45 protein-coding genes (2 of these 45 cut by a window edge) are annotated in these 57671 nt (G+C 38.7%); 28 read left to right on the top strand and 17 right to left on the bottom strand.

The window, feature by feature from the left end:
• From rplJ to BEN71_RS01805, 6 genes are all read left to right on the top strand, one after another.
• Positions 1-153, top strand: partial view of a 50S ribosomal protein L10 gene (gene rplJ / locus BEN71_RS01780; protein WP_068973910.1) — the 3' end only. It extends 354 nt beyond the left edge of the window; only the last 153 of its 507 coding nucleotides appear in the window; the start codon falls outside the window, past its left edge; the stop codon is at positions 151-153.
• Between the two features lie 48 nt (positions 154-201).
• Positions 202-573 (top strand): 50S ribosomal protein L7/L12, encoded by a 372-nt coding sequence (gene rplL, locus BEN71_RS01785; RefSeq protein WP_068973909.1) that lies wholly within the window; start codon positions 202-204, stop codon positions 571-573.
• 307 nt (positions 574-880) lie between these two features.
• Entirely contained in the window at positions 881-4969 is a 4089-nt protein-coding gene (rpoB, locus tag BEN71_RS01790) for a DNA-directed RNA polymerase subunit beta (protein WP_068973908.1), read from the top strand.
• A gap of 139 nt (positions 4970-5108) precedes the next feature.
• Positions 5109-9302 carry a DNA-directed RNA polymerase subunit beta' gene (gene rpoC, locus BEN71_RS01795; RefSeq protein ID WP_068973907.1) on the top strand — a complete coding sequence of 1398 codons (4194 nt, stop codon included), beginning with the start codon at positions 5109-5111 and terminating at the stop codon, positions 9300-9302.
• A gap of 96 nt (positions 9303-9398) precedes the next feature.
• Positions 9399-11618, top strand: a complete 2220-nt coding sequence (locus tag BEN71_RS01800; protein ID WP_068973906.1) for a tetratricopeptide repeat protein — start codon at positions 9399-9401, stop codon at positions 11616-11618.
• Positions 11619-12043: 425 nt separating this feature from the next.
• Complete coding sequence (locus tag BEN71_RS01805) at positions 12044-12400, top strand: DNA transfer protein p32 (RefSeq protein WP_068973905.1); 357 nt, start codon at positions 12044-12046, stop codon at positions 12398-12400.
• 151 nt (positions 12401-12551) lie between these two features.
• Here the strand turns inward: BEN71_RS01805 and BEN71_RS01810 are convergent, their stop codons facing one another.
• A complete protein-coding gene (locus tag BEN71_RS01810; protein ID WP_068973904.1) occupies positions 12552-13040 on the bottom strand; it encodes a PaaI family thioesterase in 489 nt (162 codons plus the stop codon).
• 119 nt (positions 13041-13159) lie between these two features.
• On the opposite strand from BEN71_RS01810, the gene BEN71_RS01815 reads away from it, so the two are divergent.
• The 7 genes from BEN71_RS01815 (at position 13160) to BEN71_RS01845 (ending at position 20272) form a co-directional block, all read left to right on the top strand.
• Positions 13160-14032, top strand: a complete 873-nt coding sequence (locus BEN71_RS01815) for an alpha/beta fold hydrolase (protein ID WP_068973903.1) — start codon at positions 13160-13162, stop codon at positions 14030-14032.
• An 83-nt stretch (positions 14033-14115) separates the two neighbouring features.
• Entirely contained in the window at positions 14116-15483 is a 1368-nt protein-coding gene (locus BEN71_RS01820) for a Na+/H+ antiporter family protein (RefSeq protein WP_068973902.1), read from the top strand.
• Positions 15484-15855: 372 nt separating this feature from the next.
• Complete coding sequence (locus tag BEN71_RS01825) at positions 15856-16485, top strand: OmpW/AlkL family protein (protein WP_068973901.1); 630 nt, start codon at positions 15856-15858, stop codon at positions 16483-16485.
• 276 nt (positions 16486-16761) lie between these two features.
• Positions 16762-17364, top strand: coding sequence for an OmpW/AlkL family protein (locus BEN71_RS01830; protein WP_068973927.1), 603 nt, complete (start codon positions 16762-16764; stop codon positions 17362-17364).
• 137 nt (positions 17365-17501) lie between these two features.
• Positions 17502-17843, top strand: a complete 342-nt coding sequence (locus BEN71_RS01835; protein WP_068973900.1) for a lysozyme inhibitor LprI family protein — start codon at positions 17502-17504, stop codon at positions 17841-17843.
• An 82-nt stretch (positions 17844-17925) separates the two neighbouring features.
• Entirely contained in the window at positions 17926-19845 is a 1920-nt protein-coding gene (htpG, locus tag BEN71_RS01840; protein ID WP_068973899.1) for a molecular chaperone HtpG, read from the top strand.
• A 46-nt stretch (positions 19846-19891) separates the two neighbouring features.
• The gene (locus BEN71_RS01845) at positions 19892-20272 is read left to right on the top strand and encodes a hypothetical protein (RefSeq protein ID WP_152033026.1); all 381 of its coding nucleotides are present in this window, start codon (positions 19892-19894) and stop codon (positions 20270-20272) included.
• Positions 20273-20332: 60 nt separating this feature from the next.
• On the opposite strand, the gene BEN71_RS01850 is transcribed toward BEN71_RS01845, so the two are convergent.
• The 3 genes from BEN71_RS01850 to BEN71_RS01860 form a co-directional block, all read right to left on the bottom strand.
• Positions 20333-21466 (bottom strand): hypothetical protein, encoded by a 1134-nt coding sequence (locus tag BEN71_RS01850; RefSeq protein ID WP_068973897.1) that lies wholly within the window; start codon positions 21464-21466, stop codon positions 20333-20335.
• Between the two features lie 229 nt (positions 21467-21695).
• Positions 21696-23894 carry a phosphocholine-specific phospholipase C gene (locus tag BEN71_RS01855; RefSeq protein WP_068973926.1) on the bottom strand — a complete coding sequence of 733 codons (2199 nt, stop codon included), beginning with the start codon at positions 23892-23894 and terminating at the stop codon, positions 21696-21698.
• A gap of 807 nt (positions 23895-24701) precedes the next feature.
• On the bottom strand, positions 24702-25403 hold the full coding sequence (locus tag BEN71_RS01860) for a DsbA family oxidoreductase (protein WP_068973896.1): 702 nt from the start codon (positions 25401-25403) through the stop codon (positions 24702-24704).
• A gap of 194 nt (positions 25404-25597) precedes the next feature.
• Between BEN71_RS01860 and BEN71_RS01865 the strand changes: the two genes are divergently transcribed.
• From BEN71_RS01865 to BEN71_RS01880, 4 genes are all read left to right on the top strand, one after another.
• A complete protein-coding gene (locus BEN71_RS01865) occupies positions 25598-26359 on the top strand; it encodes a hypothetical protein (protein ID WP_068973895.1) in 762 nt (253 codons plus the stop codon).
• Positions 26360-26557: 198 nt separating this feature from the next.
• Entirely contained in the window at positions 26558-27079 is a 522-nt protein-coding gene (locus BEN71_RS01870; protein ID WP_068973894.1) for a hypothetical protein, read from the top strand.
• Between the two features lie 160 nt (positions 27080-27239).
• Entirely contained in the window at positions 27240-28604 is a 1365-nt protein-coding gene (locus BEN71_RS01875; RefSeq protein WP_068973893.1) for an AAA family ATPase, read from the top strand.
• A 16-nt stretch (positions 28605-28620) separates the two neighbouring features.
• Positions 28621-29325, top strand: a complete 705-nt coding sequence (locus tag BEN71_RS01880; protein WP_068973892.1) for an RloB family protein — start codon at positions 28621-28623, stop codon at positions 29323-29325.
• Between the two features lie 50 nt (positions 29326-29375).
• Here the strand turns inward: BEN71_RS01880 and fadA are convergent, their stop codons facing one another.
• The gene (gene fadA, locus BEN71_RS01885; RefSeq protein ID WP_068973891.1) at positions 29376-30548 is read right to left on the bottom strand and encodes an acetyl-CoA C-acyltransferase FadA; all 1173 of its coding nucleotides are present in this window, start codon (positions 30546-30548) and stop codon (positions 29376-29378) included.
• A 12-nt stretch (positions 30549-30560) separates the two neighbouring features.
• Positions 30561-32714, bottom strand: coding sequence for a fatty acid oxidation complex subunit alpha FadB (fadB, locus tag BEN71_RS01890; RefSeq protein WP_068973890.1), 2154 nt, complete (start codon positions 32712-32714; stop codon positions 30561-30563).
• Positions 32715-33227: 513 nt separating this feature from the next.
• Here fadB and lpxO point away from each other — a divergent pair.
• Together lpxO and BEN71_RS01900 are read left to right on the top strand one after the other, a co-directional pair.
• A complete protein-coding gene (lpxO, locus tag BEN71_RS01895; RefSeq protein ID WP_068973889.1) occupies positions 33228-34172 on the top strand; it encodes a lipid A hydroxylase LpxO in 945 nt (314 codons plus the stop codon).
• 147 nt (positions 34173-34319) lie between these two features.
• Positions 34320-34736 carry a PH domain-containing protein gene (locus BEN71_RS01900; protein ID WP_068973888.1) on the top strand — a complete coding sequence of 139 codons (417 nt, stop codon included), beginning with the start codon at positions 34320-34322 and terminating at the stop codon, positions 34734-34736.
• A gap of 36 nt (positions 34737-34772) precedes the next feature.
• Here BEN71_RS01900 and BEN71_RS01905 read toward each other — a convergent pair whose 3' ends face one another.
• Positions 34773-35816, bottom strand: coding sequence for an AAA family ATPase (locus BEN71_RS01905; protein ID WP_068973887.1), 1044 nt, complete (start codon positions 35814-35816; stop codon positions 34773-34775).
• Positions 35817-36011: 195 nt separating this feature from the next.
• Between BEN71_RS01905 and uvrC the strand changes: the two genes are divergently transcribed.
• From uvrC to BEN71_RS01925, 4 genes are all read left to right on the top strand, one after another.
• Positions 36012-37811 carry an excinuclease ABC subunit UvrC gene (uvrC, locus tag BEN71_RS01910; RefSeq protein ID WP_068973886.1) on the top strand — a complete coding sequence of 600 codons (1800 nt, stop codon included), beginning with the start codon at positions 36012-36014 and terminating at the stop codon, positions 37809-37811.
• 159 nt (positions 37812-37970) lie between these two features.
• The gene (locus BEN71_RS01915) at positions 37971-38765 is read left to right on the top strand and encodes a thioesterase family protein (protein WP_068973885.1); all 795 of its coding nucleotides are present in this window, start codon (positions 37971-37973) and stop codon (positions 38763-38765) included.
• Between the two features lie 136 nt (positions 38766-38901).
• On the top strand, positions 38902-39489 hold the full coding sequence (pgsA, locus tag BEN71_RS01920) for a CDP-diacylglycerol--glycerol-3-phosphate 3-phosphatidyltransferase (RefSeq protein ID WP_068973884.1): 588 nt from the start codon (positions 38902-38904) through the stop codon (positions 39487-39489).
• Between the two features lie 208 nt (positions 39490-39697).
• Entirely contained in the window at positions 39698-40858 is a 1161-nt protein-coding gene (locus BEN71_RS01925) for a hypothetical protein (RefSeq protein ID WP_068973883.1), read from the top strand.
• Between the two features lie 70 nt (positions 40859-40928).
• Here the strand turns inward: BEN71_RS01925 and BEN71_RS01930 are convergent, their stop codons facing one another.
• From BEN71_RS01930 to BEN71_RS01945, 4 genes are all read right to left on the bottom strand, one after another.
• Positions 40929-41147 carry a hypothetical protein gene (locus BEN71_RS01930; protein ID WP_068973882.1) on the bottom strand — a complete coding sequence of 73 codons (219 nt, stop codon included), beginning with the start codon at positions 41145-41147 and terminating at the stop codon, positions 40929-40931.
• Between the two features lie 195 nt (positions 41148-41342).
• On the bottom strand, positions 41343-41966 hold the full coding sequence (gene blhA, locus BEN71_RS01935) for a cell division protein BlhA (RefSeq protein WP_068973925.1): 624 nt from the start codon (positions 41964-41966) through the stop codon (positions 41343-41345).
• Positions 41967-42008: 42 nt separating this feature from the next.
• On the bottom strand, positions 42009-42416 hold the full coding sequence (locus BEN71_RS01940; RefSeq protein WP_068973881.1) for a DNA polymerase III subunit chi: 408 nt from the start codon (positions 42414-42416) through the stop codon (positions 42009-42011).
• Positions 42409-43872, bottom strand: coding sequence for a leucyl aminopeptidase (locus tag BEN71_RS01945; protein ID WP_068973880.1), 1464 nt, complete (start codon positions 43870-43872; stop codon positions 42409-42411). The genes BEN71_RS01940 and BEN71_RS01945 overlap by 8 nt, the downstream gene beginning before the upstream one ends.
• 143 nt (positions 43873-44015) lie before the next feature.
• On the opposite strand from BEN71_RS01945, the gene lptF reads away from it, so the two are divergent.
• The 4 genes from lptF to BEN71_RS01965 all read left to right on the top strand — a co-directional run bounded on the left by lptF (position 44016) and on the right by BEN71_RS01965 (position 49089).
• Positions 44016-45116 (top strand): LPS export ABC transporter permease LptF, encoded by a 1101-nt coding sequence (gene lptF, locus BEN71_RS01950; RefSeq protein ID WP_068973879.1) that lies wholly within the window; start codon positions 44016-44018, stop codon positions 45114-45116.
• Positions 45116-46186: an LPS export ABC transporter permease LptG gene (lptG, locus tag BEN71_RS01955; RefSeq protein ID WP_068973878.1), complete on the top strand. Its 1071-nt coding sequence runs from the start codon at positions 45116-45118 to the stop codon at positions 46184-46186. The genes lptF and lptG overlap by 1 nt, the downstream gene beginning before the upstream one ends.
• A gap of 160 nt (positions 46187-46346) precedes the next feature.
• Positions 46347-47894 (top strand): 2,3-bisphosphoglycerate-independent phosphoglycerate mutase, encoded by a 1548-nt coding sequence (gpmI, locus tag BEN71_RS01960; RefSeq protein ID WP_068973877.1) that lies wholly within the window; start codon positions 46347-46349, stop codon positions 47892-47894.
• 25 nt (positions 47895-47919) lie between these two features.
• The gene (locus tag BEN71_RS01965; protein WP_068973876.1) at positions 47920-49089 is read left to right on the top strand and encodes a S41 family peptidase; all 1170 of its coding nucleotides are present in this window, start codon (positions 47920-47922) and stop codon (positions 49087-49089) included.
• 59 nt (positions 49090-49148) lie between these two features.
• Here BEN71_RS01965 and BEN71_RS01970 read toward each other — a convergent pair whose 3' ends face one another.
• Genes BEN71_RS01970 through gacA form a run of 3 tightly spaced genes read right to left on the bottom strand, consistent with a single transcriptional unit; the run spans position 49149 to position 52836 of the window.
• Positions 49149-50567 carry a sigma-54-dependent transcriptional regulator gene (locus BEN71_RS01970; RefSeq protein WP_068973875.1) on the bottom strand — a complete coding sequence of 473 codons (1419 nt, stop codon included), beginning with the start codon at positions 50565-50567 and terminating at the stop codon, positions 49149-49151.
• A gap of 27 nt (positions 50568-50594) precedes the next feature.
• Positions 50595-52163, bottom strand: a complete 1569-nt coding sequence (locus tag BEN71_RS01975; RefSeq protein ID WP_068973874.1) for a sensor histidine kinase — start codon at positions 52161-52163, stop codon at positions 50595-50597.
• 37 nt (positions 52164-52200) lie between these two features.
• Entirely contained in the window at positions 52201-52836 is a 636-nt protein-coding gene (gene gacA / locus BEN71_RS01980; protein WP_068973873.1) for a response regulator transcription factor GacA, read from the bottom strand.
• A gap of 233 nt (positions 52837-53069) precedes the next feature.
• On the opposite strand from gacA, the gene pbpG reads away from it, so the two are divergent.
• Entirely contained in the window at positions 53070-54125 is a 1056-nt protein-coding gene (gene pbpG, locus BEN71_RS01985; protein ID WP_068973872.1) for a D-alanyl-D-alanine endopeptidase PBP7/8, read from the top strand.
• A gap of 339 nt (positions 54126-54464) precedes the next feature.
• Here the strand turns inward: pbpG and thrC are convergent, their stop codons facing one another.
• From thrC to BEN71_RS02000, 3 genes are all read right to left on the bottom strand, one after another.
• Positions 54465-55604, bottom strand: coding sequence for a threonine synthase (gene thrC / locus BEN71_RS01990; RefSeq protein ID WP_068973871.1), 1140 nt, complete (start codon positions 55602-55604; stop codon positions 54465-54467).
• A gap of 58 nt (positions 55605-55662) precedes the next feature.
• On the bottom strand, positions 55663-56967 hold the full coding sequence (locus BEN71_RS01995) for a homoserine dehydrogenase (RefSeq protein ID WP_068973870.1): 1305 nt from the start codon (positions 56965-56967) through the stop codon (positions 55663-55665).
• 146 nt (positions 56968-57113) lie between these two features.
• Positions 57114-57671 carry the 3' portion of a DsbC family protein gene (locus BEN71_RS02000; RefSeq protein ID WP_068973869.1) on the bottom strand. 255 nt of this gene lie beyond the right edge of the window, so 558 of the gene's 813 nt are visible here — the last part of the coding sequence; its start codon lies off the right edge, out of view; it ends in the stop codon at positions 57114-57116.

Consider the following 57671-nt stretch of genomic DNA (forward strand, 5'->3'; position numbering starts at 1 on the left):
CTTTATAAAGGTGCTGAAGTTAGCGTTATTGCAAATCTTCCAAACCAAGAAAAAGCACTTACTATGCTTGCCAATGTTCTTCAAGCTCCTATTTCGAAATTGGGTCGCCTTATTACAGCACTCAAAGAGAAAAACGAGTCAGAAGCAGCTTAAGCTTAAAAAATTTTACACACCATTCAATTTCCATTTGGAGTTATTCTCATGGCTTTAACAAACGAAGAAATCTTAAACGCAGTTGCTGAAAAAACTGTTCTTGAACTTGTTGAACTTATTTCTGCATTCGAAGAAAAATTCAACGTATCTGCTGCTGCTGTAGCTGTTGCTGCTGCTCCTGGCGCTGGCGCTGCTGCTGCTGAAGAACAATCTGAATTCAACGTTGAGTTGACTTCTTTCGGTGCTAACAAAGTTGCTGTAATTAAAGCAGTTCGTGAAGCGACTGGCCTTGGTCTTAAAGAAGCTAAAGATTTAGTTGAAGGCGCTCCTTCAGTAATCAAAGAAGCTGTTTCTAAAGAAGAAGGCGAAGAACTTAAGAAAAAACTTGAAGAAGCTGGTGCTACAGTTACACTTAAGTAATCTTAAGGGGAGTCGATTATTTAAAAATCGACTCCACAAATTGGCTGATGGCTCTTGGGTCATCAGCCTTTTTGCGTTACAATAATCGGCTCGATTTTAGATTGTTTGATGTAAAAATCATCAATTTTAAAAATAAATAAACACAATCAAACGCTTACCAATATTTTTCCATTTTAAAAATATTGTTAAGCGTTTTGTACCACTGAAATTTGCAGCATTTGTATAAAAGTGGTGGTCATATCGACCTGCGTAATTTCTTCTAAGTTCGTTCTGCAGGCGGACTTAGTTTACTTTCCGAGGACTCCAGATGGCATACTCATATACCGAAAAGAAACGGATCCGTAAGAATTTTGGTAAATTGCCCCAAGTCATGCATACTCCGTACTTGCTCGCGATTCAAGTCGACTCGTACAGAACATTTTTGCAAGATGGCAAAACTCCAAAAAATCGCGAAGATATCGGTCTCCAAGCGGCATTTCGTTCAGTTTTTCCTATAGAAAGTTATTCGGGCAATGCTGCTTTAGAATTCGTTGAGTATAGTCTTGGTAAACCAGAGTTCGATGTTCGCGAATGTATTCTTCGTGGCTCAACTTTTGCGGCACCAATGCGCGTAAAAATTCGTTTGATCATCAAAGATCGTGAAACGAAATCAATCAAAGACGTTCGTGAGCAAGAAGTGTACATGGGTGAAATGCCACTCATGACTGAGAACGGTACCTTTGTGATCAACGGTACTGAGCGTGTAATCGTTTCTCAGTTACACCGTTCACCAGGCGTGTTCTTCGATCATGACAAAGGTAAGACACACTCAAGTGGTAAAGTGCTTTATTCAGCACGTATCATTCCTTACCGTGGTTCATGGTTAGATTTTGAATTCGATGCGAAAGATTTAGTTTACGTTCGTATTGACCGTCGTCGTAAATTACTTGCGACTGTTGTATTGCGCGCACTGAATTTCAGCAATGAACAAATCTTGAATATGTTCTATGAAAAAGTGCCTGTATATCTTGATATGGGTAGCTACCAAATCGACTTAGTACCAGAACGTCTACGTGGCGAAATGGCACAATTCGATATCGTGGATAACGATGGTAAAGCAATCGTAGAACAAGGTAAACGTATCAATGCACGTCATGTACGTCAAATGGAAGCTGCTGGTTTAACAAAACTTTCAGTTCCAGATGAATACTTGTATGAACGTATTACAGCGGAAGATATTGCTTTACGTGATGGTGAAGTGATTGCTGCCAATACAGTGCTTAGCCATGAAATCTTGGTGAAAATTGCTGAAGGCGGTGTTAAACAATTTAACATTCTATTCACCAATGACATCGACCGTGGTTCATTCGTTGCAGACACTTTACGTGCAGATACTACAACAGGTCGTGAAGAAGCGCTTGTTGAAATCTATAAAGTGATGCGTCCAGGCGAGCCACCAACAAAAGAAGCTGCTGAAAACTTATTCAATAACTTATTCTTCTCTACAGAGCGTTATGACTTGTCTCCTGTAGGTCGTATGAAGTTTAACCGTCGTTTGGGTCGTCCTTACGAAGTAGGTACAGATCAGAAGTCTCGTGAAGTTGAAGGCATCCTTTCTAACGACGACATCATTGATGTATTAAAAACATTGGTTGAAATCCGTAACGGTAAAGGTGAAGTCGATGATATCGACCACTTGGGTAACCGTCGCGTACGTTCTGTTGGTGAAATGACAGAAAACCAATTCCGTGTAGGTCTAGTTCGTGTTGAACGTGCTGTTAAAGAACGTTTGAACCAAGCTGAAACAGATAACTTGTCTCCACAAGATTTGATCAATGCGAAACCTGTTGCTGCTGCAATCAAAGAATTCTTTGGTTCAAGCCAATTGTCTCAGTTCATGGATCAAAACAACCCATTGTCTGAAATTACACACAAACGTCGTGTATCAGCGCTCGGTCCTGGTGGTTTGACTCGTGAACGTGCAGGCTTTGAGGTACGTGACGTACATCAAACTCACTATGGTCGTGTGTGTCCTATTGAAACGCCTGAAGGTCCAAACATTGGTTTGATCAACTCGCTTTCAGTTTATGCGAAATGTAATAACTTCGGTTTCTTGGAAACACCTTACCGTAAAGTTGTTGATGGTCGTGTAACGGATGATGTTGAATATTTATCTGCGATTGAAGAAGTGGGTACTGTGATTGCACAGGCCGATTCGATTGTTGATAAAGACGGTAACTTACAAGAAGAATTCGTATCTGTACGTCATCAAGGTGACTTCGTACGTATGCCTCCTGAAAAAGTAACGCATATGGATGTATCTGCTCAGCAGGTTGTATCTGTTGCTGCGTCACTGATTCCGTTCCTTGAACACGATGATGCCAACCGTGCATTGATGGGTTCAAACATGCAACGTCAGGCTGTTCCTACTTTGCTTGCTGACAAACCACTTGTTGGTACAGGTATGGAAGCAAACGTAGCACATGACTCTGGTGTATGTGTGATCGCAAAACGTGGTGGACGTATTGAGTTTGTTGATGCTTCTCGTGTGGTTATTCGTGTCAATGAAGACGAAATGATCGCGGGTGAAGCTGGTGTAGATATCTACAACCTTATCAAATATACACGTTCGAACCAAAACACTTGTATCAACCAAAAAGTGCTTGTAAGCCTTGGTGATAAAGTGGGTCGTGGTGACGTTCTTGCTGATGGTCCTTCTACCGATGGTGGTGAACTAGCGCTTGGTCAAAACATGCGCGTAGCGTTCATGACTTGGAATGGTTATAACTACGAAGACTCGATCTTACTTTCTGAGCGTGTACTTCAAGAAGACCGTTTAACATCGATTCATATTCAAGAATTGTCATGTGTTGCGCGTGATACTAAGTTAGGTGCAGAAGAAATTACTGCTGATATTCCTAACGTAGGTGAAGCTGCACTGTCTAAACTTGACGAATCAGGTATCGTTTATATCGGTGCTGAAGTTGCTGCTGGTGACATCCTTGTAGGTAAAGTAACGCCTAAAGGTGAAACGCAATTAACTCCTGAAGAAAAATTGCTTCGCGCAATCTTCGGTGAAAAAGCGGCTGACGTGAAAGACTCATCTTTACGTGTTTCTTCAAGCGTAAAAGGTACAGTCATTGACGTTCAAGTGTTTACACGTGATGGTATTGAAAAAGACGAACGTGCTCAAGCAATTGAAAAAGCGCAGTTAGATGCTTACCGTAAAGACTTGAAAGAAGAATTCAAAATCTTCGAAGAAGCAGCGCGTGAACGTATTGTTCGCTTGTTGAAAGGTCAAGAGTCTAACGGTGGTGGTACAACTAAACGTGGTGACAAACTTTCTGAAGAATTGTTATCTGGTTTAGAGCTTGTTGAACTTCTTGAAATCCAACCCGTAGACGAAGCAATCGCTGAGCGTTTAACTCAAATTCAAGTATTCTTGAAAGAGAAGAGCCAAGAGATTGACGAGAAATTTGCTGAGAAAAAACGCAAACTTTCTACAGGTGATGAGCTTACAACTGGCGTATTGAAAGTTGTTAAAGTGTACTTAGCTGTTAAACGTCGCATCCAACCGGGTGATAAGATGGCGGGTCGTCATGGTAACAAGGGTGTTGTATCTAACATTTTACCAGTAGAAGACATGCCGCATGACATCCACGGTGTTCCTGTTGATGTGGTACTTAACCCTCTAGGTGTACCATCTCGTATGAACGTGGGTCAGATTCTTGAAACTCACTTGGGTATGGCTGCGAAAGGTCTTGGCGATAAGATCGACAAGATGATGAAAGAACAACGTACAGTTCTTGAACTTCGTGAATTCTTAGACAAGATTTATAACAAAGTTGGTGGCGAGCAAGAAGATCTTGATAGCTTAACTGATGAAGAAATCTTGGTATTGTCAGGTAACTTGCGTAAAGGTGTTCCTTTAGCAACGCCAGTATTTGATGGTGCAGAAGAAAGTCAAATCAAAGAGTTACTTGAACTTGGTGGTATTTCACGTACAGGTCAAACAGTATTGTATGACGGACGTACAGGTGAACGTTTCGACCGTCCAGTAACTGTTGGTTATATGTACATGTTGAAATTGAACCACTTGGTTGATGACAAGATGCACGCGCGTTCTACAGGTTCTTATTCTCTTGTTACGCAACAACCATTGGGTGGTAAAGCTCAATTCGGTGGTCAGCGTTTCGGTGAGATGGAGGTCTGGGCACTTGAAGCTTATGGTGCTGCTTATACACTTCAAGAAATGCTTACTGTGAAGTCGGATGACGTTGAAGGTCGTACTCGCATCTATAAGAACATTGTAGATGGTAACCATTATATGGATCCGGGTATGCCTGAATCGTTCAACGTATTGACCAAAGAGATCCGTTCTTTAGGTATCAACATTGAACTGAAAAATGGTGACTAATTAGTTCCATTGAATCTCCTTTGCGAAGCAATGCTTCTCACCTCTTGATAAAGAGGGGCAAGGGGGATTTCTCAGTGAAAAAACAATATTTGTGACCCAGTTGTAGAGTGAAAATCTCCACAACACACGGAGAAAAAAATTGAAAGACTTGCTCGATATCATGCGCAAAAAGACGGACTCAGACGGTCATGCTCCAGTAGAGTTTGATCGCATCCGTATTGGTCTTGCGTCACCAGAAATGATTAAGTCATGGTCTCACGGTGAAGTTAAAAAGCCAGAAACCATTAACTACCGTACGTTTAAACCTGAACGTGATGGTTTATTCTGTGCCAAAATCTTTGGTCCAGTAAAAGATTACGAATGCTTGTGTGGTAAATACAAGCGTATGAAATACAAAGGCGTCATTTGTGAAAAATGTGGCGTTGAAGTAACAACTGCGAAAGTTCGTCGTGAACGTATGGGTCACATCGAATTGGCTTCTCCAGTTGCGCATATTTGGTTCTTGAAATCATTACCAAGCCGTATTGGTTTACTCCTTGATATGACTTTACGTGATATCGAACGTGTATTGTATTTCGAATCTTATGTGGTTACAGACCCTGGCATGACGCCAATGGAGAAATACCAACTTCTTAACGATGAAGAATACTTCACTGCTTTAGAAGAACATGGTGATGAATTCAGCGCGAAAATGGGTGCAGAAGCTGTTCAAGACTTGTTGAAAGACATCGATCTTGAAGCTGAAATTTCTCGTTTACGTGAAGAAATTCCAAATACAACTTCAGAAACGAAGCTTAAAAAAGCATCTAAACGTTTGAAGTTGATGGAAGCGTTCAAAGAGTCGAACAACAAACCAGAATGGATGGTGATGAATGTACTTCCTGTACTTCCACCAGATCTTCGTCCGTTAGTTCCGCTCGAAGGTGGTCGTTTTGCGACTTCTGACTTGAACGATCTTTACCGTCGTGTGATCAACCGTAACAACCGTTTAAAACGTCTTCTTGACCTTGCGGCTCCAGATATTATCGTACGTAACGAAAAACGTATGTTACAAGAATCTGTAGATGCATTGCTTGATAACGGTCGTCGTGGTCGTGCAATTACCGGTTCGAACAAACGTCCGCTTAAATCTTTGGCAGATATGATCAAAGGTAAACAAGGTCGTTTCCGTCAAAACTTACTTGGTAAGCGTGTTGACTATTCTGGACGTTCGGTAATTACTGTAGGTCCATCATTACGTTTACATCAATGTGGTCTTCCGAAGAAAATGGCTCTTGAATTATTCAAACCATTTATCTTTGCGAAATTACAAGCATCTGGTCAAGCAACAACCATTAAAGCTGCGAAGAAAATGGTTGAGCGCGAAACGCCAGAAGTTTGGGACGTTCTAGCATCTGTAATTCGCCAACATCCAGTGATGTTGAACCGTGCACCAACACTTCACCGTTTAGGTCTTCAAGCATTTGAACCTATTCTAATTGAAGGTAAAGCGATTCGTCTTCACCCACTCGTTTGTGCTGCGTTCAACGCCGACTTCGATGGTGACCAAATGGCGGTTCACGTACCATTAACACTAGAAGCTCAGTTAGAAGCTCGTGCGTTAATGATGTCGACCAACAACATCTTGTCACCTGCGAATGGTGAGCCAATCATCGTTCCTTCTCAGGACGTTGTCTTGGGCTTGTATTACATCACACGTGATGCAATCAATGCCAAAGGTGAAGGCATGGTGTTCGCGGATACTCACGAAGTAAACCGTGCATTGGCAACAGGTCAAGTTGATTTACACGCTCGCGTTAAAGCACGTGTACACCAAACTGTAATTGATGAAAATGGTAACCGTGAGCAACAAACCATTGTTGTAGATACAACTCCAGGTCGTTGCTTACTTTGGGAAGTTGTTCCTGAAGGTATGGATTTCCAACAAATCAACGTTGAGATGACTAAAAAGAACATCTCTAAATTGATTAACTCTTGCTACCGTAAATTAGGTTTGAAAGATACCGTTATCTTTGCTGACCAATTGATGTACTTGGGCTTCCGTCAAGCAACACGTTCAGGTGTTTCTGTTGGTATGGAAGACATGTTGATTCCACCACAAAAACAAGCAATTATCGAAAAAGCTGAAGTTGAAGTTCGTGAAATCGAACAACAATTTGAACAAGGTTTCGTAACTGCAGGTGAGCGTTATAACAAAGTTGTCGATATTTGGGCGCGTACAAACGACCAAGTAGCGAAAGCGATGATGGATAACTTGTCATTCACAACTGTTAAAAACAAACAGGGTGAAGACGAGAAACAAAAATCATTCAACTCAATCTACATGATGTCTGACTCTGGTGCCCGTGGTTCGGCAGCTCAGATTCGTCAGCTTGCAGGTATGCGTGGTTTGATGGCGAAACCAGATGGTTCGATCATTGAAACACCAATTAAAGCAAACTTCCGTGAAGGTTTGACCGTACTTCAGTACTTCATTTCAACACATGGTGCGCGTAAAGGTTTGGCCGATACAGCACTTAAAACTGCGAACTCTGGTTACTTGACTCGTCGTCTTGTTGACGTAGCGCAAGATTTGGTTATTACTGAGCCAGATTGTGGTACTTTTGACGGTCTTGTTATGACACCGTTCATTCAAGGTGGCGATGTAATCGAGAACTTAGGTGCTCGAGTATTAGGTCGTGTACTTGCTGAAGATGCGAAAAAACCTGGTTCAGATGATGTTATTCTTCCACGTAACACACTCATCGACGAAAAACTTGCGAACTATTTAGAAGAGCAAGGTGTCGATGAAGTGAAAGTACGTTCAGTTGTAAACTGTGCGTCTACTTTCGGTGTATGTGCGAAATGTTATGGTCGTGACTTGGCTCGTGGTCACTTGGTGAATCCAGGTGAATCTGTCGGTGTAATGGCTGCACAATCAATTGGTGAACCTGGTACACAGTTAACCATGCGTACATTCCACGTGGGTGGTGCTGCAAGCCGAACTTCTGCTGCTAATAGCGTTCAAGTTCGTAACAAAGGTACAGTTCGTTTCCATAACGTTAAAACTGTACAACATGCTAAAGGTCACTTGGTATCTGTTTCACGTTCTGGTGAAATCGGTATTGCAGATGACATCGGTCGTGAACGTGAACGTTATAAACTTCCATACGGTGCGTCTATCTTAATCAAAGATGGCGAAGCTGTAGAAGGCGGCGGTATTGTTGCAACTTGGGATCCGCATACACATCCATTGGTTACAGAAGTTGCTGGTAAAGCACGTTTCAGCCAAATCGCTGATGGCGTAACTGCAACATCGAAGACTGATGATGCTACTGGTATGACGACTGTAGAAATCTTACCTGTAACAGCACGTCCTGCGTCTGGTAAAGATATGCGTCCTGCAATCGTGTTGGATACAGCAGATGGCGGTGAGCAATTCTACTTCTTGCCACAAAATACGATCGTAACTGTTCGTGATGGTGAAACAATCGGTGTCGGTGACGTTATCGGTCGTGTACCACAAGAATCTTCACGTACTCGTGATATTACCGGTGGTTTACCACGTGTAGCTGACTTATTCGAAGCGCGTAAACCGAAGGAACATGCAATTCTTGCAGAAGTTTCTGGTGTTGTTAGTTTTGGTAAAGAAACTAAAGGTAAAAACCGTTTGGTGATCACGCCTGATGATGGTTCTGAGATTTACGAAGAATTGATTCCAAAATGGCGTCAAATCAACGTGTTCGAAGGTGAGCATGTGAACCGTGGTGAAACCATTTCTGATGGTCCACAAAACCCACATGACATCTTACGTCTGAAAGGTGAAGTTGCATTAACTAACTACATCGTGAACGAAGTTCAAGACGTTTACCGTCTCCAAGGTGTAAAAATCAACGATAAACACATTGAAGTCATCGTACGTCAAATGTTGCGTAAAGTTGATATCACTGATGGCGGTGATACAAGCTTCATCAAAGGCGAACAAGTGGATTACATCCGCGTTGTGGGCGAAAACCAAGCTGTCTTGGCTCAAAACAAGTTCCCTGCGAAGTTTGAACGTCAATTGATGGGTATCACGAAAGCATCGCTTTCTACTGACTCGTTCATCTCTGCTGCATCGTTCCAGGAAACAACACGTGTGTTAACTGAAGCTGCTGTAACAGGTAAAGAAGATGATTTACGTGGTTTGAAAGAAAACGTTGTAGTAGGTCGCTTGATCCCAGCAGGTACTGGTCTTGCATACCACTTAGAACGTCGTCGTCAAGAAGCGGAAGCTGCTGAGCATGAATTGGTGAATGACTTCTCTGAAGTTGACCAAGCATTCTCTCAAGCTTTAAATGAAGATTCTTTCTAAGAACGCATTTAGATTTTGAAATGAAGAAGACGCCTTAGGGCGTCTTTTTTTGTATACTTCATTTAAAATTAAATACTTATTTTAAGTGAGGGGAAAATGGAGTTAATAGAAGCAGAAGAGCTGTTTAATCAAGCATTGGAAGCAGAGAAGAATAACGAGATTGACAGAGCAATTGAATTATTGTCCCAGATTATAAAATCTTCCGATGAGCTTAAAATAATTTATGCAAAAGCACAATTTAATCGGGGACTTTTATTAAACAAGCAAAATAAATTTGCAGAAGCTGAGGAAGCTTATAAAAAGGTTTTAAGAGAAGATAATGCTAAAGTATATGTTAAAGCACAATATAGTTTAGGTTTATTATTAAGTTATTTAAAAAGATATGAAGCAGCTGAGGAAGCTTATGGAAACATAATAAGAGAAGATAATAAGCAAATTTATGCGGGTACGCAGTTAAATTTAGGACTTTTATTAAACAAGCAAAATAAATTTGCAGAAGCTGAGGAAGCTTATAAAAAGGTTTTAAGAGAAGATAATGCTGAAGCATATGTTAAAGCACAGTTTAGATTAGGTTTATTGTTAAATTATTTAAAAAGATATGAAGCAGCTGAAGAAGCGTATAGAAAGGTTTTAAGAGAAGATAGTGCTGAAATATATGCTAAAGCACAGTTTAGTTTAGGTTTATTGTTAAATTATTTAAAAAGATATGAAGAAACTGAGGAAGCTTATAAAAAGGTTTTAAGAGAAGATAATGCAGAAGCATATGCTAAAGCACAGTTTAAATTAGGTTTATTATTAAATTATTTAGAGCAATTTAAAGAAGCAGAGAAAGCATTTAAAAAAGTTTTAAGAAAAGATAATCCTATAATATATGCAAGCGCTCAACTGAATTTAGGTTTTTTCTACCATAAAAAAGATCAAAGTCAATTATGTTTACAGCATCTAAGAAAAGTAAAAAGAATAGATTCTTGTTTTGCATATGCATATGCACAATATGCTCTATGGTTAAAAACTAACAATAAGATTTATTTAAAACATGTCTTGAAAACAGATGATGAAGAACAATTCTATAGTGCACAATTTCACTTAGGTGAATTGGAGTATATATCTAATAAATCTAAATTATCTCAGATATTAGATTATTGGAATAATATTTCAGAAAAGTCTGAATGGTATCCTAAGATATATTATAAAAAGCATTTAATAGAGAAAGTATTAAGTATTAAGAGCATTGAATCTTCGGCGCTATTGGATATATTTAAAAAAGTTGATTTACTTTTAAACTCATTAGTTATTAAAAATGAAAATGAAGATTTAATCGCGCATTACACTTCTCCTTTTGTTGCAAAATTATTGGTTGCTAAAGAGATTTGTGGATTTAAAGAAAATTCAAATATAAGGTTAAATACGATTGATTTGATGAATGATCCAACCGAAGGAGAAATTCTAAATCATTACTTAAATATTTCATCCGATTTGATTTCAACGAATGATCAGGCATTTATGGGTTGTTTTACTTTACATCATGATTCATTAAATCAATTTCGTCTTTATGGTAAGGAAGATCAAAAAGAGGGTAGCGGATTGAGTTTGATTTTATCAAATCTATTTTTTGAGCAAGAGAATAGTTTTTCTAATATCAGACTTCAAAATACCAGTAATTCAATTTCTGAAAGTAATGGTGTTACAGAAAATGATGATTCGGAAAGTGATCTTGATATTAGCTCTATAACGGAAAGTTTGAATGAAAAAATTATTCAAAAATTGCCTTTATATCGTTGTATTTATATTGATCCAGACTCAAAGCTTATTGAAATATCACACCGAGAAGAATGGACGTTTTGTAGAGAAGCAAAAAGTTCAAAGAGTGATAAATGGGATAATTATTCAAAGGATATAAAAGAATTACGTGATGGAGTAAGAGAAGAGTTTCAAAACTTGGAAAATTTAATACAACCTTTGTATCAAAAAATTTCTAAAAATATAAAAAAATACTTGAATGAAGCTGAACTTTTAGCCGAAATTTTATTACCACTTAGATTCCTGGTTAAACACATGGCATTCAAAGAAGAACAAGAGTGCCGTGTTGTTTATGTAACTCAATGGGATGATCATTTTGTTCAGTATGATCAAGATAGGAATCGTTTCTATATAGATTATGGTCAAGATGTTGTTACCCATTTGAAAAAAATTTATTTAGGTCCTCATGCAGTACATGAAAAAAATATGTTTGAGTATTTATGTGCTCATGCAAAGCAAAATAATCGAACAGAACATGAGGTGAAGATTAAAACTTCACATAATCCTTTAAGATAAGTGATAAAAAATAATGAAATGAAAAAGACGCCTTAGGGCGTCTTTTTTTGTATTTGGATTGAAGTAAATAAAAGACCTTATGATTGTGTAACACTGACTACGGTCTTGCTGAAATGATTGGTTTTGCTTATTTCTGCACGATGGGTGAATTATCTTAAAAATCAATGATAGGCTTGAAAATTTTCAATTCATATTGATTACTGAATCAAGGTAAAGATGTATGAAAAGCTTATATTTTTCAATTTTGAATACTGAAATATAGTGTCTTATTAACACGAATGTTCTTTTAATTATAAAATTCATCTTTGATAATAAATCATTACAAATGGCTACATGAGCATGCAATTTAATTCATAAATTGGTGTTTTCATTTAATGAGTAGAACTCAAACGCATTTGTAAGTTTAGACAAAAAGGATGAATGACATGAAAAAGACAGTAATGATCATGATGTGCGCAAGCTTACCGTTAATGATGTTGACTGGTTGTGAAAACATGTCTGCAAACGACAAGCGTATCGCTTCTGCTGCACTTGGTGGTGCAGTGGGCGGTGGTGTAGGTAATCACGCGGGTAATGGTGTCGGCGCTGCAGTCGGTGCTGGTGGTGGTGCGGCTGTCGGTAGCAAGGCTAATAATGGCTCAAACCGTAATGCAACATATAGCGGTGTAGGTGCAGGTATCGGTGCTGTGCTTGGTAAAGGTATCTTCGGTGGAGATACTGGTGCCGCAATTGGTGGTGCAATTGGTGGTGGTGCTGGTTCTGCAATTGAAACTAAGAAGTAATTTAATATAGAAATTATGTACTTGAGATAAAATAAGCGCAAATTGCGCTTATTTTTTTGTGTATAAATGATAGGTGCTTAATCGAATAATGATGATTATAAGAATAGACTTAAAAAAATATTTGGAGAGCGGATGCGTTTAGAAAGCGATTTTAGCGTTTAAATGGCTTTGATTTTTTTCTACGGATATATACAGTCTTTTGAACTTCTGCGATTCTTAGTCCAGAATCATCAAAAATATTTAAAGTGTAATTTCGATAAACGGGTTGGTAATTATCAGCCAGTTTTTTGATGTGATCTATTTCATTTAAATCTAAGCGAATATCTGCATAGACCGTACTTCGTCCTGGTGAGAGAAAATTAATGGTTGCCGCTTTGTCCCAAACGATATATTTAGGTCCAAGATGATGCATCAAAATCAACATATAGAATGGATCAACCATCGAATATAGGCTACCGCCAAAATGTACGCCGACAACATTCTGATTGCGCTGAGTTAAAGGCATTTTGACACGAACATGGAAATTTTTGAGATCAATTTTATCAATCTCGATACCAGCACCCTTGTAGGGTGAATAGTGATTCAACATAAACTTAGAGACAAAGGGGATTGTCTGTAGTTTCTTGATTAGTGAATTCATGGTCAATTCTAGTTATCTATTTTTCAACCATAATAAAGAACAGAATGGAAAGAGGCATTGATCGAAATGCCCTATACCATAAAATCATAGTCAATGGTTAAAACAATAAAGGTGAGTCGATGCAAGCGCAAAGTTATTGGATTTCCACTCAAGATCAACAAAAACTATATGCAAAAACATGGGGCAATGTTGAAAAACCGGCTTTAGTCTTGGTACATGGTTATCCCGATAATCAGGAAGTTTGGGAACCGATCATTGAAAATTTAATTCATGATTTTTATATCGTGACTTATGATGTGCGTGGTGCAGGTGAGTCGAGTGTACCAAAGCGTATTCGTGATTATGCATTACCGCGTTTGTCTTTAGACTTAGAGTGTGTGGTCAATGCGCTTTTACCAAATCGTAGCTTTCACTTAGCTGCACATGATTGGGGTTCTATTCAGTCATGGGAATCAGCCACTGAAGCAAAATTTAAAGATCGTATGTTGTCTTATACGACGATTTCTGGTCCATGTTTAGATCATGCTGCTTTCTGGATGCGCGATCAATTTGCCAATCAAAAAAGTAAATTTTTCAAACAATTATTTAAGTCTTGGTACATTGTTGCATTTCAACTGCCGATCCTAGCACCTACAGTTTGGCATTTCTTTAATCCTGAGCGTTGGGGCATGGTACTGAGTCAGTTGGAGAAAACCAAAGGCTTACCATTAAATCAAAATATTTCTAAAGATGGTGAACATGGGATTAGTTTATATCGAGCGAACTTTATTCCTCGTTTAACACGACCACGTCAGCGTCATGCAATATGCCCTGTACAGGCAGTCGTGTTAAAGCGTGATAAGTTTGTCAGCCCAGAATTGATCGATGAAATGCCAAAATGGGTCGAAAAATTTGAACGTGTGGAAGTAGATGCAAACCATTGGGCAGTATTGAGTCGTCCACAAGAAATTGCAGGATATATTGCTCAGTTCGCCCATAAAAACCAAAATTAATAAGTTCACGAATAACTCGATAAAAGGGGCAGTTTTACACAGATTCTCTGCTAAAATGCCCCTTTTTCTATTCATCTCATCTTATGATCGCAATTATTGCTGCTATTGTAGTCATGTTTGGACTATCTCTAGCTCGTGTACCTGTAGTTTTTGCTCTAATTATTGGGGCAATGACAGGCGGATTAATGGCAGGGCTAGGGTTACACGGAACTTTAGAAGCTTTTAATAATGGTTTGGGCGGTGGTGCAAAAATTGCACTGGCTTATGGGGTATTGGGTGCTTTTGCAGTGGCTTTGGCAAAATCAGGCTTACCCGATTTATTGGCGTACAAACTCATTAAAATGTTAAAAGCTGATGCGAATGTGTCCGCTCAGAAAACAGTAAAGTATGTAATTTTCTTGACGATTGCTTTAGCTGCAATTTCTTCACAAAACTTAATACCTGTACATATTGCATTTATTCCTGTGCTCATTCCACCATTACTGAGTGTGTTTAATCATTTGAATTTAGACCGTAGAGCTGTTGTATGTTTGCTCACCTTTGGTCTATGTGCGACTTATATGTTAGTCCCAGTAGGTTTTGGTGCAATTTTCTTGAATGATATATTGGGTCAAAATATCAATACCTTTGGTAAGCCTTATGGTTTTGCGATTAGTTATGATCAAATTCCGAAGGCAATGGCAATCCCAGTATTGGGGATGTTTGTTGGCTTATTATTTGCCTTATTTGTGAGCTATCGTAAGCCAAGACATTATCAAGACATTCAAGTTGAAAATAAATCACAGCAAATCTCGAATGAAGTTAAAGCAGGAGAGGATGGAAAGCCACAAGTTGCGACTTTTACATTGATTATGGCTGCAGTTGCTGTCGCCATGACTTTGTTAGTACAAGTAAAATCTGATTCGATGATTTTGGCTGGTTTAGTTGGTGTTGCAATCTTAAGTTGTGCAGGTATTTTTAAATGGAAAGAAGCTGATGATGTGATTGTCAGTGGGATGCGAATGATGGCATTGGTTGGCTTTATCATGATCTCTGCGCAAGGTTTTGCATCGGTGATTGAGGCAACCAATCAAGTACCAGCTTTGGTGCAAGCATCGGTCGAGTGGATCGGCAATAGTAAGGCTTTAGCTGCATTTTTAATGCTTTTGATTGGCTTGTTGATCACTTTAGGAATTGGTTCTTCATTCTCTACTGTGCCAATTTTAGCGATTATCTACGTGCCTTTATGTATTCAATTTGGTTTTAGCCCTATGGCAACCATTACCATTATTGGTACTGCCGCAGCTTTGGGTGATGCGGGTTCACCAGCTTCAGACTCTACATTAGGTCCGACTGCGGGTCTGAATATGGATGGTCAACATGATCATATGAAGGACAGTGTTGTTCCAACCTTTATTCACTTTAATATTCCATTATTAATTTTTGGTTGGATTGCAGCAATGGTGTTGTAATATATCCAATTTATAGATTAAAGCTATTCATCAAGTGATTGAGAATAGCTTTTTTGTATTTGGTCTGAAATATTGGCTAGTTATGAGAAATATCGCTTAATTTTATTAAATATACTTTTTTATAATAATTCTATTTATTAGAATATCTAATTAATTTTTTGATAAAAGTCTATTAAAATGATTGGTTTTATTTAAAAATAAAATCATATTAATTAAGTTGGTATTAAAACCAACCTTAAAGCTATGATTAAAATAAATTTACTTATATAACAATTATTTAAAAATAATAATATTATTAAAACTTAAATAGATATTGCAAGATTATTAATACCTGTGTTTAATGCGATTAATAACAACGATGGGGTATTAATAATGTTGAAACAAGTCGCGATTATTGCATTAATGGGAATGTCTGCTTCTGCTTCTGCTTCTGCTATGGCAGGTCAATGGCAAGTGAAAGTAGGTGGTTCTGTAATTGCACCGACTACAGATAGTGATGTTGCTGGTGTAGGTACAGTAAAAGCTGATCATGAATTTGCATTTACGCCATCTGTTGAATATTTCTTTAATGATAATATTTCGACTGAATTGCTTTTAGCTGCACCTATTAATCATGATGTTTCTATTGATGGTGCGGACGCTGTAAAAATTAAACACTTACCACCAACAGTAACTTTTAAATATAATCTTAAAAACTCAACCCGTTTTACCCCTTATATCGGTGTAGGTGGTACAGCATTTGTTGCTTGGGATGAAAAAACTAAAGGTGATTTAGCTGATTTAGGCGCTAAAGTTAAAGTGAAAGAAGATTTCGGTTTTGCAGGGCAAATCGGTTTTAACTTCCAACCTGCTGATGCAAAAAATTGGGGTGTATTCTTTGATGCACGTTATGCTCAGTTAAGCCCAGAAGTTAAAGTAAAAGTAGGTAAAGACACAATTGCTAAATTCGATCTAGACATCGACCCAATGGTTTATACTCTTGGTTATAGCTATAAATTCTAAGTTTTAGTTCTTAAAATTTAGTTTAGAAAACTCGGCAGTTTGCCGAGTTTTTTTATTGAATAAAAGATCAGACAGAAATATAGAAACTGAATTTACTTAGCATTTTTTATTTAAAAAATTTATTTCGATATAGAAACCTAGAATTATTATTTTTTAATTCTTTTTGATGCATTTACATTGGTAGCTGTTCAGATCAAATGATGATCAGCACACACTTATTTAAAAGACCATAGAAAAGAATCAAAGAGGTTAAAATATATGTTTAAAAGATCAACAATACAAAAATCACTTTTCGTTGTTGCACTGAGTTTTTGTGCAGTTTCAACGAGTTTTGCATCGAATTGGCAATTAAAAGTCGGTGGAAGTTTATTAGCGCCTGCCAGTAATAATGGCACACTTGCTGGTGCAAAAGCCGATGTGAGCTATGAATATAACTTAACCCCTTCTGTTGAATACTTTTTTGGTGATTCACCTTTTTCGGCAGAGCTACTTCTCGCTGTTGCACCCTTCAAGCATGACATTAAATTAGATGGCGCTGAAGCTGCGACATTTAAGCATTTACCACCAACAATCACTGCAAAATATCATTTAAAAAATAGTACTCGCTTCACGCCATATATAGGTGTTGGGTTGACAGTTGCAGTACCTTGGGATGAGAAGTTAAGAGGAAGTAACTCAAAACTTGAAGCCGATGTGACTTATGGTGTCGCAGGGCAATTGGGCTTTAATTTCCAACCTGCTGATGCCAAGAACTGGGGCGTATTTGCAGATGTACGTTATGCGCAAGTTGAAAGCGATGTGAAACTAGATGGTAAAGACATCGGCACTTTAGAGGTGAATCCTTTGGTGTATACCTTAGGTTATAGTTACAGGTTCTAAAGTTGAAAATGTATATAAAACCTTGGTCTAGCTCAGGTTTTATATACAATAATATTCAAAAATGATGCTTTTTGTACTGGTTGAAAATGTAGATTTTAATTATTCTGTAGCTTATTCATTGTTGTTGTCGAAGACTTATGAAAGCTTTGATTTTCATTCTATTAGGCTTATTGAGTGGTATATCTATCAGCCATGCCGCCAGTTTTAATTGTGAGCGCGCACAGACTCAAACTGAACATACGGTATGTGAACAATTGAGTTTGAATGATGCCGATGTAAAAATGGCAACGACCTATAATATTATTCGTAAACTTGTCCCGATGGGGACGCGTGGTGTCATTCAAGATCAACAAGTGAAATGGTTACAGCTTCGAGATCAATGCCAAGACAATGTGAATTGCTTAACCGAAGTCTATAAAATGCGCCAGCAGAAGTTGGATATTTATATGAACAATATTTATAAACAGGGACCATTTTAATTTTTGGCGAAACCTTGAAAATCAATAAAATCACTCCATTCATATAGCAATTGATTTTTAGTTTGCGTGAAAGGAGTGAAGAATGAGCGAACAAACAACACAAAAACATAGCTTCCAAGCGGAAGTGGCTCAACTTTTACATTTGGTGACCCATTCTCTTTATTCAAATCCTGAAATTTTCCTCCGTGAATTGATTTCCAATGCGTCAGACGCATGTGACAAATTACGTTTTGAAGGGATCAATCATCCTGAATACTATGAAAATGATCCTGACCTGCATGTCCGTGTTAGCTTAGACAAAGATGCGAAAACCATTACCATTTCAGACAATGGGATTGGCTTAACTCAACAAGAGGCGATTGATAACCTCGGTACGATTGCCAAATCGGGCACCAAAGACTTTATGTCGAAATTATCTGGTGATCAAAAAGCTGATGCGCAATTGATTGGTCAGTTCGGTGTAGGTTTCTATTCAGGCTTTATTGTGGCTGAGAAAATTACGGTTGAATCACGCCGTGCGGGTGAACCTGAGTCTGATGGTGTGCGTTGGATCAGTGGCGGTACGGGTGATTTCGAAGTTGAAGTGATCAACAAGGCTTCACGTGGAACAGATATTATTTTGCATTTACGTGATGATGCACTTGAGTATTTAGAGTCTTATAAAGTTAAACAAATCATCAATAAATATTCTGATCACATCAGCTTGCCAATCGAAATGCAAAAAGAAGTATGGCAGGAAGAAGAAGTTGCTGAGGGTGAAGAGCCTAAAGGCGGTCAGTATGTGAAAACTGATGAGTGGGAAGCAATTAACTCTGCAAGTGCTTTGTGGACACGCAATAAATCAGAAGTGACTGAAGAGCAATATGTTGAGTTCTATAAGAATTTAACCCATGACTTCGAAGCACCGTTGGCTTGGACACATAACCGTGTCGAGGGTAGCACTGAATATACCCAATTGCTTTATATTCCAAGCAAAGCAGCGAGCAATATTTTCACGCGTGAAGCCAAAGCAGGCATCAAACTCTATGTGAAACGTGTATTCATCATGGATGAAGCGGATAATTTAATTCCAAATTATTTACGTTTCGTACAAGGTGTGGTGGACAGTGCTGATTTACCATTAAATGTCAGCCGTGAATTATTGCAAGAAAGCCGTGATGTGAAAACCATTCGTGAGGGCAATACCCGCCGTGTTTTGACTACTTTGGATGGCTTGGCAAAATCTGAAGATGCAGCAGACCAAGAGAAATTCAAAACTTTCTATGCTGAATTTGGTTCAGTGATCAAGGAAGGTTTGGGCGAGGACATGGGTAACCGTGACCGTATTCTTAAACTTTTACGCTTCTCTACTTCGACCAATGATGAAGTTTCAACGTCACTTGAAGCCTACAAAGCACGTATGAAAGACGGGCAAAAAGCCATTTACTACGTGACTGCGGACAGCTTGGCAGCAGCGAAAAACTCACCACAACTTGAATTGTTCCGTAAAAAAGACATCGAAGTATTGTTAATGGCGGATCGTGTTGATGAATGGGCAATGGAGTTTGTTCATGAGTTTGACGGTACACCAATGCAAAACGTGGCAAAAGGTGCTGTTGATCTTGGTGACTTACAAGATGCCGAAGAGAAAAAAGCACTTGAAGCAGCGGCAGAGCAGTTTAAACCTGTGGTTGATAAATTGTCTGATTCACTCAAAGCCAAAACCAAAGAAGTGCGTGTAACGACTCGTCTTGTTGATTCTCCTGCGTGTTTGGTGACAGGTGAAGGTGAGCTTTCACCACAATTGGTGCGTATGTTGAAACAAGCAGGGCAAGCGGTACCTGAGTCTAAACCGATTCTTGAAATCAACCCTGAGCATCCTTTGGTGAAAAAATTGGAAAGTTCAGCGCAGTTTGATGATTTAGCCAATGTGATTTTCGATCAAGCCGTGATTGCAGAAGGTGGTTTACCTGATGATCCTGCGGAATATGTAAAACGTATTAACAATTTATTGCTGAAATAAGTCGTAAAATGTTGCTAGAGAGCCTATCGTAACGATAGGCTTTTTTATGAATAAAAAAATAATGAAATGGATAGTATGGTTTTTGAGTATTTTGATTTCTGCTGAAGTTTTTGCACAGCAGTCTTTGGGACGCAATTCAGAATTGAGTTTTGAAGAAGGAATTTTAAGAGAAAAAGTGGTTAAACCCTTATTAAAACAAAATAAGGAAACACAACAAAAGTATCGTTATTGTTTGGAAAGTTTAAAATCGAAACGTTGTACACCATTGAGCATAACTGAATCTGCGAGTTTTGCTCAAAGTTGGATTGGTCAAAAAATTAAAGTCACAGGTAAACTGAAAGAACAATATGAGGTAGACGAAAAGACAGGGCTTAAGCTTCATTCGGTTTTTGTTTTAGATGTAATTGATGCTCAGCAAGTACGTTAAAATAAAGAGTGGATAAGTCCCAACTTATCCACAGTTGTTTAAATTATTTCCATTCTCGGCTTAAAATAATGCCTCAAGTCGTACCAAGGCACTTGGATAATGACTCTTGTCTTCACGATGATCGTTGAAATAGTTTAGGTCACCTTGTACATAGAACCATTCACGCCATACAGGTTGACGCCATGATACAAAAGGTCCCCAACTGTTTAGACGCAAATCATCATTATTATAAAAACCACCGGTATACATACCGTAGTTAAAACGATTACCTTTAAAGAATTGATGCTGACGATAGGTACGGTTATCCCAAGTTAAATCATCATCCTGTTCATCGGCATAGGTTATATAGAACTGATTAGATAAAAAAGCCTGATCTGGACGAGCATGAGTCAGTTCTAGGTTTGTCCGTAAATAATTTTCACTGTCGATGCCATAACGATAAATTTGTTCCGCATGGAAATAGAAATCGTTGGCTAGTTTCCAATCCTTTTCAGCTTTTAGGCGGGCGTAGATATCATCGCCTGAACGAATACCCAAGTCAGCATCGACATCAAAAGGTAAGCGTTTAGACAGTTGTGACCAACGTAGTGCAATCGAGCTGTTATCATCACGGATTTTTTTACTATCGACTGATTTATCGGGGTTACGATCTGTCCCGCTTCCTGTAATTGCAATATTGTTTTCGATTTCATCGTCTAAAGAATCGTCACCGAATACTACACTGAGACGATTTTCTAAGGTCGGTAATTTAATTTTTCCTCGAATACGAGGACTAAAGTCATAGTTATCGTGCTTATTCCATCGGTTATCGAGCAATACTCTCAACGAAGCTGTAGCAGGCTTAGTTGGATCGGTTTCACCAAACCAACTGTCCATTTTATTGGCTGTGCGATCGACCCAGTTTCGAACACTCTTTTGTTTTTGGTCTGCCCATGTTTGATTTTCAGTTTCAGATGTTGGAGGCACGATAGCCAAATTTGATTGTTCTGGGAGAAAAGTAGGTGTTGAATCTACGAGCTGAGGAATATATTCCCAAATATTAAAATAGGGGTTTTTCGTGACAGTTGTAGACGTTTCTTGAAATTCTTCATTAGAATCAATTATTTCTGATTCTGCATAAGTTTGACCAAAGAGGCTACTGGTAATAATACTGAATGCAAAAATTGAAAGCTTAAACTTGATAGAATTCATCATTCATCAATAACCTATTTTTCTGTTTGGTATATAAAACTAATACTATATTCTAATAAAAAAATCAGCTTGATTTAAAGAAGTATTTTGTCAAAACAAATTGAAATCTTATGTAGAAATAGGTGTAGGTGATTGATAATGAAGTATACATCTCAGTATTCTGAAGCAAGCAACCGAATATTGAGATTGCTTGCTTTTAAAAGTGTGTCTAAAGGTTAAAAGCTGACAGACCTTAATTTAAAATATAGCCAAAAGCAGGATCACTTACACCATGCTGACCTGTTTCAACTCGCCCTGCAAAGCGACGATAAAAATTCATTGCTTCTTTGCAAGTGACTTCAAAATCATACCAATGCCCTGAGTCTTTTAATGACCATGACAGGATTTCTTCAGCATTTGGTTTGACTGTTATCGTTTTCGCCTGTTGTGAGAAATAGGCTTTGTCTTTGACCGTTAGAGTGCAGTTTTGTGAACCTGTATTGTGCAATTTTAAATAGACATCCCCTTTTTCTAAATCATAGCAAACTTGGATTTCAGGCAGTATTTTTGCAGTCGTTAATTCTTGGAAATTACCTTTAAAATAGCGTAAGAATCCATTATGACTCAGTACCCAAAGATCATACTGATGATTGTTTAGTGACCAAATATCCTCAAGCTGTTTATTTGCTTCAACCACATAACGACGAGGAAATTGATCTAAGGCAAGTTTGTCATAGACATGGAATACAGCCCCTTGCGTACCTGCATTGGCAAATTTAAGTGTTATATCGTTGGCTGAAGTCACAGCGCTGTTATGCAGTACATAAGGCAAAGCACGTGAAGGGCGGCTTCCTGTTTCTTGCTTCGGCAGTTGTTGATTGGATGGTACTGGAATTTGCAATAAAGCACCTTGAGCGATTGCAATCGCATCAGCTTCTGCCTGTGTTTTCTTGCCATTTAAAACAGGCAACTCTAATTTATTGGGATTTTTAAAATCAAAAGCAGAGGTTAAATCTCCACAAATAGCGCGTCGGAAAGCGCTGATATTGGGTTCTTGAACATTGAAGCGTTTTTCTAAGAACTGAATCACTGATGTATGGTCAAAACTTTGAGAATTTACCCAGCCCCCACGACTCCACGGTGAAATGATATACATCGGAACACGAATCCCAGGCCCAAAAGGTTGTCCATCACCGACAGACTTCCCATCTTTACGTGCTTCTAGTTTTGGCTGTTTGCTAAATCCTTCTGGGAATGGATAATTGCAATATTCATAAACCATGTCTGCGTCACTAAGGGTGGTTTTACCATAAGTTTTGCCTGTGTTGTGATCATAATAAGGCGGGCATGGTGGTGCGACATGATCAAAATAACCATCATTTTCATCATAGTTAATGATCAGTACGGTTTTACTCCAGACTTCTGGATTTGAGGTTAATGCATCCAATAACTCTTGGACATACCAGCCACCTTGAACTGGCGATGACGGTGATGGATGTTCAGAATAAAGCGCTGTAGGTACGACCCATGAAACTTCAGGAAGTTGATTGTTCAATACATCCTTTTTAAGCGTATCAAATAGTCCTTGATTGGGGAGTGTATTGGCAATTCCTTTAAATAATGGATTATTCACATCATCAATCGCAGGGTCATAGGCAGGGCTGATGACTTTGCTGTCGCTAGAAACTTGACGTTCTTTAGGCGCTTTTTCGTTGGCTGCACGAAATTGGCGGAATGTGATGAGCTGATTACAACCAAAATTATCTGGCATATTTTGATAGACTCGCCATTTCACACCTGCTGCTTCTAAGCGCTCGGCATAGGTTGTCCAAGTCAGCCCGACTGAAGAAGGGCCAATTGAACTCTGCTCATTATTCAGCATATTTACACCAGCAGGCTTAGGACCATTGCTTCCTGTGTAATAAAACAAGCGATTGGAATGTGTTCCTGTATGCATGGCACAATGATTGTTATCACAGACTGTAAATGCTTCAGCGAGTGCATGTTGGAAAGTCAATTCTTTGGGTGAATAATAAGACATCGAATGGTCTTTTTTGATTTTTGGCCAACTGTCCATGCGACCACCATCCCAGGCATCTTGAGAATCGATCCATGTATGCGGTGTGCTATTGAGACGTTGTGCATTGCCTTTAGCACTGTCTAATTCATACGGTAGTACTTCTTTGCCCAAGGCATTGAGCTGTTGCCAAACTGTACGATTATTGGCAAGTGGAATGGTAAAGCGATCGCCAAATCCACGATAGCCTTTACGTGTACCATAATAACTATCAAAAGAGCGGTTTTCTAACATCAGCATGACCACATGTTTGACATCTTGGATCGTACCAGTTTGATTGTTGGCATCAATCGCTAAAGCTTTTTGAATCGAGTTTGGAAAGGCAGCCATCGCGCCTAAGCCCGCCAATCCTTGTAAAAAGTGACGTCGATTCATTTTTATTGTTTTCATGTTTTAATTTTCCTCGAATTATTTCTATTAAGGTGCACAATTCAGTTTAGGTGTATTGGGCTTGTTTTCTGATGAATCATCATCATTACAAGCACTGAGTCCAAAACTCATCATAATAAAAAATCCTAAGAGGATAATTTGGCGTGTTTTTTTTATAAAAGGAGGGCTGTTCATTGACAATTTGCTTCCATGAAGTTGAGTCAAGAACATAGGAAAGGCGAGTTGCAAAGATGTGACTGTGCTTTGACAGATTCATGAATTTCAAAACATCTTGAAATGTAAAAAAGCTAAGTTGTTTATTTTTAAAATAAAGAAATAGGTTGTGAAATTTTTATAAAAATATAGGAGAAATGTGATCACATCATGCACAGGTTGTGGATAACTTCGATCTTATCCACTCGGAATTTTTTAACAAATCAACAAAAAATCCCCCAAAATGGAGGATTCATTGTCTTAGAAACTAAGAAAATACAAACAACGTGGGATATACATCAAAAAAATAAAAAGAAAACTACAGCGCGATAAATTCGTAAAAATACAATTTCTAAAAATATATTAATAGATCAAAAAAAGCTTGAACAGTTCTATTTATGCAACGCTCTATTGCAAAAATGACACAAAATAAATGAAAAAATGTCAGTAAAAATAAGTAAAAGAAATATAAAAAATTCTTTTAAAAATTGAGACCTAAACATTTAAGTTGAATCTCAATAAAATTGTAACTGATCAAATCAGGTGAAATTCTTGCGAGCATTTCACCTGTTTGTGATTTGATTATTGTGTCACTCAGATTTATTTATTCGGCACTTCACAAGATTCATCATTACATGATGGTGCATTTGGTTGCTCAACTTCAACATCATTGGCTGATTCAAGGGCTTTTTGCATCACTTGAACAAATACGTCACGTGGTTGCGCACCTGCCAAAGCCACACGTTGATCAAATACAAAGAATGGAACGCCAGTCACTTTGAGTTGATCATGTGCTACTTCTTCATCAAACTTCACAAAATCAGCAAATTCTTCAGAATTAAGTACATCATCCACTTCAACAGGATTTAAACCAATACGTGCAGCAACATCTTCAATCGTTTCACGTTCGCCAATCGGCAAACCTTGGGTCATATAGCTATAGAAAAAAGCTTCTTTGGCTTCTGAACCTAAACCTTTGCTTTGCGCAAGGTGAATAATACGATGCGCGTTAAAGGTATTGCCAGAATTGGCATTTTCCCAATTAAACTCAATGCCTTCTTCTTTTGCCATCGCTGCGATATTACGTTGCATTTCTTCAACTTCAGCAATGGTACGACCATATTTTTGCGCTAAACGTTCAGAGTTAGACACTTCTTGGCGTACAGGTGCTTCTGGATCAAGTTCAAAGCTGTGCCAATGTACTTCGAGTTCAACACCGACTTGCTCAGCAGCAGCTTCAAAACGTTTTTTACCAATATAGCAAAAAGGGCACACCACATCTGACCAAATATCTACACGCATGGGAAATCTCTAAAATCGAATAATGAACAATGATGGGGTTGTTGGAGAGAAATTTAAAGGGACTTTTTGAATAGAAAATGGATTTACTGTTGTGGAGTCATGGGTATTTATCGCTAATATGGATAAATAACATACAGTTTTTTATAATTTCATATATATTTTGAAATATGAACAATGATATGTGGAGTGAGGGAATGCGACGAACGTTGCTGATTGTGATAAGCCTTGTTTTGGTGATTCTCTTAGCCATCGGTGGCTTTCTTTACTATGACCATACTTCGATTAAAAATGAAGAAGCCAATCGCCAGGCATTTGATTTGGTGATGACAGAAAAAATGCGTCAACTTTCTGAACAAGCTCAAGATCGCTCTAAATCGGTTCAGATTGATATTCAGGATGCACGTTTAAAAGGTGACTATAAAACGCTATCTGAGTTTTTATTGGCTTATTGGGTGCGGAATGTCGATACTCGAAATGCTTATTTAAATCAACTTGCTGCTGCCAAATGGGATCAGTTTTTAGATGTAAATCGACTTGATCTAGATCGAAAGCAAAATTATGCAGAAACTACGCAAATGTTGACTACGGTACGTCAAGCCATGCAACAGTATCAGCAAAAGAATAATGAAAATAAACAACAGGCATTGCAACAATTGAAGCAATTGGATTTACACAAAGATCTGAAACAGCCGTTACTGGATAAATTACAGCAAAATGCAAAAGTTGATCCTGAAAATGCTTTGATTTTGAATGAATTACAGATTCTAGCCAAAGCTGAAAAAATGTTTGAACTGTTAAAAACTCATGAATGGAAAAAGCAGGGCAATCAAATTTTATTTAAAGAAGATGCACAAGTGAAACAGTTTAATCAACTTTATCAGGATGTTTTAAAGCTCAATAGTCAAATCAACTCCAAGAAAGAGCAAAATGCGGAGGTTTTGGAAGATGAGCTATGAGTTTTGAAATAAATAGGATTTTATTGTAAACATCTATTTATTTATCATCATTTGATAAATTAATGGTATGGGGTTTACCGTTTATCTAAGTTTTGATGAATCAAAACGTGGTTTGCTGTAGCCTATTTTATACCCAATTTATTTTATTCGATCATATTGTTATCCATGATATGGCGATCCATTTTACAGGTGAAACGTATGAACTTTATCAAAGCTTCGATACTTGTAACTGCACTGAGTTCTATTTTTTTAACCAGTGTGCAAGCTGAAGAAGTCACAACTTTGCCAACTATTAAAGTGATGGCAGATGCTGAGTTGCGTGATGAAGAAGTCAAAATGGCACCTTTGCAAGAAGATAAAAATGTCCGTAAAGCTTTGCAGAAAAAAATAATTAAAAGTGAGCAAGATATTCAAAATTATATGATTGGTGATAATGCCAATATTGTGAATGTTCAACCGAAAGCACCGCAGGTTGATATGAGCGGTTTAAGCCCAATGATGCAAGAATATGTTTTGGCAGTTGCATCAGGTTTGCAGTCTTCTGATCCGACGTCTGGTTTGATGACGATGTTGCAACCTGTTTCGATGGGGCTTACTCGTGATCAAGCGATTGAGGCTGTTAAAAATGGTTCGTTTAAGTTGAATATAGATACAGATCGTTTGAATTTGATGATGGGTGATAATAAGTGGCAAAATAATTTGCCGACGAATAAGCGTTAAGCTGAATATGATGTTGAAAAGCCAATCAGATGATTGGCTTTTTTGTTAACCAATATTTTATGATGTAAATTTATTCTTTACATAAAGCGGTTGAGTTGTTAAAAATAAAGCATTAAGATGGTAAATGTGAAAAAATCACAACTATATTAATGAGAGCTGTATGTTAATTAGATTTTCAGTAGAAAATTTTTTGTCTTTTAAGGATAGAGTAATTTTCTCAATGTACCCAAGCAAAGGGACTTTAAAAAAAAATCATTTAAACAAAAGTCTAAAAAAAATTTCAACATTAAAATTTACTTCAGTTTTTGGAGCTAATGCATCAGGAAAGTCAAATTTAATTAAGGCTATACATTTTGGTCAAAAAGTTGTGTTACAAGATCAATTAAAAAATTTACTAAACGAGTTGCCAAAATTTAAATTAGATAAAAGTTGTTTGGATAAAAATGTAAGATTTGAATATGAAATACAAACTAAAAAGTCGAATTTCGCTTTTGGTTTTGTTTTAAATGAGAATATAGTGGTTGAAGAATGGCTTTATTGTATTGATAATAAGGAAGAAAAGCTAATTTTTGAAAAAAAATTAGACAGATTTATCTTCTCAGAAGATTTTTTAGATAAGTTTGATGATTCAAAATATTTAAATATTATTTCTAACTCAACGCCATCTGATAATCTTTTCTTAAGCTATATAAATAAAATTAACTTAGATGAAAATAATAAAATTCATTTTTCAGATTTTTTAGATGTTTTTGATTGGTTTAAAAATGCTTTAAATATTATTTATCCAAATTCAAAATCTACAGGTTTTTTATTTGAATTAACTAAATCCGTAGATTTTCGAACGCTATTTATTACTTTTTTAGAATATTTTGATACAGGTATTTGTGGTATTGATTTTAAGAAAGTTAATTTTGAAAGCTTGGAGATACCAGAGCATTTGAAAAATAAGATATTGGGTGATCTCAATGATAAGTCTTCAGAAAAACAGGCTGGAATGATCTCAGACCCTAATAATAATTCTATTATTTTTCTTGAGAAAGGTGATGATAAAAAGATAGTCTCATCGAAATTAATTACCCAACGAAAAGACATAAGTGGTTCTAATACTTCATTTGATATAGCTACTGAAGAATCAGATGGTACAAAGAGGTTATTTGATTTAATACCTCTTTTTATTGATGTAATTGATGGAGGAAATGTAATAATTATTGATGAAATGGAAAGAAGCTTACATCCTAATTTAATATATAATTTTATTGAACTATATATACATGTTACAAGTTCGAAAGAGAAGCAAGTTTCTTCTCAATTAATAATGGCAACCCATGAATCAAGCCTACTAACTCAGAAGCTTTTACGAAAAGATGAAATTTGGTTTGTTTCAAAGAGTAATACTGGTTCATCTTCTATTCATTCGTTGCAAGAATATAATGTCAGGTTCGATAAAGAATTAAGAAATAATTATTTAAAAGGACGCTTTAATGGTGTTCCTAATTTAGGTGAAATTGAAGATTTAAATTTTTAAATAGGTATTTATCATTGTGCCAAGAGAGAATATTCCTTTAGATCGTTTAACAAATATTTTGGAGCAAGAGCGCTTTCTAATAGTAGCATGTGAAGGATTCACTGAAAAAGCCTATATTAGGCAATTTTCTAGAATGTACCTAGAGCATCGTTCCGTTAAACATAAAATTAAAGTTTTGGATAGAAGTGAAAATGAAGAATCCTTTAGCGCCCCTCAGCATGTATTAAAACAGCTTAAAGAATTTAAAGCAGAGTTTTCCGCTGGTAAGAGTGATTTATGTTGGATGATCATTGATAGAGATCGTTGGCCAAATCTTTCAACCATTCTACAAGAATGTAGATCATTAGGTTTTAACCATGCTGTTAGTTCTCCCTCATTTGAAGTATGGTGTCTGTGTCATTGTTTAGATTTGAGAAACGTGAGTCAAGAGACTATTGATATAATTGAGCGAAATCCAAAACCAACAAAGAAGCGTTTTTTAGAGAAAAAGTTAAGTGAAGAAATGCAAAAGCATGGATTAGGTGGTTTTAGTAAAAAGCAGAATTTTGAATTTCACGCTAACTTTTTAGATTCAGAAAAAATAATAATGGCGATCGAGCAATGTATCTATTTCGAGGAAAAGGAACGACTGTTGAACCAAGATGAATATCAATATCCTAAAGTATTGGGTTCGCAGGTTCATATTTTTATTGATCAATTTAAACAATATTTATCCAAATGAAAAACCCCGCACTAAGCGGGGTTCTTTTTATCTCAGTATTTAATTAAAACTTAAACACGTTCGATAATAGTCGCGATACCTTGACCAAGACCGATACACATCGTTGCAAGACCGATTTGCGTATCTTGTTGCTCCATAACGTTCAGCAGAGTAGTCGTAATACGCGCACCAGAACAGCCCAATGGGTGACCTAACGCAATCGCACCACCGTTCAGGTTAATGATATCCTGCTTATCATAGATGTTCAGACCTTTCATTACAGAAAGACCTTGAGCAGCAAATGCTTCATTTAACTCGATGGTTTGGATGTCATCCATGCTTAAGCCAGCACGTTTAAGTGCTTTTTGCGTTGCAGGAACTGGACCATAACCCATGATCGCAGCATCACAACCTGCAATCGCCATAGAGCGAATCACAGCACGTGGCTTAAGACCAAGCGCTTGAGCACGTTCAGCAGACATCAACAACATTGCAGAAGCACCATCAGACAAAGCTGAAGATGTTGCAGCAGTTACTGTACCGCCTTTCGGATCAAATACAGGACGTAATGCTTTGAATGCTTCAAGGTTAGCATCGGCACGGATCACTTCATCGATATCGCAAAGTTGTTTAAAGCCATTTGCATCATGACCTTCAACACCGACGATTTCATTTTTGAAACGACCTTCCTGAGTTGCAGCCCATGCACGACGGTGAGATTCAACACCAAACGCATCTTGCTCATCACGAGAGATACCATTCATACGACCTAACATTTCAGCCGTTAAGCCCATCATGTTAGACGCTTTTGCATAGTGCTTAGATGCTTCAGGGTTCAGGTCGATACCGTGCATCATGCCTACGTGACCCATGTGCTCAACACCACCGATGATGAAAATATCACCCTGGTTAGTTGCAATCTGCGCCGCAGCAGTGTGGATCGACTGCATAGACGAACCACAAAGACGGTTAACCGTTTGACCACCAACAGTCTTAGGAAGATCAGCCAACAGCACGATGTTACGAGCAATGTTCATACCTTGCTCTAAAGTCTGGTTCACACAGCCCCAGATCACATCTTCAACTTCGTTTACATCAAACTGGTTACGAGCAACTAAAGCACGAACCAATTCAGCAGATAAGCTGTCAGCACGTACATTGCGGAACATACCGTTTTTGGTTTTACCCATTGCAGAACGTACGCCATCAACGATGACAACGTCACGCGGATTTAAAGTAGCCATTCACGTCGCTCCTTAACCGTAGAATTTTTTGTTGTTAGCAGCCATGTCACGCAACATTTGTGGCGCTTCATAAGCCTTACCTAAGTGTGCATATTTGTCACAAAGCGCAACGTATTCAGCAACACCTGTCTGGTCGATGTAACGGCATGGACCACCACGGAATGGAGGGAAACCTACACCCATGATCATTGCCATATCTGCTTCAGACGCAGTAGATACGATGTTGTCTTCTAAGCAGCGAACAGTTTCGTTACAGAATGTCAGCATCATACGGTCAATGATTTCTTGAGCATCAAACTCGTGCTTTTCAGTCGTTGCCATAGAAGCAACAAGCTCGTATGCAGTTGGATCAACCACTTTGGCTTTTTTGCCTTTACGATCAAGTTCATATTTGTAGAAACCAACGTCATTTTTCTGACCAAGACGTTTGTTTTCGTACATGATTTCGATCGCGCCTTTATAATCAGGCTTCATACGGTCAGGGAAACCTTCCGCCATTACTTCTGCGCCGTGTACACCTGTGTCGATACCCACAACATCGATCAAGTATGCAGGACCCATAGGCCAGCCGAATTTTTCCATCACTTTATCAACTTGCTGGAAGTCAGCACCGTCTTTAAGTAACAGATCAAACGCACCGAAGTAAGGGAATAACACACGGTTTACAAGGAAACCTGGGCAGTCATTCACAACGATCGGCGTTTTACCCATTTTCTGAGCTAAAACTACAGTCGTTGCAATCGCTTCTTCAGAAGTTTTTTCACCACGGATCACTTCTACCAATGGCATCATGTGAACTGGGTTAAAGAAATGCATACCTACGAAGTTTTCAGGACGCTCTAATGCATTTGCAAGGCGTGTGATTGAAATCGTAGACGTATTTGATGCAATGATCGTATTTTCACGAACTTTTGCTTCTGTATCACGTAATACAGCTTCTTTGATTTTTGGATTTTCAGTCACAGCTTCAATGACGATGTCGACTTCTTTGAATTCGTCATAGCTTAAAGTTGGACGGATGCGAGCAAGGGTTTCACCCATTTTCGCAGGAGTCATGCGTTTGCGTTCAACCTGTTTGGTTAACAAGCCATTCGCTTCAGACATACCCAAAGCAAGTTGTGGATTACCAATATCTTTCATGATGATTGGTGTACCTTTGCTTGCCGCCTGGTAAGCAATACCGCCACCCATGATACCCGCACCTAAAACAGCTGCTTGGTTAACAGGGTGCGCACCTTTTTCATGTTTCTTAGATGCTTTTTTCACAACTTGGTCATTGATGAATAAACCGATCAATGCACCTGCTTGTGGGGTAATCGCAGCTTTAGCAAATGCTTCAGCTTCAATTTTTAATGCTGCATCACGACCTTGGCTAACACCCGCTTGAAGTGAATCAAGAAGAAGTTTAGGCGCAGGGTATTGAGCAGGGTTTGCTTTGGCAAGAACCACACCTTTAGATGAGTTAAACGCCATCATTTGTTCAAGCATGTCTAACTTAACAGGCTCTAATTTTTCTTGACGTTTTGCTTTCCAGTTTAAACGACCTGAGATTGCTTGTTTCACAAGGTCAATCGCAGCATCTTGTAATTTGTCCGCAGCAACAACCGCATCTACAGCACCGTCTTTCAACGCAGCAGCAGGTTTTTTGTTTGCAGAAGTGGCAATCCACTCAACTGCATTGTCGATACCAATCACACGGCTTAAACGAACAGTACCACCGAAGCCTGGGATGATGCCCAGTTTAACTTCTGGTAGACCAACTGTTGCAGCTTCTGACATGACACGGTAGTCACACACTAAGCACATTTCAAAACCGCCGCCCAATGCAATACCATTGATCGCAGCAACTTTAGGAACTTCTAAATCTTCAAATGAGTTGAAAATTTCATGAACAGGCATTGCCCATTCTACAATTGCGCTTTCGCCTTGTTTGAAATTGTCACCGAATTCAGTGATGTCTGCACCAACAATGAATGTTGATTTACCAGATGTAACGATTAAGCCTTTCACTTCGCTGTTATTTTTTACAGCTTCAATGGCAGCTTTAAAGTCTTCAATCGTTGCACGGTTGAATTTGTTAACCGACTCACCTTGTAAGTCAAAGCGGAATTCTGCGATTCCGTCCGAAAGCATTTGGACGGTAATGGCATTGCCAGCGTGGATCATGCCCTGATCTCCTTTTTTGGAGGACTTCTAAGTTGATGTTCTGAAGTGTGTGTGCAATTCCCGCACACATTTCGACTTCTCTAATCTTACGATAACTATATCTAAAAAGAACCTAACAAGTTGTATCAAGCCGTGACGCAAGGGTCATCAATTTTTTTGTTGCAAAAACTTGTTCTGGATTAAACAGTATGTGCATGAAATTCTAGAAATGAAGCAAAGCGAATGTTTAATTTGAGTTTTTTCATAAAATAAAGGAAATATTTAGGTTTTTTAAAAGCATTTTAAGTATAAATAAAAAATAAGTTTTTAGTCATTTTGGTCAATTGATTGTATCAATCCAAAAGAACACAGTATTTTCAAGTGAGTTTTATATAAGGTGATTTCTTTTTACGATTGGCATTTTACGTACTATTTTTGTTAAGATTTACCATTGATAGTCTCATTGATTGAGATTTTCATTGCATTAGCAATCCTTTATTGCTCGATTACCCTTACTAATGAAATGAGTGCTGTATGATTAAATGGATCATATTGGCGATTTTTGTGATGTCTGCATTGTATATCCAAAATCGCGGTAAAGTGCGTCATTCGTTTTATCGTCAGTTCTTTGACCATTCTACGATACTCGCACCCATCAATTTCTTGATGTACATGTTTTCTAAAGTGCCAAATCAACCCTATATCGACACTCAACATTTTAAAGACTTAAAAGTGTTGGATGAAAACTGGGAAATGATTCGTGATGAAGCGAAAGCACTTTATGCCAAAGGTGGGATTAAAGCATCTAGTAGCTATGATGATCTGGGCTTTAACTCGTTTTTTAAAACAGGCTGGAAGCGTTTTTATCTGAAATGGTATGACTCAGCGCATCCTTCAGCGGCAGAACTTTGCCCAAAAACCACTGAATTGTTAAAAACATTACCGACCATTAAAGCTGCGATGTTTACTGAGCTTGCACCTGATAGTCGTTTAGTCCGTCACAGAGACCCTTATGCAGGTTCATTGCGTTATCACTTGGGTTTATTAACACCAAATGATGATCGTTGTTTTATTGATGTGGATGGTCAGCGTTATTCATGGCGTGATGGTGAAAGTGTGGTATTTGATGAAACTTATATTCACTATGCTGAAAATACCACAGACCAAAACCGTATTATTTTCTTTGCCGATGTAGAACGACCATTAAAAGCTAAATTTATGGAACGTTTTAATCATTGGTTTGGTCGAAAGGTCATGACTGCGGCAAGTTCTCCGAATGAAGCAGGTGACCAAACTGGCGGTTTAAATAAGGTTTTTGGTTATGTTTACCAATTCCGTATTAAAGCCAAAGCATTGAAGCAGAAGAATCGTCAACTGTACTACTTCTTGAAGTGGTTCATCATGTTAGGTCTATTCTTCTTGATTTTTATTCGACCTTATATGTCACAAATCATGGCATTCTTTCAAAAGTTGTTTTGATTGTATTGAAATATCTAAACGCTCGAAAGGGCGTTTTTTTATGCCTTGAATTTGTGTATTCACACTAATGAAAAATAAAGCAATAAATCCATGAAATAATTATGGGTTTTGGTTAGAATCATGTGAAATATACATGGGTTGATAGAGATGCAAACATTTCGAAGCAAAATTGATTGGTGGGTTTTTGGCTTTATTGTTGCGATGTCAGGTTTGTTGATTCAACTCTTAGTAACGATGTATGCCAAAGGAACAATGCAGGAATATCCTGAGCATACTACCGTGTATATTTTGACTGTGATTTTGCTTTGGTTGCCGTTGTTGACGACACGTTATGTGATTAAAGATCGGACTTTAACGATTCATACTCTTATCTTTAAATGGGTGATTCAATTGGATGATATTCAAAAAGTCAGCCCAACAGATCATTTGGATGTATCGCCTGCATTGTCTTTGAAGCGGTTTAAAATAGAATATTTGAAAGATGGAAAGCCTAAACAAATATTGGTTTCACCGAGAAATCCACAAAAATTTTATGAGCTAGTAAATACGAATTATTCTAAATGATCAGTGAGAAAAAGTATTTCCTGAGTTTCCAAGCTTTTATAAAACGTGAAATTCAGCATTGTGGTAATCAATCCTGATGTCATTATTTTCAGGATGATTTAAAAAATAAATGGCTAAAACTGGCTCAAGTTCAGTCCTGATTTTCCGTGCTAAATGCCGTGCGCCAAAACGAATATCATGATCTTGATAAAAATAGGCTTTGGCTGAATCGGTTAAATGAACAGTTCGTTTTTGATGTAGTAAACGCTGATTAAGCTTTTCCAGTTCGATCTCAACCAATTGTGGTAAAGCATCTGATTGTACTGCTTGATAATGCAAAGTTCGATCAATCCGATTGAGAAATTCAGGATCAAATTTACGATACATGACTTTTTCAATAATGGTCTGTGTTGGTATGCGTTTGAGGCAGATGTCCTGCATTTTTTTTGGTAAAAACTGTATTTTCTCCAAATATTGCTGTGCTGCCTGTGCACCAATATTACTGGTCATAAAGATCATACAGTTTCTAAAATCTATGGTTTTTGTCCCTGCGGTTAAGGTCAGCTTTCCTGTATCTAGAATATTCATCAAGCCACGAATTACTTCGGTAGAAGCTTTTTCTAACTCATCAAAAAGTACAATGCCTGGACGGGTATGTGAACCAGCAATTGCAGTTTCATCAAAGAGGCTATGACCTTCTTTTGAACCGACATAGCCAGGCGGTGCGCCTGTGATGGCTGCTGTATAATGCTCTTGTGCTAAAGTATTCATATCAATGCGACAAAAGGCATCGGCTTGTCCATAAATGGCTTCCGCAATTAATCGTACAGTTTCAGTTTTCCCTACACCTGTTGGGCCAAGCATCAGCGTGACCGAAAGCGGTTTATCGGGTGGAGAAAAATCAGCTTTAACCACATGCAACATTTTCGATATTTCATCTAATGCTTTTTCTTGTCCAATAATATGTTTACGCAAATGTTGCATCACAGTTTTAGGTTCAAAATGAAAGCGTGATTTTCCTAGACTCCGATCTTTCTCAGATCTGCCATGCGTGGAAGTGGAAGGCTTTACGATATGGATTGCTGCATTTTCAATGCTCATTCAAATTGAACCTAACTTGATCAATAAATAAATTTATCACTTGAGCATAGCAAAAATTAAAGGGCTGACTAATAGCTTTTAGCAATGGGATGATCGGTGAATTCTTTGTTTCTACACGCTTAGTAAATAAATTGCTTGAAATTGGAATAAAAAGCATCACATCATGGGATGGAGTTGAAAAGAATTAGGGCAACAGTGAACGAAAACGCACGTGAAAATATCGAAAAGATTTTAGCCAATATGACTACATTGCCGGGTGTCTATCGCATGCTCGGTAAAGAGGGTGAGTTGCTCTATGTTGGTAAAGCCAAAAATCTAAAAAATCGTGTGTCGAGTTATTTTGTGAAGACCATTGAACATCCCAAAACACAAGCTTTAGTTGCACGTATTTATAATATTGAAACATTGGTTGTTCGTTCTGAAACAGAAGCTCTATTACTCGAACAAAACCTAATTAAGCTCCATCGTCCACCGTATAACATTATGCTGCGCGATGATAAATCCTATGTCTATATTTTCGTGTCAGCGGATAAGCCTTATCCACGCATTGCATCTGGACGGGGTAAAGGCAAACACCAAGTCGGCAAGTTTTTTGGCCCTTATCCGAGTGCTTATAATGCACGAGATACCTTACTCGTCCTACAAAAATTATTTAATGTCCGCCAATGTGAAAATAGCTATTTTTCACAACGCAAACGCCCTTGTTTACAGTACCAAATCAAACGCTGTACTGCGCCATGTGTCGGTCTGATTTCACCTGAAGCTTATAACGAAGATGTGCAAAACTCAATTCGCTTTTTAAATGGTGATACCAAAGAATTGAATCAAGAGTTGATTCAAAAGATGGAACAGGCTGCTGAAAATTTAGAATTTGAAAAGGCAGTATTCTATCGTGATCGTATGGCTTTATTGCGCGATGTGCAGGCGCAACAGGCAATTTATAAAATTAAAGGTGAAGCCGATATTCTTGCCATTGCCTACCAAGCAGGGGTGACTTGCGTACAGATCATGCATGTGCGCAATGGGAAAATGCTCGGTGGAAAAAGTTATTTTCCTGATATGTTAGGCGATGATTTGGGGCAAATGTTGTCCGACTTTATGGCGAATTTCTATTTCCAAGTCGCAGATGAAGTACCAAGTGAATTGATTGTGAATGTTGAAGTTTCTGATCGTAAAGAGTTGGAAGAAGCACTACATCAACAGTTCGAGAAGAAAATTCAAATCAAACATAGTGTTCGAGAAACCCGTGCGGAATGGCTCGAACTTGCAGAAATGAATGTTCAGCATGCGATTAAAGGTAAGTTAGCCAATCATTTAGAACTGAATGAGCGTTTTCATCAGCTTGAAGAATTCTGTGGTCGCCCAATCGACAGTATCGAATGCTTTGATATTTCCCATACGATGGGCGAAGCAACGATTGCTTCATGTGTGGTGTTTGATACAGGTGGCGCACGCAAGCGTGATTATCGCCAATTCTCGATTGAAGATATTACAGGCGGTGATGATTATGCTGCCATGCGTCAAGCTTTGACTCGTCGCTATAAGAAAGCCATGTTGCCTGATTTATTACTCATAGACGGTGGTAAAGGGCAATTACACATGGCAATGGAAGTGATGCAAGAGTTGGGACTCGATGCCTTTATGGTCGGTGTGTCGAAAGGTGAGGGACGTAAGCCAGGCTTAGAAACATTACATTTTACCGATGGTACAAAAATCCAGTTGCCTGAGGACAATAAAGCTTTGCATTTGATCCAACAAGTACGTGATGAAGCGCATCGTTTTGCTATTACGAAGCATCGTGCAAAACGTGATAAACGCCGTGGTGGTTCGGTTTTGGAGGCAATTCCAGGACTTGGGCCAAAGCGTCGTCGTGATTTACTCACCCATTTCGGGGGGATTCAAGGTGTACTCAAAGCTTCTGAACATGATTTGAAATTGGTACCTGGTTTGGGAGATGTCATGGCAAGAACCATTTATAAGGTTTTGCATGAATAATCCTTTTAATTACTAAATTAAGCCTATTGGTAAAACAGTCATACTTGTCGACCATAAGTCGCATTCGCCTAAATGCTCACTGACGCACCAGTCATTGATCATTTCCTTATCTTCAAAAATATGAAAAAGTAGTTTCAGAATATAAAATCAGGATTGATCATGTCATTGGAACAATTATTTCAACAAATTGAGCGACAGCAATGGATTGATATTCCACAAGGTTGGCTACAAGGACGGACGATTTTTGGTGGTCTAGTTGCAGGCATGTTGATTTACAAAGCAACCACGACGATCAATGATTCAGAGAAAAAACTGTTGAGCTGTAGTGTCACTTTTGTTGGGCCTGTAGACGAAGCACAGGTCAATTTGACGGCTGAAATTTTACGTGAAGGTAAGTCGGTCACGACGATTGAAGTACGACTTTGGCAAAATGATGCCGTACAAAGTATTTTGATTGCGAGTTTTGGCAGTCAACGTGAGTCGAAAATTAATGTTCCATTGGGAGTTCAACCCATTGAGTTTCCACCCATAGATCAACTGAATATTGTTCCAAAATATCTGCCATTTCCTGAATGTGTGAAAAATTTCCAATTGGCATGGACGGATGGACATTATCCAATGTCAGGCAGTAAAGAGCCTGACTTTAAGGGCTGTTGTCGCTTTGATCCAGAAGTGCATGCTAATCGTGAGATGAATTTGGCTGATTTAGTCACTTTAATGGATGTTTGGCCACCAGGTGTATTACCAATGTTTCGTAAACCTGCACCTGCAAGTTCATTAACATGGCATTTAACCTTTATTCACCCATTACAAAGTCAGCTCAATGATTGGTTTAAATATCACGTGATTACTGATTTTGCAGAGCATGGTTATTCAGCTGAACACGCCTACTTGTGGGATGCGCAAAATCGTTTGATTGCAATCGCTCGGCAGACTGTGACTGTCTTTGCTTAGCAGGCTTTGCTTAGCAGGTCATTTGTATGGTCGACAGTTTCATGTGAATCGTATAAAGTATTAGCGAAATAGAGCTTTACTCTAAATTATCATTTGCCTTTTATTCGGGTAAATAGGGGACTCAGTGGCGGTATCTATGACTACAGGTCGTATCCTGAATATTCCAAATATCTTGACGCTCGCTCGTATTGCGTTAATTCCTGTGTTTTTAGCTGTTGCATATTGGCCACCTGCGATTGGTGTAGGTGGACATGAAGGCGGTATGACACGTCATATTATCCTGACTGCGATTTTTGTGATTGCGGCGGTGACAGATTGGTTTGATGGTTATCTTGCGAGAACCTTGAATCAAACCTCTGCATTTGGGCGTTTTTTAGATCCAGTCGCAGATAAACTGATGGTTGCAGCTGCACTCATTGTACTGGTGCAATGGCAGCCGACGATTACGATGGCATTTGCTGCGATTGTGATTATTTCCCGTGAAATTACGGTATCTGCTTTACGTGAGTGGATGGCAGAGTTAGGTGCGCGTACCAATGTTGCGGTATCTACAGTGGGTAAATATAAAACTGCCTTTCAAATGATTGCAATTACAGTATTTTTATTAAACTGGCAACCTCTTGAATTATTGGCGTATGGCTTGCTCTACACTGCCGTGATTCTAACTTTATGGTCGATGTTTATTTACTTAAAAGCTGCGTGGCCGTATTTAAAACAGCCTTAATGTTTGAATTTAATAAAAATATTGAATATCTAAGCCTTTCCTAGCGAAAGGCTTTTTTATTGTCAAAAGCAATATCGTGCTTTTTGTAAGGTTAAATTTTGCGGAGTTTCTGATGAGTTATGCTATATTTCATACAGAAAAAATTAAGAATTAAGCTGTCACAGAAAGTTTAAAAGTATCCTGTTGCCAGCCACATCAAGGAATATTCATGTCTGCATTGCTGTATTTATCGAATAATAATGTGTACTTATTTGATGAGAATAAAACGATTACTGTCCCATTTCAGTCGATTGATCAATATAAAAAGAACTTAGTTGAAATTCAACAACGTAAAGATTGGAAAACCAAAGGCACAGGCGCTCAGTTTATGGGAATGCGCTCGCAAGAGGATGAAGCCGATTTAAATCATATTTTCCCTACAGATATGATTTTGACTTCTGATCAAAAATTGATTTATAGCGCCTGCTTACAAGATGGCGTTTCGATCAACATTAAGTCATTGGATAATCTGCAAGAAACAGAAGGCTTGATTTTACGTAAGAATGATTTTGTCGTCCAAGATATGGCATACGATGAATCGAAGCGACGTTTAGCTTTGTCGGTTAACACAGACCACTATGAACGCCACATTTGTATTTTACCTTTGGATGCCAATCGTACGCAGTATTTAACTGAGGGAGAATGTCAGGATTCGAACCCATGTTTTGATCCGCGAGATACGATGCAGTTGTATTATGACTCTTGTGGTTTAGGCATCGGAGAGCATCGTATCGCGTTTAGTCCGAAAGAAATTTGTCATTTAGATATGGGGACTGGTGAGCTAGAAACCATCGCCTCCGATCCAAAGTTTGATTTCTTTAAACCGAAGATGGATGGTTTGGGAAATTTATATTTTATTAAACGTCCTTATATGCGTGATGGCTATACCAATTCGCCAGTAACAACATTTAAAGATATTATTTTTGCGCCGTTTAAAATCATTCGTGCCATTGTGGGTTGGTTAGATTTTTTCACCCAGCGCTATACAGGTGAATCGTTAAAAACTACGTCTGGAAATAACCCCGCGAAATCACAACAAAAGTCTGAAGAGGAGTTATTTGTTGAGGGGAACTTGATTAAGTCACAACAGAACTTAGAACGAAATCAGAAATTAGGCGAAAAATATCCAGGAACCATTCCAAATTCTTGGGAATTAATCAAAATGACACCATCTGGTGAAATGACAACCTTAAAAAAGGGTGTGATGAGTTTTGCCTTGAACGGTGATTCAATTTTCTATTCCAATGGTAAGTATTTGATTGAAATGGATGCCAATCTGAATGAAAAATCACTGGTCGAAGCGAAGTTAATTTCAAAAATTGTTTGTTGATCATTGCTCGATAAAAAAGCCCAACTGATGATGAGTTGGGCTTTTTAATTTCAATCTAGGGCAGAGAATATCAGTTCTTAATGATGGTTAAAGACGTTTGTCCAAAATGTGGTTTGATATTTCCTACATCACCCAAAGAAAACGTACCTTTTTCCGATTCACGGCTGAGAAAAACAGACAGAGATTGGAAATCTGCACGACTGATTAATAAATCTTGTATAGAGACCGTCCATTTTTCACCAGAACGGAGTTGAGCAATTCGGTTTGAAATTTGGTTGGGTAGATCCATTTTATTTATCCCGATAAATACGAGCTTGTGCCTTTATTGGGGGTAACATAAAGACCGAGTTCTCGTTAAATTGTTCAGTGAAGTTTCCCTCATGCAAGATGATCAACACCTTGCGATATGACCATCTTGTGACATTTATATTTCATTATCGTGACAAGCTAAAAAAGTATTTAGAAATAAAACAGATAAGCTTTTCTATTTTTCTGCTGAAAAGTTTGAGTTTGCTAAAATATATTCAATTTCTTCTTTTGCTGCAGTTTGTAGTTTTGCACGAAAGGCTTCAACTGCTTGTTCAATCTGTGTTTCAGCTTCTAATTCAAGACGTAAGCGGACACTTTCAAGTTCAGAAATGATTTGTGTATCATCAACCCGGAATTGACCGTTGGCATAGTCGATCGCAGGTGTGTCAGGATTCTTGGTGTACTTTTCGCTGTATTGTAAAATTTCAGTGTCGATGTGTTGGCGTAAGCCTTGCAGCGTATTTTTTTGTTGTTCAAATTGTAGTAATTCATCTTTGATCAATGCTGAATTATAAGCTTGTTGTTGCGCACGTTTTTCAGCCAATGATTTTTCTAAAGCCAGCTGTTTACGAAGTCGTGCTTCTTCTATCAATTGTGCTTTTAAGTCTGCATAAGCTTGTTCAACTTTCAGTTGAGCCACTTGCATTTGACGCTGATCATTATCTAGCCAGTTAGGAATATCTGTTACAGGGCTTAAAAGATCACAGATGCGGTTGAGGTCATCTACAAAAGTTTGGCGTACAGCTTCAGGTGTATCTAACCAACGCTTTTTAAAATCTTGACCGACATTTAATGTCACCACGCATCTCCTTGAAATAAAAGCATACAGATTGAAAATAAATTAAAGTTTATAGGTTTGAGGTGCAATTCCCATCCGTCGATAGGCTTTAAATTTCTCTCGACCGAGTTGTTTTGCAGATTCATCATTTTCAATGATTTCTATAATGTGACTAAATTGTGTCGCAGGATCAAGTGCTTGATTGTTAAAATTAAACACAATCCATTCAGATGATTCAGGTAATTTTGAAGAAATACAAATCGGTGCGTCAGTTTGATCAATACCATGTGCTAAGAAACTGCTCGGATCAAAGCTCCATAAGCGTTCATCAAGTTGCTGTTGTGTAATGGTATCAGGGCAATGCAGCCAAATTTTAGCTGCATTTCGTAAAATTTTACGACATAAACGACAGGCACTTTCGACCTGTCGTTCAGGGCTTTTTTCAAACAAATAAAAGCTAATTTTAGCCATTCTTTTGATCACGGTTGGTTTTCGCACGATTGGCAATGAATTGCATCAACAATGGCACTGGACGACCTGTCGCGCCTTTGTTCGCACCAGAGTTCCAAGCCGTACCTGCGATGTCTAAATGCGCCCAACGGTAGTCACGTGTGAAGCGTTGCAAGAAACATGCTGCTGTTACAGCCCCTGCTTTTGGCCCACCAATATTGGCAATGTCTGCAAATGGAGAATCAAGCTGCTCTTGATAATCCTCATAGACAGGCATGCGCCATACACGGTCAAATGCCGTATGACCTGCTTCAGTGATTTCAGCAGCCAATTCATCATCTGGGGTAAATAAACCCGAAACAACTGAACCCAATGCAACCACACATGCACCTGTTAGTGTCGCAATATCAATCACTAGGGCAGGATTGAAGCGTTTGATATAGGTCAATGTATCGCAAAGGACTAAACGACCTTCAGCATCAGTATTTAAAATTTCAACCGTTTGCCCACTCATCGTAGTCACGATATCACCTGGGCGAGTTGCATGACCTGAAGGCATATTTTCTGCCGCGGCAATCGCACCGACCACATGAATTGGTAATTTCGCTTCACACAGCGCACGAATTGTACCCAGTACAGAAGCTGAACCGCACATGTCAAACTTCATTTCATCCATGCCTAGACCTGGTTTCAATGAAATACCACCAGTATCAAATGTCACACCCTTACCAACAAGGACAATCGGTGCTTGGTCAATATCAGCTTTATATTCAAGGGTAATGACACGACCTGGACGATCAGAACCTTTACTTACAGCCAAGAAAGCATTCATGCCTAAGTCGGCCAGTTGTTGCTCTTCAAGTACCGTTACTTTTAAAAGGTCTGGAAATTCTGCAGCCAAAGCACGCGCTTGTTCTGCTAAATATTCAGGGAAGCAAATATTGCCAGGGCAATTGCCTAAGTCGCGAGTATAGTTTTGACCATTTTGAACCGCTTCAATAAAGCTGAGTTGATCTGCTGTTAAGCTTGAAGAAGTTGCAATGAATTCAATGGTTTCTAAGTTAAATTCATTTTTCTTAGATTTAAACTCATCATAGCCATAGGCAGCTTGAGTGAGGCTTAATGCAAATAAGTAATGCAACTCTGTCGGAAGTGCAGAAATATCAATACTGATCTGTTTGAATTTTTTTTGTGATGCTTTGATAATCGTTTGTGCGATTTTTGCTAATTTCGCCACTTTCACTTCAGATGCTTTATCGATCCCGAGCAAAGTACATTGTGTAACTTGAGTGAGTTTAGCAATCAATGGTAAAGTTTCATTGAAACTCGCTTTGAATTGTGTAGCTTCAATTAATGTATCTAAATCACTGATTTTATATGTTTCTTGAGCTTGTTTGGTATTTTCAGAATCCACCAGAATATATAAGGACTGGCTAGATGTAGACGCTGAAAACGATGTATTGATCGTAAGTTTCATGTGTTGTCTTTGTGCCTTGTTTACATTTCAAATCATTAAACCATTGAACCACTTCAAATGGTAGAATTTCAATCTAGTTTTATAATTTTAACTTCGGGTAAACTAACAGCACTTCACGTTTAGCCCTTATTTGGAAGATTAATTTGATTATTCGACGTTACCTCGTCAAACAAGTTGTTTCGACTTCATTGGTCGTCGTTGCCTTATTGACACTCATTTTTATGGGTGGGCAGCTGATTAAGCAATTCGGTCGTGCGGCTATGGGGCGGATAGATCCAAGTATCCTATTTAGTATCATTGGCTTTCGTTTCCCTGAATTTCTTATTCTGATTCTTCCATTGGGTTTCTTTATTGGTTTGATGTTGGTTTTTGGTCGCCTGTATGTTGACCATGAAATGGCGGTTTTAAACGGCAGTGGGATTAGTCGAATCCAATTGGCGCGCTTACTTATCCCTCTTACTTTGGTGTATTTAATTGCACAAAGTGTTTTGATGGTGTGGATGGCACCCGCAGGGCTTCGCCAATATGAACAATTGATGTCGACGCAAGCGGTCAAAACAGGTTTTGATTCCGTACGACCCCGTGAGTTTATTTCAGCAGGGATGTATACCATCTATGCAGGTTCTTTGTCTGAAGATCGTAAAAATCTAAAAGATGTATTCGTTTATAAACGTGCTGAAAAAACTGGAAAACCTGACGAAATTATTCTTGCCAAAGAAGCGACTCGTATTGAAATTGCTAATGATGCAGCCAGTGTGGTCGACTTGGTTCAAGGGCGTCGTTATGAAATTTATCCGGGCTCTGCCAAATACTCCCAAGCAGAATTCCAAACGTGGCGTTTACGTATCGAAAGTGACAAAGAAGCCAAGTACGATAGTGGTGATGTCGAAGCACTTTCATTCAACAAGCTATTGGATGCTAAAGATGATCCTGTGATTCAAAGTGAGTTGGGGTGGCGAATATTTGTACCTTTTTCGATGGTTGTTGCACTCATGTTGGCAACAGCATTATGTGAAGTGACGCCACGACAAGGTCGTTATTTAAAGCTTTTCCCAGCCTTATTAATTTTTGCAAGCTTAATCGCAGTGTTAATGGCAGTCCGAACACGAATCACCAAAGATGAAATTGGGATGTGGGCATATCCAGCTGTATTGCTAATTTATGCGGTTTTTGCCGCCTTATTCGCGCGTAAGCAGAAATTAGCCCCTAAGATTAAAAAACAGATTCAGCGAGTGAGATCATAATGTTAGCACGTAGAATTGTCGCCAAGCATGTGACTAAAACCACGATGCTCGCTATGTTGGGTGCAACAGCGATTTTATCTGGCTTACAAATATTATTTACCTATCTCGGTGAGCTCAGTAGTTTAAAAGAAGGCTATAGCGCGTGGAATGCATTGCAATATGTTTTGTGGGGATCACCGAAGTATCTCTATGAAATTTTGCCTATTTCAGCGTTGATTGGTGCAATTCTCGGGCTTGGTTCGATGGCATCCAATAGTGAATTGATCGTCATGCGCGCATCAGGGATTAGCCTTTGGCGGATCGTGGGTTGGGTGATGCGCTCATCACTGGTCTTGGTTATTCTCTCTTTTGCGTTGAGCGAGTTTGTTGTCCCTTATACCAGTGAACAAGCGAAAAGCATCAAAAATCATCGCAGTGCGGCAAAATTAGGTGAAGTAAATGGTTACTGGACACGAGAAGGGCAACGCTTTATTTACATCAATTATGCCAATTCACAAGGCGCTTTAAAGCAAGTCCAAGTTTTAGATTTTGATGATCAATATCGTTTGAAATCAGTTCTAGATGCTGAAAAAGGGCAGTTTCTTAAAAATGGTCAATGGGACTTACACGACAGTGCTCAGATGAACATTTTAGAAAATGGTCAGTCTCAACTTGCCAACCAAAATCAACAAACTTTAGCGTTGGCACTACAACCTAAATATGTGCATATGGTGACGATTGACCCTGAAGACTTAGCACCAAGCCAGTTGCTAAGTTTTATGAAATATATGCATGAATATAGCCAAGTACCAAAAACCTATCTTTTAGCGTTTTGGAAAAATGTTGGTTCACCGTTTGCCTTACTGGGGCTAGTTTTGATTGCTTGCTCATTTATTTTTGGGCCATTGCGTCAACAGTCGATGGGCTTTCGCTTAGTGATTGCATTGTTTGTGGGCTTAGGTTTCTATTACGTCCAAGACTTTTTGGGCTATGCAAGTTTGGTCTATGCGCCTTCTCCTGCTTGGTTTGTATTCCTGCCGATCGTACTGATGTTTGGTGTGGGGAGTTATTTACTTTATCGTGCCCGATAGCCTGTAAATTAGAGAATTGAATCAAGTTTTAGTCGAAAAGCATTTAGATTAGAAATTCTGATGATGGGGATAAATTATTGCCATCGTCGAAACATAGAGTCTGCCGTAAAAAAACGGTAAGATATGATGATTAATTTGTAAACAGAAAAGAGTGTAAATCATGACGGATGCAACTGCTGGCAAAATCCCTCACGTTCTAGTGATTATGGACGGTGTGGGTCATCGTGAAGCGGTCGAGGATAATGCGTTTTTAGCAGCAAAAACGCCAAATCTAACCATGATGCAAGACAAGCATCCGCATAGTTTAATTTCTGGCTCTGGTGAAGATGTGGGTCTACCTGATGGGCAAATGGGGAACTCTGAAGTGGGTCACATGAACCTCGGTGCAGGTCGTGTGTTGTATCAAGACTTTACCCGCATCACCAAAGATATCCGTGATGGTGCTTTTTTTGAACATGAAGTTTTGGTTGATGCTGTAGAAAAAGCCAAAGCTGCCAATGGTGCAGTGCATATCATGGGTTTATTGTCACAAGGTGGCGTACATTCTCATGAAGATCATATTGTTGCGATGTGTGAATTGGCACTCAAACGTGGTGCAAAAGTGTATTTACATGCTTTCCTTGATGGTCGTGATACGCCACCACGTAGCGCAAAACCTTCTTTAGAAAAGCTGGATGCTTTATTTGCTCAATATCCAAATCAAGGTCGTATTGCGACCATGATTGGTCGTTACTTTGCGATGGATCGTGACAACCGTTGGGATCGTGTTGAGCAAGCGTATCGTTTGATGACTGAAGGTGAAGCTGTACGTGTGGTGAATTCTGCGGTTGAAGGCTTGGAACAAGCCTATGAAGCCAATGAAAATGATGAGTTTGTCAAAGCAACGCGTGTTGGTGAAATTGCCAAAGTTGCTGATGGCGACAGCATTGTGTTTATGAATTTCCGTGCTGACCGTGCCCGTGAAATTACCAAAGCATTTGTGGAAAAAGATTTTGCCAATTTTGAACGTAAAGTTGTGCCAAATCTGTCTAAATTTGTGATGTTAACGCGTTATCAAGCAACGATTGATGCACCTGTAGCGTATATGCCTGAAGAGCTTAAAAACTCAATTGGTGAATATTTATCTTCGCTTGGTAAAACTCAATTACGTATTGCTGAAACTGAAAAATATGCCCATGTGACCTTCTTCTTCAGTGGTGGTCGTGAAGATGAATATCCTGGTGAAAAACGTATTTTGATTTCATCACCAAAAGTCGCAACTTATGATTTACAACCTGAAATGAGTGCGCCTGAAGTGACTGATCAATTGGTTGCTGCGGTGAATTCAGGTGAATATGATTTACTTGTGGTGAACTATGCCAATGGTGATATGGTTGGGCATACGGGCGTATTTGATGCGGCGGTGAAAGCAGTTGAAGCCGTTGACCTGAGCCTTGGGCGTTTGTATGAAGCAGTGATGGCAAAACATGGTCATATGTTGATTACAGCGGATCATGGTAATGTAGAACAAATGCAAGACTATGTCAGTGGTCAAGTCCATACTCAACATACTACTGAACTTGTGCCATTTATTTATGTAGGTCCAACATCAGCAACGATTGCAGAAGGTGGTGTATTGGCAGATGTGGCGCCAACATTGCTCCATCTTATGAATATCCCTGCACCGAAAGAAATGCAAGGTCGCAATTTGATTACATTGAAATCGTAGTAATTATTTAAAATTAGGTGAGTGAATGGCTCGAGCTTGGACATATATTGCTGTATTAGCAGGATTATTGACCTGTGGAAGTCATTCTCTTTGGGCGGCAGAAAATGCTGCCCCACTTGACTTTGATGATGTAGAACAGAGCATTGCCGAAGTTCCAATCGAATCGATTGAACAGTTTGTGCAGATTTATGGCATTGTCAAAGACAACTATGTACAAGAAAAACCTGATGATGTTTTATTCCTACAAGCAATCAAAGGATTAGTTGGTGGTTTAGATCGTTATTCACGTTATTTGTCGCCTGAAGAATATAAACAGTTGATGCAATATACGGAAAGTGATCTTGCAACAGCCGATTTTGAACTCAGTTTTGACAGCCATTTCCATCAATGGAAAATCAAGAATTTGAGAGACAATTCAGATTCAAGCAAGTTGGGTTTGAAGAATGGTTTTACAGTATTTAAAATTGAAAACCAAGAATTAAAGAATTTAAATGCTACACAAGTACAAGATTTATTACACGGTTCAATTGGCTCTACATTTCAATTGCAACTCAACGAGAAAAGCCCAGCGATCTCTATTGTGCGAAATCGAAAACTTGAAGTTGCAGATATTGAACCAATCATGTTGCACAACCAAGTTTTGGTATTAAAAGTAAAAGTATTTCAACAAGATACTGCCAATGAAATTAAGCGTTTAATCGAAGAATATGGCACGCAACGAGTGAAAGCAGTACTTTTGGATTTGCGAAACAATCCTGGTGGTTTGCTTTCAGCCGCTGTTGAAACAGCAGATTTATTTTTAAGCCAAGGGACGATTGTTTCAACAAAAAGTCGTTCCGAAGGAAATCAACAATTCCAAGCTTTACCGGGGGATGAATTTATCCATACTAAACTCGGTGTTTTGATCAATGGTCGTTCTGCTTCTGCGGCAGAAGTGTTTACTGCTGCCATGAAAGAGCATCAACGTGCATGGGTGGTTGGTGAAAAAAGTTATGGCAAAGGCGTAGTACAAAAACTTTTTCCATTGCCAAATGGTGCTGCACTTCAAATGACCGTCTCACATTATTATACGCCGAACGGCAATATGATTGATGGGCAGGGTATTCGCCCTAATTTGGAATATGCATGGACATTGGATCAAAAAGAAGATACGTATTTAAACAATGTTGCGGAGTTACTTCTAAAACATCGTTGATCATTTCGAATTTAAAAAGCTGAGAATGTTCTCAGCTTTTTTCACTTCAAAACTTGAGATTATTCATCATCGTCATCTGTATCTAATCCAAACTTTTTCAGACGATAGCGTAAAGAACGAAAGGTCATACCGAGTTTTTTAGCAGCTAAAGTTCGGTTCCAATGGGTTTGATTCAAAGCGGAGAGCAAGACTTCTTTTTCTACCTTTTCCAAATATTGTTCTAAACCTTCTTCAGGAATTGGTTGATTTTTATCAGCCAGTTCAACAGGAGCAGTTTTTGTAACGATGGGTTCAAATGATTCAGGTTTTATCTGTCCGCGTGGTGGGGCTGCTTGTAAATGTTGAGTATCGATATATTCTTCATCACTCATAGTGATAGCTTTTTCAATAATGTTGCGTAATTCACGAACATTGCCTGAATAGTATTGCACCAAAAGAAAAGATTTCGCTTCTTCAGTTAAGTGTTTTGTTGAGATCTTCCATTCAGTACAAATTTGCTGAATAAAATAACTCGCTAGAATGAGAATGTCGCGGTCACGGTCACGCAATGGTGGGAGTAAGATGTCCATGACATGAATTCTGAAAAATAAATCATGACGGAATTTACCTTGTTCAACCAAAGCCTCAATGTCTTGATGACTGGCACTGATAATACGGAAATCTACTTCAATTTCTGAATCACTGCCCAATGGACGAATTTTTTTCTCTTGAACTGCACGGAGTAATTTAGCTTGCATGGCTAAAGAAAGTTCAGCAATTTCATCTAAGAATAAAGTTCCACCATTGGCCGCTTGAATCAGCCCTTGTTTGTCCGAGATTGCGCCAGAAAAGCATCCTTTTTTATGACCAAACAGCTCACTTTCCATCAACTCTTCAGAAATTGCACCGCAATTGATGGCGATGAATGGACTATCGCTACGATTGCTGAGTTGATGAATTAGATTCGCAACGACTTCTTTACCTGTTCCAGATTCACCTGTGATAAAAACAGGCGCTTGTGAACGTGCTACTTTTTTTATGGTTTCTCTAAGCTTACGAATGACTTGTGAATCGCCGATCAGCATTGATTCTTCAAGCGGAATATCTGTAAAAACTTCTGGTAACTGTGGGACGTGTAATGCTTTTTGTAATAGCTGTTGTAAGTGGGTTTGGTTAATCGGTTTACTGACAAAATCAAAAGCACCTGCTTTTAACGATGCAATGGCAATTTCCATATTGCCATAAGCTGTAAGTACTGCAATAGGGGTGTTAGGATAATGTTGTGAAACATGTTTAACCAGTTCTAAACCACTTCCATCAGGGAGGTTTAAATCTGTAATACAGGCATCGTATTTATATTCACTAAAGAAGTATTTGGCTTGTTGTAAATGATGTGCCATATGGGTTTTGATCCCCATACGTGACAGGCTCATTTGCATGAGCATACATAAATCTTGTTCATCATCGACCAATAAAACTAGTGGTTGTCGTACAGTCATAACCCCAATATTTCCCCAAAAAACAATTTAATCTATGAGCGGGCATTCAATCCGGAAACATGCCCCTTGTTGTTTTTGCTCTATATACATTAATTTCGCTTGATTTGCTTCGCAGATCGTTTGCGATAGGTATAATCCTAAACCAGTTCCAGTAATTTCGGTACTATAAAATGGTGTAAATAATTTAGAAATATTTTGTTCTGTGACGCCATTCCCATAATCAATCACATCGATACAGACGTGAGATTGAGTATGGTATGCCTGTATTAAAATGAATTCAGCATGCTCATCATTATGACGTAACGCATTTCGAATCAAATTAATCAAAACTTGCCGTAGTTGCAGATCGTCAAAGTAAACACGAGTTTCAGCTTCGATTTCGACTTTAATTTTCTCTTGAGCATCATTTAAGTCACTTGCTAATAAGTCATGGATAAATTCAGATAGATTTATTCTTCTGGCATCGACCTTTTTATTTTTTGCCATATCTAATGTGTCTTTAATGATGGCATTGATACGCACCGCTTGTTTGCTAATCATCTGATGAAGCAGTGTTTGTTGCTCAGGGTCACTACCTAAATAGAGCTCATTGGCTTGGACGATTGCCGCCAAGGGATTACGAATTTCATGTGCAATACTGGCAGAAAGTTGCCCGAGTGAGGCAAGTTTGAGTTGTTGTACTTTTTGATTGATGCGTTGAGCATCTTCGAGGACTAAAAGCGTGAGGGCTTGATGAGGAACAACCAGTTTTTGAATACGAATATCGACTGTATAGGTAGATTGATGTGATTCAAACTGGAAACGTTCTTCATCACGAATCATTGCGTCTTTTAAGATTTCATATAAATCAGATTGAAACTCCGATAAATAATATTGTTCGTAGGCATAAAGTGGTGAAATACCCAAAAGTTGACAAGCTGCTGGATTGCTCACGACGATTTTGAATTTATCATCGATCACAACATAGCCTACTTCGATCTGTTCTAAAATATAGCGGTTAATGTTTTGTAATTTAAATAACTCTAAGGATTGGTAAGTATTAAGCGACTCTAAAACCTGAAAGCGTTTAATGGCGATTTGCCCGATGCCATAAACAATAAAAAATAGAAATGCCAATAAAGCACTATTACTAATATTATTTAAATTAGAAAAATCAAAAAAACTACCGAGAAACTGCTGATAAATAATCGCAATCACGGAGATGAGCGTAATAAATAAGGCTTGATTTTTACTGAGCAAAAAATTTGCAGAGAAGATGGTAATCACAAATAAAATACTAATCGAAAGATTAGGACCGCTTAATGCAAAAACCAGAAGACTCAGAAAAGGAACATCGATGATAAAAAAGCCGATGAATTGCTTACTGATTCCATGTGGAAAGAATCTGAGAAGCATCATTTGTAAGGCTGAAATAACAGTAAATGCTGCAATCGAATAAAAATATAGACTTGGATAAAGGTAATGAGTTTGCTGATTTTCCAGTGAAATTAAAAAAATAACAATCAGGCAGAATGCGATGACCACACGGTAGACTGAATACAGTGAGCCTAGTCGGTAAATGGTTTGATAAATCGGGACAGATACCTTAGGCGCCATAGGTGTACTCAGTTACGTATTTTGTATTTCTTGTCATTTATGGTTTGATCAAACCATAACGAATTGCGAGGTGGGTTAATTTAACGTCGCTATCAATCCCGAGTTTTTCAAAGATACGATAACGATAAGTATTGACTGTTTTGACACTCACGAAAAGTTTGTCTGAAATTTCTTGTGCGCTGACACAATTCACAACCATCATGGCAACTTGCATTTCACGTTCAGACAGTGCATCAAAAGGTGAGGTCTGTGTATCTGAAAGATATGAACTGGCAAGTTGTTCAGCAATATCCGCACTGAAGTATTTACCACCTTGCATGACTTTTTTAATTGCTCGAACCATTTCCGTAATGGGTGCACCTTTGGTGATATAGCCACGTGCACCTGCCTTTAAGAGCAAGGAAGGGTAAGGTTCTTCAGCCAAGCCACTGACTGCTAGAACTTTGGTATCTGGTGCAGTTTGTAATAAACGGCGGGTTGTTTCAACACCACCGATTCCAGGCATATTTACATCTAATAAAACGACGTTAGGATGTTGTTGTCTAACGATGGTGATGGCTTCTTCGCCTGATTCTGCTTGCCCAATGACTTGAATATCAATTTGATCTTCTAACATTCTGCAGATGCCTGTTCTTACTAATTCATGGTCATCTACCACTAAAACAGTAATCACTTACACCTCCTTTTCATTCTAAATATCAATATTTTTGTTACATAAAGCAAAAAATACTTGCAAAGACATAACAAAATTGGCAATGCTATTCCTAATATCCATTCAATATTTATGCACAATACATTGTGATTGAAATATTTGTTTTAATATAGTCACGATTGAGTGTAAATGTAAGTCATATTTGAGGTAATTAGCAAGTTTGTGAATACCTCCCAAAGGATGAGTAAGTTATCGTGAAAAAATCAAAAAAAACGTTAATGCATGTGCTGAGTTTGTCAGTGCTACTCAGTATGAGTTCAACTGGTTTTGCTGAAATCATTATGAATTCAACGGGAGGAAGCGGACAAGCGAGTGTGAGTTGGTCGTCTTCAGATGCTAGTCAGTTACTGAATGGGGATTCTGTTGATGATGATGGTGAAGATATTTCACCTAAAGGTTCAACAACTTATACCACAACTTTGCGCACTTCAAATACAGCACCTGTAACTTTGAATAATAGATCTGCACAGATTTATGATACCAATAACTATAGCAGTCAGCCATCTGTCAATGCTCGTGCTGCTTTGGTGATGGATGCAAATACAGGTGAAGTGCTATACAGTAAAAATACCAATATGGCATTACCTATTGCTTCGATTACCAAGCTTATGACAGCGGTGATTACGGCAGATGCTCGTTTGAATATGTCTGAAGACATCACATTGCAACAAATTGATTTTGCTGGTGCTGGGGGGAAGAACTCAAGTTCTACGCTAAAAGCAGGTGACACGATGAATCGTGCAGAAATGCTTTTGGTGGCTTTGATGAAATCTGAGAATCCTGCGGCGGCGGCTTTAGCACGTACTTATCCAGGTGGTCGACAGGCTTTTATTGCTGCAATGAATAGTAAAGCGCGTCAATTGGGGATGAACTCAACACACTATGTCGAGTCTACTGGTTTAGACCCTCGTAATATCTCTTCTGCGCGCGATCTTGGGATTTTAGTCAGTGCATCATCCCAATATGGCTTAATTCGTCAATTCTCGACTACAGCGCATTATGACTTCAATTTGGGCTATCGTGTATTGAAATCAAACAATACCAATGCACTGGTGCGTAATGGTGGTTGGAATATTAATATTTCAAAAACAGGTTATATTAACGAAGCAGGGCGCTGTGTTGTGATGCATACGACAGTGAATAGTCGTCCAGCTGTTGTGGTGTTATTGGGTGCAAGTACGTCTCAAGCACGTACTAACGATGCTACAAATCTTTTAAACTGGGTGAGTCATTTACCAAAACGTATTTAAGCTATTTTTTAAGTATGATTTTATTTTAAAGTTAACTTTTTAGTGAATCGCCTCTTAAGTTTAAGGGGCGTTTTTTTATGTATTAAGTTTTGTATTGATAAGTTTTATATTTAAATTCGAGCGATAAAAAAACCTGCAATTGGTAATGCAAGCCTGTTAAGAATTCTTTAAATCCTCCCCAACCCTCCTTTTTCAAAGGAGGGAGCTTTCCATTACTAAAATTGTTTTAGTTCCGGTAAGTTCCCCTCTTTTTTAAAGAGGGGTTAGGGGAGATTTTTAAATATTTTATTTAACGGATCAACATTACTGCACTTGGCAGGTTTTTTAATGATTTAAATCTTACATATTTGAAAGAATAGAATCACGAACTTGATTCAATTCAGCGTCAATCGACAACATAACAGCATCTGCACATTGTTTGATTGCTGTATCAGGGTCTTTCAAGCCGTTACCTGTTACGGTACATACGATCACAGAACCTTCAGCAATTTTACCTGCTTTAATATCACGGATCGCACCACCGATAGATGCAGCAGAAGCAGGTTCAACAAACACGCCTTCATACATTGAAAGCATACGCTGTGCTTCTAAGATTTCAGCATCAGTCAATTCATCAAACCAACCGTTTGAGTCACGAACAACCGCTTTGGCATGGTTAAAGCTTTGTGGATTACCGATACGGATTGCAGTTGCAACTGTTTCAGGGTTTTCAACTGGACCACCACGTAAGAATGGTGCAGCACCAGAAGCTTGGTAACCGACCATTGTTGGGCGACCCGCTGGTTTTTGACCCGTGAAAGCATCCGCTTCTGCATCATAAACCACTTGGTCTTTTTCAAAGCTGAAATTTTCAGTTAAAGCTTCGGTATAACCCATCCAGTGAGCAGTGATGTTGCCCGCATTACCGACTGGTAAGCAGTGGTAATCAGGCGCACGACCTAAAGCATCTACGATTTCGTAAGCAATGGTTTTTTGACCTTGCAAACGGTAAGGGTTGATTGAGTTTACAATCGTTACAGGTGCCTGATCAGCCACTTCTTTAACCAGACGCATGCCGTCATCGAAGTTACCGTGAATTTGTAAAGTCACAGCGCCGTACATCATTGACTGCGCCATTTTACCCATTGCAATTTTGCCTTCTGGGATTAAAACAAACGCTTTGATGCCCGCACGTGCAGCATAAGCCGCCGCAGCAGCAGAAGTATTCCCTGTAGATGCACAGATAATCGCTTTTGAGCCTTCTTCAACTGCTTTTGTTACAGCCATGGTCATACCACGGTCTTTAAATGAACCAGTCGGGTTTAAACCTTCGTACTTCACATAAATTTCAACGTTTTTACCAATAAGACGTGGAATATTGTCTAATTTAATGAGCGGGGTATTCCCTTCATTTAAAGAAATAGCACGTGTAGTTTTAGATACTGGTAAGCGGTCACGATAGCGATCAACAAGTCCTGTATAGCGATTGGCAGTAGACATGATGGTGTTCCAAATTTATGAGTGGAGCTGGTGAGGAGTTCATCACTCCCCAACCCGATTAGTTATCAAGCAATTCTAAACGAATTCGTACGATTTCGCCATGAATAGTCGGTAAAGCTTGAATTTGAGAAAGTACGTTATTCATCACTGATTCTTGGATTGGATCAGTCAAAATCACGATAGGAATCAAATCTTTTAGACGTGGCTGTTGCATGATGGCATCAATACCGATACCCGCACGGCTTAAAATTGTTGTTACATCTGCAAGTACGCCAGTCTGGTCTTCAGCATTGATACGGATATAGTAGCCAGTGGTCATTTCTTCGCTAGGCAAAATTGGCAAATCTGACAGTGCTTCAAACGCCAATTGTGGAATCGTACCAGCACCATCTTCGGTATAAATGATGTCACGAACAATATCTACCACATCAGCAACGACAGCAGAAGCAGTAGGACCTGCGCCGGCACCTGCGCCATAGTACAATGTTGGACCAACAGCATTGGCTTGTACCAGAACTGCATTTTTTACGCCGTTTACATTGGCAATGAGTTCTTCAGCAGGAATTAAAGTTGGATGTACACGTAATTCGATGCCTTTCGCAGAACGACGCGCGATACCCAAGTGTTTGATGTTATAGCCAAGTTCTTCAGCATATTTGACATCTTGAGCAGTCACTTTGGTAATACCTTCGGTATACACTTTGTCAAATTGCAGTGGAATACCAAATGCACATGAAGCAAGAATCGTGAGCTTATGTGCAGCATCGATCCCTTCAACATCAAAGGTTGGATCAGCTTCGGCATAGCCAAGTTCTTGTGCTTCTTTGAGGACATCGTCAAAAGCACGACCTTTTTCACTCATTTCTGTGAGGATAAAGTTACCTGTACCGTTGATGATTCCAGCAAGCCATTCGATTTTATTGGCAGCCAAACCTTCACGGATGACTTTGATAATTGGAATACCGCCCGCAACCGCAGCTTCATAAGCGATCTGTACATGATGATCATCAGCAGCTTTGAACAGTTCATTACCATGTTCAGCAAGTAGTGCTTTGTTGGCAGTCACGACTTGTTTGCCATGTTTAATGGCTTCCATAATCACTTCATAAGCTGGGTGAATCCCACCCATGACTTCTACAACGACATCAACATCAGGCTGACGAACAATATCAAGAAGATCGGCGCTTTGTTTCACGCTGTCTGGTAAATTTAAATCAGGACGTGGACGACGAGTACCCACATGGGTAATTTGAATTTCACGACCGGTGCGACGTCTAATTTCAGCAGCGTTTTCTTGTAGTAGTTTAAGGGCACCACCGCCTACGGTTCCAAGACCGAGTATTGCCAGACGAACTGGTTTCACGTCACACTCCAATTATGCATATAAATTTTAATAAGCTTAGATCATAGCTAAAAAATGCGCCAGACTCTAGAGCCTGACGCATCTTTATGTTCAGCAGAAAACAATAATTATTTATATATAAATTATTGTAAATTTACTGATAAAAATTATTTATTTAAACGGCTTTCAATTTCATCTGCAGTCATATATGCACCGATATGTTCACCCTCTACATTGTAAATTGCAGGTGTACCATTCACGCCCATTTTCAAGCCAAGTTCATACTGGGCACGCACAGGATTTTGACATGTTGCAGGTGGAAGTTGCGCGCCTGTAATCGCCTGATCAAATGCGGTTTGACGATTTGGGCTACACCAAACACTTTCCATCGCAGGCATAAATTGTTCACCACGCGGCCATGCGATATAACGAACTTCGATGCCTTTGGCATTAATCTCAGGAATATGTTCATGTAATTTATGACAATATGGACAACTTGCATCAGTAAAGACGTAGATCACGTGTTTGGTTTTGCCTTTAGCGGGGTAGACCAATAAATCTTCAGTTTTTAATTGTGATAAATGCTTTTTATTTTCGGCAGCTTGTAGTGAATCACCAATACTACTGAGTTCTTTACCACCTAAACGGATGACATCGCCTTGGATTAAGAATTTTCCATCAGCCGTTGCATAAACTGACGACATACCTTCCATGCTGATCCAATA

The organism is Acinetobacter wuhouensis, from assembly GCF_001696605.3.
Classification (GTDB): Bacteria; Pseudomonadota; Gammaproteobacteria; order Pseudomonadales; family Moraxellaceae; genus Acinetobacter; species Acinetobacter wuhouensis.

What these genes read in the sequence shown, in the direction of transcription:
- rplL (WP_068973909.1), top strand. Translation starts at nt 202, where the DNA reads ATGGCTTTAACAAACGAAGAAATCTTAAACGCAGTTGCTGAAAAAACT.
- rpoB (WP_068973908.1), top strand. Translation starts at nt 881, where the DNA reads ATGGCATACTCATATACCGAAAAGAAACGGATCCGTAAGAATTTTGGT.
- BEN71_RS01800 (WP_068973906.1), top strand. Translation starts at nt 9,399, where the DNA reads ATGGAGTTAATAGAAGCAGAAGAGCTGTTTAATCAAGCATTGGAAGCA.
- BEN71_RS01805 (WP_068973905.1), top strand. Translation starts at nt 12,044, where the DNA reads ATGAAAAAGACAGTAATGATCATGATGTGCGCAAGCTTACCGTTAATG.
- BEN71_RS01810 (WP_068973904.1), bottom strand. Translation starts at nt 13,040, where the DNA reads ATGAATTCACTAATCAAGAAACTACAGACAATCCCCTTTGTCTCTAAG.
- BEN71_RS01815 (WP_068973903.1), top strand. Translation starts at nt 13,160, where the DNA reads ATGCAAGCGCAAAGTTATTGGATTTCCACTCAAGATCAACAAAAACTA.
- BEN71_RS01820 (WP_068973902.1), top strand. Translation starts at nt 14,116, where the DNA reads ATGATCGCAATTATTGCTGCTATTGTAGTCATGTTTGGACTATCTCTA.
- BEN71_RS01825 (WP_068973901.1), top strand. Translation starts at nt 15,856, where the DNA reads ATGTTGAAACAAGTCGCGATTATTGCATTAATGGGAATGTCTGCTTCT.
- BEN71_RS01835 (WP_068973900.1), top strand. Translation starts at nt 17,502, where the DNA reads ATGAAAGCTTTGATTTTCATTCTATTAGGCTTATTGAGTGGTATATCT.
- htpG (WP_068973899.1), top strand. Translation starts at nt 17,926, where the DNA reads ATGAGCGAACAAACAACACAAAAACATAGCTTCCAAGCGGAAGTGGCT.
- BEN71_RS01845 (WP_152033026.1), top strand. Translation starts at nt 19,892, where the DNA reads ATGAATAAAAAAATAATGAAATGGATAGTATGGTTTTTGAGTATTTTG.
- BEN71_RS01850 (WP_068973897.1), bottom strand. Translation starts at nt 21,466, where the DNA reads ATGATGAATTCTATCAAGTTTAAGCTTTCAATTTTTGCATTCAGTATT.
- BEN71_RS01855 (WP_068973926.1), bottom strand. Translation starts at nt 23,894, where the DNA reads ATGAATCGACGTCACTTTTTACAAGGATTGGCGGGCTTAGGCGCGATG.
- BEN71_RS01860 (WP_068973896.1), bottom strand. Translation starts at nt 25,403, where the DNA reads ATGCGTGTAGATATTTGGTCAGATGTGGTGTGCCCTTTTTGCTATATT.
- BEN71_RS01865 (WP_068973895.1), top strand. Translation starts at nt 25,598, where the DNA reads ATGCGACGAACGTTGCTGATTGTGATAAGCCTTGTTTTGGTGATTCTC.
- BEN71_RS01870 (WP_068973894.1), top strand. Translation starts at nt 26,558, where the DNA reads ATGAACTTTATCAAAGCTTCGATACTTGTAACTGCACTGAGTTCTATT.
- BEN71_RS01875 (WP_068973893.1), top strand. Translation starts at nt 27,240, where the DNA reads ATGTTAATTAGATTTTCAGTAGAAAATTTTTTGTCTTTTAAGGATAGA.
- fadA (WP_068973891.1), bottom strand. Translation starts at nt 30,548, where the DNA reads ATGGCTACTTTAAATCCGCGTGACGTTGTCATCGTTGATGGCGTACGT.
- fadB (WP_068973890.1), bottom strand. Translation starts at nt 32,714, where the DNA reads ATGATCCACGCTGGCAATGCCATTACCGTCCAAATGCTTTCGGACGGA.
- lpxO (WP_068973889.1), top strand. Translation starts at nt 33,228, where the DNA reads ATGATTAAATGGATCATATTGGCGATTTTTGTGATGTCTGCATTGTAT.
- BEN71_RS01900 (WP_068973888.1), top strand. Translation starts at nt 34,320, where the DNA reads ATGCAAACATTTCGAAGCAAAATTGATTGGTGGGTTTTTGGCTTTATT.
- BEN71_RS01905 (WP_068973887.1), bottom strand. Translation starts at nt 35,816, where the DNA reads ATGAGCATTGAAAATGCAGCAATCCATATCGTAAAGCCTTCCACTTCC.
- BEN71_RS01915 (WP_068973885.1), top strand. Translation starts at nt 37,971, where the DNA reads ATGTCATTGGAACAATTATTTCAACAAATTGAGCGACAGCAATGGATT.
- pgsA (WP_068973884.1), top strand. Translation starts at nt 38,902, where the DNA reads ATGACTACAGGTCGTATCCTGAATATTCCAAATATCTTGACGCTCGCT.
- BEN71_RS01925 (WP_068973883.1), top strand. Translation starts at nt 39,698, where the DNA reads ATGTCTGCATTGCTGTATTTATCGAATAATAATGTGTACTTATTTGAT.
- BEN71_RS01930 (WP_068973882.1), bottom strand. Translation starts at nt 41,147, where the DNA reads ATGGATCTACCCAACCAAATTTCAAACCGAATTGCTCAACTCCGTTCT.
- BEN71_RS01940 (WP_068973881.1), bottom strand. Translation starts at nt 42,416, where the DNA reads ATGGCTAAAATTAGCTTTTATTTGTTTGAAAAAAGCCCTGAACGACAG.
- BEN71_RS01945 (WP_068973880.1), bottom strand. Translation starts at nt 43,872, where the DNA reads ATGAAACTTACGATCAATACATCGTTTTCAGCGTCTACATCTAGCCAG.
- lptG (WP_068973878.1), top strand. Translation starts at nt 45,116, where the DNA reads ATGTTAGCACGTAGAATTGTCGCCAAGCATGTGACTAAAACCACGATG.
- gpmI (WP_068973877.1), top strand. Translation starts at nt 46,347, where the DNA reads ATGACGGATGCAACTGCTGGCAAAATCCCTCACGTTCTAGTGATTATG.
- BEN71_RS01965 (WP_068973876.1), top strand. Translation starts at nt 47,920, where the DNA reads ATGGCTCGAGCTTGGACATATATTGCTGTATTAGCAGGATTATTGACC.
- BEN71_RS01970 (WP_068973875.1), bottom strand. Translation starts at nt 50,567, where the DNA reads ATGACTGTACGACAACCACTAGTTTTATTGGTCGATGATGAACAAGAT.
- BEN71_RS01975 (WP_068973874.1), bottom strand. Translation starts at nt 52,163, where the DNA reads ATGGCGCCTAAGGTATCTGTCCCGATTTATCAAACCATTTACCGACTA.
- thrC (WP_068973871.1), bottom strand. Translation starts at nt 55,604, where the DNA reads ATGTCTACTGCCAATCGCTATACAGGACTTGTTGATCGCTATCGTGAC.